The organism is Agarivorans sp. Toyoura001 (genome assembly GCF_005405585.1).
Taxonomy (GTDB): domain Bacteria; phylum Pseudomonadota; class Gammaproteobacteria; order Enterobacterales; family Celerinatantimonadaceae; genus Agarivorans.
Genome location: NZ_BJEQ01000005.1, coordinates 1 through 57671, shown reverse-complemented (window position 1 = coordinate 57671; position 57671 = coordinate 1). Strand labels below are relative to the sequence as shown.

Here is a 57671-nt window from a genome sequence, read left to right as displayed (position 1 = left end):
GCTGATTACACAGTTGTCGCAAGTTGTCGATCAAGTGGCATTGGCACTGCGTTTGGTATTAGTGGTGGTGTTGCTAGCTAGTAGTTTAGTGCTGTATGCGCAGGTGCAAAGTTCATTAGAAGAGCGCAGGCAACAGACTGTGATATTGCGTACCTTGGGGGCCAGCGCTAAGTTACTGCGCAATGCTGTTATTTATGAATTTGTTATTCTAGGGTTCTTAGCGGGTTTTATTGCCGCGAGCGCAGCACAGACTATCTTACTACTATTGCAAGTGATGGTATTTGATATTGGTGCGTCGATTAACTGGGGATTATGGTTATTAGGCCCAGTGATTGGCACCTTGTTAGTCTCGGTGATGGGAGCAGGGGCCACCTTACGTTTACTAAAACAGAATTCGGCACAATTAGTGAGAAATTTGAACTAATTAACGACTGACAAATATGTAGTGGAAAGACATTTCATTCTCTGGTTGTTTGATTATATACTTATAAAAAAATGTAATAAGAAACCCACTAACGGGCAGTTAGTTGGAGTTTCGCGCCAGAGAATTTAACTACATGAAATTGCAGCAGTTACGTTACATCGTAGAAGTCGTTAACAATAACCTTAATGTGTCGGCGACTGCGGAAAGCTTGTATACCTCCCAGCCGGGCATCAGTAAGCAGATACGCTTATTAGAAGATGAGCTTGGTGTTCAAATTTTTAAACGTAGCGGCAAACACCTCAGCCAAGTGACTCCTGCGGGTAAGGAAATTATCCGCATTAGTAACGAGATCATGGCTAAGGTGGAGAGCATTAAGGCAGTGGCTAACCAGCATACTCACCCTGATCAAGGCTCCTTGAATATATCAACCACTCATACTCAAGCACGTTATGCATTGCCTGAAGTGATTCAAGGCTTTATTCATCGTTACCCTAATGTGTCCTTGAATATGCATCAAGGAACGCCGAATCAAATTAACGAAGCGGTTGCCAAGGGAAGTGCCGACTTTGCTATTGCAACTGAAGCACTGCACATTTTCTCTGATTTAGTGATGTTGCCCTGTTATCACTGGAATCGCAGTATTCTGGTGCCTAAAGAGCACGAGTTAGCTAAAAAACACCTTAACGGAGAAGTTGTTACCGTTAACGATTTGGCTAAACACTCGATTGTTACTTACATCTTCGGCTTTACAGGTCGCTCTGATCTCGATGATGCCTTTGGCCGAGCAGGTAAAGTACCTAAAATTGTATTTACTGCTACCGATGCAGATGTAATAAAAACTTATGTGCGTATGGGGATTGGTGTGGGCGTACTAGCCAGTATGGCCATTGATAAGCAACATGACCAAGATTTAGTGGCGATTGACGCGAGCCATTTATTTAGAGCCAGCACAACAAAGATTTGTTTTAGAAAAGGCACGTTCTTGCGTACTTATATGTACGACTTTATTGAACGATTTGCTCCACACTTAACTAGAGATATTGTAGATAAAGCTGTGCAAGCTAAGTCGCTGGATGAAGTAGAGGCGTTGTTTACCAATATTGATTTACCTGTGATGTAAATCTACCGCTTAAAATAAAAAAGCAGCCTAATGGCTGCTTTTTTATTGGCTTGTCTATACTACGGGAGCAGTCAATAAAATGTAGTTTAGGCATCGTTGCCGAGGCCTTAATTTTCGTGATGACAAATCGCTAATTAGAGCCCGCCCCGTAGACTTCTTTAACGTTTGTCTTTAAGCTTCTTGGATAGTGGTTAATGTTTTGTTACAGGGCTGTACGAACATTAGAAATAGAGCTACTTCACTCAACGCAGGGAAAGCGTATTTACGCAACATCATCATGACAATTAACTCTTTACGCAGCTTAAGTCAGCAGGTGCTGACCGTTTTCGTTCTACTATTTTGCGGGTTAGTTGCAACTAAAACATATGCTGAGTCTTTAACGGCCTTACATGTAAATGGCTTAGAAGATGGCAGCCGTTTAGGGCAGTACTTTCATGTGTGGCATGATGAAAGTGGTAGCGCTGATTTAGCCGATGCCATTGCCGCTTTTCGTTTACATAAATTCTCCCCGCTAAAAAGCAAAGGTTCTACGGGTTTACAGGCCGGCGCGTTTTGGAGCGTTTTCTACCTACATAATGATAGTGATAAACCTATTACTCTCAATCTAGAGTATGTAGACCATCAGCTGATTTATTTAAGTGCTTATCAGCGTAATACAAGCGCACCAAGCTTTCTTGAGATAGCAGATCTCGCCCTTAGCAATCCCTTTTCAGAGCGCTTAGTCAGTCACCAACGTTTTGTTGTGCCGGTAGAGCTAGGAGCAGGAGAGACTTATCAATTCTATTTTCGATTTGGCTCAGACGAGAAGGGCTTTGTATTCCCAGACCTAAGGCTCTGGCAGCCAGACAAAATGCACTATGTGCAAAGCATTGAACTGGGAAGTATCGCCTTTTTAGTCGGTGGATTAGCACTGATGGCAATTATTTCTTTAGTTACTGGTGTAGCCACAAACGACAAAACTTATTATGCCTATTTCGTTTATGCTGGGACTAAGTTAGCCACCTGGCCAACCATTCTTGGCTTTAGTCATATGTTCTTTGTACGAGAAGATTTTCACTGGAGTTACATGTCTCTCACGGGAGCTATGTCTATTATGACAGGGGTTATCTTTGCTCGAATTTTTCTCCAGACTAAAGTTAATACGCCGCGTTTAGACTACGTTCTCAAGTTTATGATTCTAAATGCAGGTTTATTGGCATTAGCCGCGTTAACCAGAGAAACCGTGTTCTCGGTAGTGCTTATTACTATCGCCTTACTGCTTTACCCTGTGTTAGCCATTGCCAGTCTTATTCGTTGGTATCAAGGGTCTAAAGAGTCCGCTGTATACACCTTAGGCTGGACAGTGTTGATTATTGGTCTATTTAGCCAAGCCTTGCGTGACCTAGGCTTAGTTGAACATACTTTTGTTACTTATTATTGGCCCGTAGTGGCGTCTTACAGTGAAATGATGGTGATCATGGTTGCCATGGGGATCCACTTGTTCAGATTACGACGCTTAAAAGAACAAGCGGAGTTACGTTACCGCAGCCAATTAGAGCGCGCTAAGCAAGAGTTAGAAATATTGGTGTCTGAGCGCACTCACGCTTTAGAAGTGGCTAAATCAGAAGCCGAGAAAGAAGCGCGTACCGATCCGCTTACTGGAATCAATAACCGACGCAGCTTTATGGCTAAATCAGAAGCTATGTTCGACAGTTGCCGAAATCGCTCGCACCCCATGTCTATGCTGATGTTCGATATCGATCATTTTAAAAAGATTAATGATAATCATGGGCATGCTGTTGGTGATCAAGCGCTCAAGCTGTTTGCGACCACTATTGAAAGTGAAATTCGAGACGGTGACGTGTTGGGTCGCTTGGGTGGGGAAGAGTTTGGACTTGCCTTGTACTCTGATAAAGATACGGCTATTCACACCGCCGAACGTTTACGTAGCGCGGTAGAAAGGATTTACCTAAACACTGGCGTCGTACAGGTACGATTTACTACCAGTATTGGTGTTGCCTTGATGGAAGCCGAAGAAAGCATAGAGCAATTGATGAGTCATGCTGACCAAGCTCTGTATAAAGCAAAAGAAAGTGGCCGAAACAAAGCTGTAGTATCGGCCGCCTAAAGCGGTTTATTCAGGAAATCCAGAATACTGTTTAATGCCCCTTATGTTTTTGTACCAGGTCGCTTTTTCTTTTACAAAAATATGGTCTTGAGGCGCTAAGCTTGGGCTGCTATCTAATGATCCAGCCGGAACAATTACCCAGCGTTTACTCGACGACAGATAGGGAACAGGGCTGCCGCAGTGTTTACAAAAAGCATTGGAAATATTCCTACCAGGAACATCATATTGGTTTATTTGCTGCTTTCCACTTAACCACGTAAAGCGGCTCGGTGTTAAAAACAAGTTGGATACGTGGGCACCACCGGAGATCTTTTTGCATTGGTCACAATGGCAAAGATGAAACTGCTCGAAGTTATCCTCTGCTTCAAATCTTACCGCTTCACACAAACAAGTGCCTCTTAATACCTTCATTTGGTTTATCTCCGTAAGTATTTCGTGATGAATTGTACTAAATGCCGTTCAATCTCTTATGCCTTGATGGTATATCAAAAATATTAATAAATGATAAAAATATCTTACAGAGGTCTTTTTACATTAAATTCGTCCATATCTTGATACACGCATTTAACATTTAAATTGCGTTAAAGCAGAAATTTACTCGTCTTTATGGTAATTCTATTAGTAATAGCGATTGCAATTAAGTAACTCGCCTTTCGTTACATATTAATAACAAATACAAAATTCCATTTATGGTAACAATTAGCTAGTGCATTTTGGTTATATGCACGCAGTGGCAATGGAACTGCCAAGATAGATTTAGGGACAAATCGTGAAACCATTAACAACCTCCGCAATGAGCTTGCTATTAAGCCTCTGTGCGTTAGTTGGCTGTAGCCAACATTTAACGAACCTAGACAGCAACTACCAAGACGCAGTTGTTCAAGCTGCATTTCCAAGTAACCAAGATGTGAGTCACAACTTGTTCGCTCTCAACCAACAAAATGAGTCGCTGCAATGGAACGAACAAGGCGACAAAGTGTTGGTAGTGACTTGGAAAAACCAACAAGCGATTGACCAGTTCATCTTACCTAACACCCACAGTTCAGAAAACCCAGACTATCCAATTTGGGTAAGCTTGGCGCCGCAGTTACGTCAGTTTTGCCAATACTACGTTAAACAACATCCTGGTTTAGAGCAGGAACAATTAGCCTTGCGCTTAAAGCAATATCTAGGCCTTGACCCCAATTGGCATTACGACGCTATAGTGAGCCTGTATGTTAAGCCTGACGATCTATTTCGCCCTTGTGTTGACCCAGAAACTAACGATAGCAGTTGCCAATTAGAGGCAAGCAACATTACTGGCTCGGTAAAGGGGATAGATAACTACGCCAATTATTACCAGCAGTTATATTTCAAAAGTTTTCGAGCTACGGCAGGCGTTCCTTGGACTGGCTTAGGTTACACCTTTGATTGGGGGAACCCTGCGTCTAGACAAGGCGCAAGTGAATACATTTTGGTTCCCGGTGCAGAGTATCAAGTACATGCCGTCACCTCTACGAAGCAATATTGCCATGAGTGATTCAGCGCAGTTACAAGCATTGGGGGATTTTCTTAAGGCAACGCCGGCCTTTGCTGGGTGTGATAAAGAAGATCTAGCACGGTTATTAGCAAATATAAGTATCGAGAAACTAGCTGCTGGCGAGCGTCTTTGTCATACCGGTGATACTGCAGATAAGCTTTATTATTTACTAGAGGGGGAGCTAGAAACTACTAATAAAGACCAAGTTAAAGGGCCCATTAGTGGTTTTTTCGGTGAGGAGTCAGCACTCGGTATGCGCAGCTACATTTACGATATTGAAGTTGTAGATTGCGCCGAGGTAGTTGTGCTCCCACTAGAAACAATAAAAACTCTGGTTAGGTATTCAAGCTTCAAGCAAAGTTTGCTGGATAGTTTTCACGCACGTTTAGCTGGGCAAACCCATGTAGAAGTAGATTTATCTAAACAGCCAGAAGTAGAGATTGGATACCGATTACTGATTGGTTGGCTGTTTGCTTTAATTACCCCAGTTATGATTTACATGGGCCTGCAATATAGCGACGAAGGCCTGCATCAAGATGCCATCTATTTTGCTTCCATTCTGGGCATATGTTCGATCATGTGGATTTTTCGTTTACTCCCCGATTATGTGCCGGGTTTATTTGCGGTGTTAAGCGCAGTGTTGTTGGGGATTACCAGTAGCGAATCGGCATTTTCAGGATTCTCTAGCAATAGCTTTTTTATGGCTTTAAGTATTTTGGGATTAAGTGCGGTGATACGTTCTTCAGGCTTAAGTTATCGCATGTTATTGCATTTACTGTTAATTGGGCCAGCCTCAAAGATTTGGTATAACCTTAGCTTTTTTAGTGTCGGAGCGTTACTTACCCCAGTTGTACCAACGGTTAATGGCCGAGTGACTATTGTTGCGCCTTTCTTAAAAGACTTGCTCAGTGGCGCTTCAAAAGAAGCTCGCGAACAAGAAGGGCCGCGTTTAAAAGCCAGCTTGCTGTTTGGCGCGAGCTTACTGTCGCCTATTTTCGTGAGCAGCAAATCGGTTAACTTTATTGTGCTAGGTATGCTGCCTCAGCAAGTTCAGCAATACTTTCAATGGTTAGACTGGTTAATTGCCGCTGTGGTTTGTGGTTTAGTTTTGTTGTTACTTTATGTCATCGCGCTGTGTTGGATTTATCGCAATAATCAAAACTTAACAATCCCTAAATCGATAAGTGATCAGCAGCTAAAAACTCTAGGCCCGTTAAATCCCGCTGAATGGTCATCTATTCTTGGCCTAATTGTGCTTATTGCCAGTTTATTGTTTGCCAATACTCACCGTATAGAGGTGGCATGGGTTGCGTTGGCGATCTTGTTTTACTTGATGATGTTTGGCTTTCTAAATCCTAATCAATTTAGGCAAAAGATTGATTGGAGCTTTCTAGTTTTTCTCGGTTCTTTAATCGGTATGGTCGATATTATTCACCAAGTTGAACTAGACGTATGGCTGACCGGAAAAATTTATTGGTTAGCAGCTTATATGCAAGAAAGCTTGGCCTTATTTGTGGTCATGTTAGCGCTAATCGTGAGCTTAGTGAGGCTGGTATTACCGATTAACGCCACCGTGGTCATCTTAGCGACCTTGCTTATCCCTGCATCGATTGAAGTTGGCGTAAATCCCTGGGTGATAGGGTTCTTAGTGCTGTTTCTTTCAGAAAGCTTTTTTTGGCCGTTTCAAGCGTCTTATTACATGCAGTTCCTCAGTTTAACCACTGGGGTGGTTAGCAACGACGAAGCCAAACTCATGAAGATGAATATTGCGATCTACTTATTTAAGTTAATTGCGGTGTACGCCAGTATTCCTTATTGGCAAAGCATGGGCCTTATTTAATGAAAAAAATCTTATTAAGTATAGTGATGTTAAGCTTTTTGGTGGCCACCATTACCATCACATTAGTTGAGGGGGCATCTCGCCCTCGGATTTTAATTTTACATAGCTACGATACCGACTACTCGTGGACTCGCACGGTTAATCAAGGCATTAAACGGGTGAAAACCGCGCATCTAAATGTGGATATTCGTTACCACTACATGAACACTAAAAATCAATCTAGTGAAGCGGCTAAACGCCGAGCTGCAGTGGTAGCCCATAGAGTTGTAGATTCTTATCTTCCCGATGTATTGATTGTTATTGACGATGACGCCCAGCGTTTAGTGGCGGTCGATTATTTAGACCGCCCTGAGTTACAGATTGTATTTGCCGGTGTAAATGCCGAACTAGAAACTTACGGTTACCAAAATGCCAATAATGTAACGGGGATTTTGGAACGAAAATCAGTGTTGGCGATTAAAGAAGTATTGCGCTTGTTGGTGGAAGCTCAGCCTACACCCGGAAAGTTAGATGGAAAGGTCATCTATTTATCTGATAAGTCTTCTTCTGCGAAACATGACGCGGATTACCTTGCCAAACAACAATGGGATCCCATTCTTTACCAAGGCCATTTAGCGGTGAGTAGCTTTGAGGAATGGAAGCAAACCGTGCTGTCTTTGGCTGGGCGTTACCAGTTTTTACTGGTTGGTGGCTACCGTAAATTGGTAGGCGGCGAGGGTGGAGAGTTTGTATCTGCCAAAGATGTCGCACAATGGACCGAACAACATTCGCCTTTACCAATAATTGGCATTAATGCCTTTAATTCAGAAGACGGCATGATGCTGTCTATTGGCGCTTCTCCTTTTGAGCAAGGAGAAGTCGCGTTTACTCGCGCGATGCAGTTGGTGGATAAACCCTCTAATTTGGCGCAAATGCCAGTAACAGTGTCTAAGCAATACATTGTCGCGCTGCGCCGCGAGGCATTGCTTAAACGTGAAATCCAAGTGCCTAAAGTATTAGAGGCATTTGCTCGTGCTACCGATAATTATTTTGAATAAAAATAGCAAAGGAAGACTATTTTGACGATGAGATGGACCTTACGCAGACGCATGTTAGTACTGGGCTGCATAGCGGTGTTAATCAGTGCTGTTGTGACCAGTTACGAAAACTTACAGCATTGGCTGAGCAACAGCAATACCAACACTCTGGTATTAGCTGTTGTTGGGCCAATGACTGGGCCTGAAGCAGACAAAGGCCTGGCTATGGTGAGAGGCGCTGAACTATTTGTTAAACAATACAATCAACAACGTTTAGACAGCCAAATAGCACTGTCTGTTCAGCAGTACGATGATGCTAATAACATCGCCAAAGCAGAGCAAATAGCCAATCAATTTGTTAATAGCTCAAATGTTATAGCGGTTCTTGGTCACCGCGATTCTGATACCTCAGTTGAAGCAGCCAAAATCTATCAACGTATCGGTATGCCAATGATTGGCGCTTCCGCCACTGCACCTGAAATTACTCAGAACAATGATTGGGCGTTTCGTGTTATACCAGATAACAAGTTACAGGGGCGTTTCGTAGCCGATTACATTGCCAGTCTGGCCAAAGATAAAGTTGTAATGATCTTTAGCAACGATAAATTTGGCGTATCCCTGGCCGATGCATTTATAGCTCGCACCGATCTGTTTGGTATAGAAACTAAACCCTTTATGGTTGAACCAAGCAGTAACATTGAGAAACAGGCCCACAAAATAAGTCGAGAAATTAGTCAATTTGGCCATACCGGCGCGGTGTTTTTAGCGGTAGGCGATGTTCAAGGTGAAGTATTAGTTAGCCAACTAAAACATCAGCATCCTAACTGGACGTTTATTGGTAGCTCATCAATCGGTAAACAGAGTTTTCCAGAGCGGTTTAAACAGCGTAGCCAAGAGCAAGAAGTGTCTGGTTACTTCACTAATGGCATGTTAGCGGTTAGCCCCATGTTGTTTGATGTGGCCAGTGAGTCTACTCAGTTGTTTTATCGTAATTTTAATCAAGATTTTGGTTATGAACCCAGCGGTGTGTCTGCAGCGTATTTTGACGCGACTACTATCGCCTCGGAGGCCTTAAGCGCTGCCATTGTTGATGTTGGCGGAACAGAGCTATTTAGCCAAAAAAGCATATCAAGCCAACGAGCAGCGGTAAAAAATAAACTGGCAAGTTTTAACTCTCAAAGCGCGTCGGTGAGGGGGCTTACTCATTCCTTGTATTTTGACCATCAAGGAAATGTTCAGCGCCCCATGCAAGTAGGACTATTTAGTGGTGGGGCGTTTGTATCAGCGCCACTGCAGTTGCAAATTTCTCCCGAAAGTCAGCTCAGCACTCGCCGAACTGATGTGGTGTATACCGGGGTAGAGATGCAGAGCATTAATCAGTTCTCTACGCTAGACATGACTTTTCAGGCCAAATTTAAGATCTGGTTTAGAAATACTCCTGGTGTTAACGCTGAAGATATCGTATTTCTAAATTCTGTCGGTGAACTGGTGCTGTCTACACCTATAGAATCTTCGTACACTAGTTTAAGTACTTACCAACTCTATCAAGTTGAAGGAACGTTTATTGCTGATGCAAAACCCGGCAGAGCAGCTTTTGGTGAGTATCAATTGGGAGTGAGTTTTCGCCACAAAACGCTGCCTAGAAGCGAACTCATTTATGTGTCAGATATTGTTGGCTTAGGCCAAACAAGCCTTCACAAAAACGTGAAAAACCAGCATAAGGTTCAATTCGATAATAGCCAATGGCGTCAAAAAGCATCACTGTCATTTCAAGATACTCTGCGTAAGCGAAGCTTGGGAGATCCAAAGTATCTTCACTCAGACAGACAAGCAGTGGAGTTTTCTCGATTTAACTCGGTAACGCCAGTTTTTGAAAACGCCCTTAGCCTGCGCGGGCGTATTCCTGCCCAATGGCAACAAATCATCTTTTATACCAGTGTACTAGCATGGTTGTTATACGCTCTAGTACTTGATTTTAAGATACTTGGTCAGTTGTCGAGAGCTTACGGCTTAGGCAATAAGCTGCTTTACGCCTTATTTATCGCCTCGGCAGAACCGCTATTTTTAGATTGGTTGGCACAGGCTTATCCAAATACTAATCAATCATTTGCTAGCAACTGTTTTGATGTGCTGTGGTGGCTATTGTTCGCCTCAACTTTAGCGTTGTTGGTGGATGTATTGTTGTGGGATCCCATCGAGCGACGCAGTGGCCGCCAAGTGCCAAAAATTATGCGCCACTTTACGCGAGGCATTACCTATATAGGTGCTGTATTTGCGATTTTGTCCTTTGTATATCAACGAGAGCTCACCAGCTTGTTGGCGACCTCTGGTTTGGTGGCAATGATTCTCGGTTTGGCATTGCAGTCAAACCTGGTGAATATATTTTCAGGGATTGCGATTAGTTTAGAGAAGCCGTTTAAGTTAGGAGATTGGATTAGTCTTGGTAGCTCTGGCGGGCCAATAGTGGGCGAAGTAATTGACATGAATTGGCGAACCACCAAAGTGAAAACAGCCGACAATACTTTGTATTCTATTCCAAATAATACCTTGGCAAATGCAAATTTAAACAATGTGAGTAGTAGTGGTCAGATTGTTACTGGCGGTTTTTCTATGTCGGTGAGTAAAGAGATTGAACCTCTTAACGTCATCCCTAAGATCGAAGCCGCTTTAATCGCCATTGATGCGGTAAAGCGCGTCTATACTGATGTATCTAATATTGGCTTTGACACGGTTGATTACCAAATGAAATTGGTACATTGGGTAGACGACACCGCCCAAACGACCGACTTAGTGTGGCAAGCAATTTGGCGTTTAGACAGTGAGCTAAAGAAAGAGTTAAGTGGCAACTCACCGCTTATCGATAATCAAACAGTTGAACAAGGCTAAGCTGATTGTACTTAAACAGGCGAGCTTGCTAAGGTAACTGGCCTGTTTAATTAGGAATTTCGTCGTGCAATTACATATTACCAATGGCGACTCTGTTGGCGACATGCTTGCTGAGTCAATACTTCTCGATGGCCAAGTGCTTTGCTGGCGAGATGTGCTTCACGATGGCCCTATCATCGCTGCTGAAGGTGAAACTCACCTTCAGGCTCGAGCTGATTTCATTTATCAAACTATGTTGTTAGACAGTCCATTTCCTCAAACAGAGATGACTAAAAATCAGATCTTGGAAAGCTTCCAACAGCGCCAGCAAGTATTAGATAAACTCGATAGCTTTAGCGAGATAGTGCTGTGGTTTGAGCATGATCTCTACGATCAGTTGCAGTTGGCTGAATGCCTGTATCACCTGGCTAAGTTACCGTCACTTATAGATAAAACGCAGTTGATCTGTATTGGGAAACACCCAGATACAAGCTACTTCCATGGTTTGGGTAATCTCAATATTGCCCAGTTGGAAGCGCTATATCCTCAGCGCAGCGCATTAACCAACGCGCAATTAAATTTAGGTAAACGGGTTTGGCTAACAATCGCCGAGCAATCCCCTCATGGTATTACAAATCTATTGAATGAAGATCTAAAATGTTTGCCGTTTATGGAAGAAGCATTGCTGCGTTTTGGCCAAGAGTATCCTTCTAGCTCAACCGGGTTAACTTTGACTCAACACTATATTTTACAGTCTTTGGCCTCGCCATTCGCTGAGTTACCAATATTACTAGCTAGCTTTGAAAGTAGTGAAAGCAGTGAAAGCGAAAAACTAAAAGCTAGGCAGGTAGAAACCACCACGCCGAGTGCTGCTGAGCGATACCAACAAGTTATGGCTAACCCTGATATTGGCTTAGGACGTTTGTTTGTTAATGTTCAAACCTTAGAAAAGGCTACGTTCTTAGGGGATACTTGGTTGTGCAAAGACATTTTGTATCTCGCTAACTTGCAACCTGCATACCTTACTATCGTTAACGCTAATTCGTCTCGATGGGATAATCATTCAAGTTATAAAATTACCGATGCAGGTAAACAAGCTTTAGCGGGTAAGCGAACTGTGCCTGCGGAGCAAATAGGCGAGATTTGGCGGGGAGGGGTTGCGATAAACCCGGCTAATAATTGGCGCTGGAATGACCATAAAAATTGTTTTGAGAAGATTCAAATACTCTGAATGAAAAAGCCTGATTAACATCAGGCGTTTTCATGGGTCTAGTAAGCTTGTTGTTTGCAATCGCTAGCGAGAGTTTCGCCATCGATAGATTTAGCGTTTTGGTCAAAACAGCGCGGTAATGGCCAGGTAGGTTTACTAACAATTAAGCCTTGGTTCTCGTCACACGCTTCACCATTTTCGTTTATACACCAAGAGCTAGGTTCTGGTGTAGGCACTTTATTTTGGGAATGACGATACTTAGACACCGCTTGATAAACCACGCGTCGAGCCTTGTTTAAACTGCTTAAAGGTTCCCAGCCTTCTACTGCACGCCAAGGGTTCATCGAAATGTTTTCACAAAACTGTTGCTGCTGATCCGAGTATAAATACTGCGGCGGAATATTGATGGTGGCTACAGTGATAAACGGTGAGGCCTTTTCAGACCAAATCGCGGTGGCATCATCTACTGGCATGTAATGGCCGGGTACTTTCTCTTGAAGCATAAATTCAAAACAAGCTCCGCCGTTAGCCAGTTGAGTTTCTAACTGTTTGCTTAAATAATCGGGATTTGATTTATCTACTTTGTTAGGGAAACTCATGCCAGAGCAGGGTTTAGTCGAGAATTTAATAGTGCTCTTACCAAGTCGGTAGGGCAGCATCGAGAAATATTGTGCATTCAGAGGGGTATCAATCACTGATGAAACCGTCTGAATGGCGCGATAGAACTGCTTAGGGTGTAAGCGTGGCGGAAAGAAACTAATAAACCACTTGGTTCTTTCAAACTTAGCCAAATACAACATGTCATCAGCATAATCAAAGATGTTTCGATTAAAGAACGCAGGGGTATTGGTCATGATGAAATCTTGGTTGTGAGTTTCGCCTAGCTCTGGAGCAATGGCTTTGCCGGGTACACCCATCACCTTAACTGCCATGCCTCGCGCATCGCCTTTACTATCGGCTTGCACTAACATGTCTCCGTTAGAAAATCGGATCCATGCTAGGTACTGCTTATCAGCGTCGGCAAACATACCGGCTTTAAAGCGCTCCGGTATATCTGGGTTGATTGAGAAAGTGGCACGAGCACACCCAGTTGCTTTTGCATGAGCATCACGACGGTAGGGCAAGCCGTTATATTGCTCTGCACGTTTAGAGATTTCTCTCGCCGAGTTAATCGCCGACATTATTGCTTCTTGCTCGGGCTTGGTAATGCCCATTTCCTGGTACAAATCAGTCGCCGTTGCGCTGTTTAATCCAATAGCCAGCAAGCTCGCTGTAATTGTGCACTGAATGATAGGAGTCTTTTTCATCTTAATGCACCTTCACGGGGTTGTTTTTAGCAGCACTGAAACTGTCTAAACAGGCTTGCTGCTCTGACGCAAAAGTAGGCGCCTGTGTATAAGCTGACCAATCTAAAGGATCGCCGCCTAAGCGTTGAGTAAAGTCTGGATTTCCCATCACTTTTAAGTATTCAAGAATGGCTGCTCGTTCTTCTACGCTGAGTAAGCGACCGATGCGACCGGGCATATCTACGTCGGTAAATAGGTGACCGCGATTACTGTTGCCCTTAATGTTGGTGTCGTGTTTAAAACTGCCAGGGCGTTTGTCTGTGACAAAACCTAAACGCTGAGGGTTATATTCTCTATCCCCTACATAAAACTGTTTAGGGCGCTCTCTAAGTGGCGAGAGTAGGTCATACAAAGTCGGCACAGAACCGTTATGTAAGAATGGCGGAGTTGCCCATACGCCATGTAATGGGCGCGGTTTGTAGGCGCGCATATTAGCAATACGGAAAGGTACGTTTAAGCCGTCGTAATCAGCCACTAGTTCTTTGCTTATACCATTATTTTGATACAGTTTAGGCACGAGACGATTGAGCAAAATCTGCAAACCATCGCCCGCATTAACGGGCTCTGAACCAGGAATGATTTTACTGCCATCGTAACGGTGATCCATGTAATTGTCGGCCGCAGTAGGATCGGTGCCTATAACAGTGGTTTTCACCCAAGGCATTGCCCAAATTACTTTACGCCAGTCTTCTCGTACAGCCTGTTGACCAACGAAAGTAACATCGCCATCCATATCCCATTGCCAGTTAACGTCTATTTGATTATCTGGGTTCTGTCCCGCCTTACTGGCGACCTTCCACTGGTAAGGTTCAACTTTATGCGGGCCATGGCAGAACTGACATTGATCTAAGAAAAGCTCTTTGCCGTGAGTCGCTTTATCGAGGTCAATATTGCCGAGAATTTCTTCTGGCCAGCGAGGGGGTTCTAATGAACGCAGCGTACCTTCAATACAATGCATACCTGCTAAATCGATGACCGATTCACCAAATTCTTCTGTTGTGAGCAGCTTACCTTCATCATTCACTAGCTTAATTGGCGCTAACACACCGAGGCTCTCGCCTACGTTGCGCGCCATCGCTTGATTAGTAAAGCCGGTGTATTGCACCCAATCAAAGCGCCAAATGTCCCAAAGGAAGGGGTAACTTACCGGGGCGTTTGCTACACGGTAGTTACTCGGCTCATCTAAGTCGTAACCAAACACAACGTTTGCAATACGTCCAACTGCATCAGTTCGGCCTCGGCCTTCTTCAGTTGGGTAATATTTAGAGGCGCCAGCACCAGTAACAAATTGCTTAATGTTGCCTAAGAAGCCCCAAATCTGTTTGCGTAGTTGTTTTCGTAGTTCTGGGTCTTGGCCAACAACTCTGTCGGCAAAGCGATTCCATTTAACCGGATTAATATAAGTGGCTACTACCGAGGCTGCTAAGGTTGTAATGAATTCGCCGCGTTTGGCATTTGAGATACTTTGAACTGCCTGTCCGCCATCAACTCGCAAGGCATTACCTTTATAATGAAGCTCGCCGGTATGGCACATCGCACAGCTAAGGTCTAAGCGCTCTTTACCCGATTTAGGGTCAATATGTCGACCTAAACCAACCGGCAAATTACCTGGGTTTAGCGTAGTGGCCTGTTGTCCTGGTGATACAATAAAGCCCCAGCCACGCATGTTGTCTGGGCTTGTCAGTAAATCTTTAGATAAAGGCAACTCTAAGTTAACGAACCAGTCGTATTCTAAACCTAATAGTTCGGTGCCTTGGGGGGTGTAGTAGTAACGTTCGCGCTGTTCGTCGCTCCAGCCCTTATTGAGGTAATGAACCTGATTTACCGTTTCTAAGGTTAAGTTAGGTTTGAGAAAGGCTTTTAATGAGAAATAGCCAGCGAGCACAATAGCAATGCTCAGAAAAGAATAACGTAACCATCGCGGGCCAAGTGCTAACCAAACTTGCCATAGGGCTTTTAGTAAACCCGATACCCAATGTATTACCGCCATGATCCCTTTAATGATGAGCTTAAAAGGAAAGGCCACAATTTTTAACACGAGCAAAAATAGCCCAGAGAGGAGCTGTAGTAGCATAGTTTCAAATCCATTTGTAATAATGCAAGCGGCCTGCAAAGATGCAGGCCGATATGTTGTATAAATGTTATAGTCTTTTAGTGTCAATTGCACTTAACTATTACTAAAACAAAGAGATAGCTCGAGTAACTAGATATTTACAGCAAAAATTCCATTAACATTCGATAATGTTTACTGCTAAGCCGCCGCGCGCGGTTTCTTTATATTTACTCTTCATATCACATCCTGTTTCCCACATAGTTTTGATGGCTTTATCAAGTGAGACCTTGTGTTCGCCACTACCGCGTAGAGCAAGACGAGCAGCATTGATAGCTTTTAGCGCCCCCATGGCATTACGTTCAATACAGGGAACCTGTACTAAACCGCCGATTGGATCGCAGGTTAGACCTAAGTTATGTTCTATGCCAATTTCAGCTGCGTTTTCTATTTGTTCAGGGTTACCGCCAAACATGGCAACTAAGCCTGCGGCAGCCATTGAACAAGCAACTCCCACTTCACCTTGGCAGCCTACTTCGGCTCCAGAGATCGATGCATTGGTTTTATAAAGAGATCCAATGGCGGTAGCAGTTAAGAAAAACTGATTAATCGCGTCTTGGTCGAGTTCTTGTACAAAGTTGTGATAGTAGTGCAACACTGCGGGAATGATCCCTGCTGCGCCATTAGTGGGGGCGGTAACTACTCGGCCACCAGCGGCGTTTTCTTCACTCACCGCTAGGGCATACAAGTTTACCCAGTCCATTACGTTTAAAGGGTCTGAACTTAGATTCTGTTGAGAGGCCAGTTGGCGTTTCAAGCTTGGAGCCCGACGGGCTAGTTTTAAACCGCCAGGTAAAATACCTTCTTCACTTATGCCTCGTGCTACACACGCTTGCATAGTGTTCCAAATTTGCAGGGTATATTGGCTAATGGTACGAGTAGAGCAGTGAACTTGCTCGTTAGCTGACACTACTGCTGCAATGCTTTTGCCGCTTTCTTTGCAGCGAACTAGCAGTGACTCGGCGCTATCAAAGGGGTAGGGATAATTGTGCTGCTCAGTGCTAGTCGATTCGCCTTCTTCAATAATGTAGCCGCCACCAATAGAATAGTAAGTTGCAGTTACGGCTTTTCCGTTATCTAAATGCGCATGAAAACTTAGTGCGTTACTGTGTGCTGGCAAGTGTTTACGGCGGTGAAAAACAATGGCGCCGCTGTTACCAAAATTAACCAGTTTCTTACCAAGCAAATTAAGCTCTTCAGATTGTTCAACTTGCTGAAGCAAGGCATCTACTTTATCAACGTCTATGGCTTCTGGGGATTCACCCATTAAGCCCAAAATTACTGCTTTGCCTGTACCGTGACCTTTGCCAGTTGCACCTAAGGATCCAAACAGTTCTACTTTAAGATAATCTACGCGGGCAAGCTCTTGTTGAGTTTCTAAACGCTCAGCAAACAGCTTTGCGGCTTTCATTGGGCCAACGGTGTGTGAACTAGAAGGACCAATCCCAATGGAAAAAAGGTCAAATAAACTTACCATTTCTAATCCTACTGCTAAGGCATGAATGTGATTAAGATGTTAATTCTGAGATTATAAGTATATTCAGTTATCTGCAACATTGAATGGCAAAATCACGCAATATTTTAGCGGTAGCTCCCCAAATTACATGTTTATCTACTTTTATAAAATAAACCTGCTCTTTATGGCCATTTCGCGTAAAACGGTAGCTGTGGTAGTTAGTTAACTGCAGAAATGGGCGTAGCGGTAGTACCATTACTTGGGCTACTTCATCTTGGTTCAGCTTAAACAATAACTGTTCGGATGTGGTGGCTATAAACGGGCGTACTGCAAAATTGCTCACGGTGGTTTGCCGTGGCAATTGACCATGCAAGGTGAATACGTGTGCTGGAATACCTATTTCTTCTTCGGTTTCCCTTAATGCTGTGTGAGCGAGGTTTATGTCTTCGGGATCTTGTTTGCCGCCAGGTAAACTTATTTGAGAGGGGTGGTGGCGTAAATGTGCGCTGCGCTCAGTAAGCACAATCCTATCTTCTTTTCCTTGTTGGGAGATAATTGGTAACAACACGGCGGCAGCATGTTTTGCGCTTCGTTGACTATCGGTATTGGCAAGTTGAAGTAGAAACCGCTGTAAATAATGTTGCATAACAGGCATTGGTGATAACTTCTCCTATTGGCTTAGAACAGTGTTACTCCAATACCGGCAAGATACGACTGAGTTTGTCAAAAATCTCTTGGTATTCACTGTCTACATTTGAGTCTACCACCACTCCGCCACCGGCCCAGCAGTATATCTTTTGATTTTCGCAAACGAGGGTGCGAATAGTGATGTTGGTATCCATATCGCCGTTGGCTGATATATAACCAATTGCCCCACAATAGGCATTTCGTCTATTGGCTTCCAGCTCTTCAATGATTTGCATTGCTCGTATTTTTGGCGCGCCAGTGATGGAGCCACCCGGGAAGCAAGCTGCTAACAGCTGCTCTGCCGAATATTGCTCCGCTAACTCTGCGCGAATAGTACTAACCAAGTGATGAACCGCAGGAAAAGACTCTATGTCGAATAGCTTGGGAACAGATACGCTACCGGGTTTTGCTACGCGACCTATGTCGTTGCGCAACAAATCCACAATCATTAGGTTTTCTGCTTGGTCTTTCTCTGCGGCCTTTAACTCATCGGCAAGTTGCTTATCTAGAATGAGATCGCTACTTCGAGGCCGTGTTCCTTTAATTGGCTTGGTTTCTATTTGACCTTGCTTAAGGCTAATAAAACGCTCCGGGGAAACACTTAATACACAACTTTGTGGAAGTCGCATAAAAGCTGAGAAAGGGGCTTGATTAGCCGCAATGAGACGTTGATAAGCATCTAATTCGCTACCTTGATAACTAGCTTCAAAACGTTGAGTTAAATTGATTTGATAACAATCGCCACTGAGTAAATAGTGCTGCACTTGCGCAAACTTAGTTTGGTATTCAGCTTGGCTTGTATTACAGCGCCATGAACTGCTTAAGTTAAAAGGTGGTGTTTCTTGGCAGGTTTGAATGTTTAACCACAAAGCACGTTCTTCCAACCGTGTTTCTGCTTGTATTTGATCGCCAAGATCATGCCATTGAATGAGTGTAGTCTGTTGTTTTTCATGGTCAAAGATAAGAGCCCAGTCATAAAAACCAACGGCCATATCTGGGGTATTAAGATCTTGAGCGATTTGTTCAGGAAGCGTTTCCAAACTGCGGCCTAAATCGTAAGACCACAAGCCCATCGCGCCACCAACAAAAGGAAAGTCTGTGTCGTTTGTTTGAGCATTGGGAAACAGTTGTTCTCGCAGCTCTTCTAATAATTCAAAGGGGGCTTTTGTACTTTGATAGTGTTGCTCGCCGAGGCTTACCTGTGAAACGCCTGCTTGATAAGCAATAGTGGCGATAGGATCGGCCACTAGAATATCGAAATGGTTATTCTCATGAGAATCGGCAGCCGATTGTAAAAAGCAGCACCAGTGTTGTTGGGTGAGTTGCTCAAACACGATTTTTGGCTGAATAGGAAAAGTTTTACTAACAATCATATAGGCAGTTTAAGTTGACCGTTCACTAAAGGGTTTGTTGATGTAGAGAAAATGTAAAAACTTAGCTTAAGGTTATAGCAGGCTTAATGGCGCAAGGGTATCATAGGCAATGAAGGATAACGACTATAACCCTAACAGCCTTATAAACAGATTAAATAAAAGCTGTTGAAAATAAAGGCAATAATAAGGAAACGTGGAGACTTTATGACCATCATCCGTAAACAGGACTTCATTGACAGTGTTGCTGAATCACTGCAGTTCATTTCGTACTACCATCCCATCGATTTTGTTACAGCCATGGCCGAAGCTTATGAAAAAGAGCAAAGCGTTGCTGCTAAAGACGCCATTGCTCAAATTCTTATTAACTCTCGTATGTGTGCTCAAGGCTTACGACCGATCTGCCAAGATACCGGTATTATTACCGCGTTTGTAAAGGTAGGTATGAATGTACAGTGGAAAAGCGATTTAACGGTTCAAGAAATGGTGGATGAAGGCGTTCGTCGAGCGTATACCAACCCAGACAATCCTTTACGAGCGTCGATTGTTGCCGACCCTAATGGCGCGCGTAAAAACACCAAAGATAATACTCCCGCAGTGGTTCACATTGATTTGGTAGCTGGCGATAAAGTCGAGATTATGGTGGCTGCGAAGGGCGGTGGTAGCGAAAACAAATCGAAGATGGTGATGTTAAATCCTTCAGATTCGGTGGCTGAATGGGTGCTTAAAACACTACCTACTATGGGCGCAGGCTGGTGTCCGCCTGGCATGGTTGGTATCGGTATTGGCGGTACGGCTGAGAAAGCCGCTGTGATGGCGAAAGAATCGCTAATGGCTCCGGTAGACATTCAAGATTTAATCGCAAAAGGCGCAGAGAATGCAGACGAAGAACTGCGTTTAGAATTAATGGACGGCATTAATAAACTGGGCATTGGTGCTCAAGGTTTAGGCGGCCTAACCACAGTATTAGACGTTAAAGTTAAATCTTGTCCAACACATGCTGCATCTAAGCCTGTGGTGATGATCCCAAATTGTGCGGCAACTCGCCATGCACATTTCCACTTAGATGGCAGTGGCCCAGCAGTGCTTACACCTCCTAGGTTAGAAGACTGGCCAGAAATTACTTGGGATGTTGGCGACAACGTACGTCGGGTAGACGTAAACAAAGTTACTAAAGAAGATATCGCTAGTTGGAAGATGGGTGAAACGGTATTGCTAAACGGCAAAATCTTAACTGGCCGCGATGCCGCCCATAAACGCATTAAAGAATATTTGGAGCAGGGTAAACCATTCCCTAACGGCGTTGATTTCAACGGTCGCTTTATTTACTACGTTGGTCCAGTCGACGCGGTGGGCGACGAAGCGGTAGGTCCAGCCGGCCCTACAACTTCCACTCGTATGGATAAGTTTACCGACATGATGCTAGAAGAAGCGGGCTTGTTAGGCATGATTGGTAAAGCCGAACGTGGCCCTGCTACTGTAGACGCGATTGCTAAACATCAATCGGTGTATTTAATGGCGGTAGGTGGCGCAGCTTACTTAGTGTCTAAGGCCATTAAAAAAGCGAAAGTAGTCGCCTTTGAAGACCTAGGTATGGAAGCTATTTACGAGTTTGAAGTTGAAGATATGCCAGTGACTGTGGCAGTTGATTCAGATGGAAACTCTGCTCACCAACAAGGTCCGGCCATTTGGAAAGCTAAGATAGAAGAGTTAGATGCAAAACTAAGCCAATAAACCCGCTTAGTTTTGCAAGGTAAAGCAGCTTAGGCTGCTTTTTTTTGTGCCATTTTTTTGTTTAATAGGTAATCGGCAGAGAAAGGTCCCGCTCCCCAGATTACGTTGATAAGAATCATTAAACCCCAAAGTTGGTGGTCGTAAAAACCGCCTGGCCACAATACTGGGTAAGAGACCACCGCAATGATGTTAAAGAAGAATAATTTTAGGGCGAAAATACGAGTAAATAAGCCCAGCACCAAAAATATGGGCAGTATTAGTTCTGCCGCAGTGCCCAAATAAGCCGCTAGCTCCCAAGGCAAAATAGGCACTTGGTATTCTTCTTCAAACAAATAGAGGGTGGAATCCCAGCTGCTAAATTTTAAGTAGCCTGAGCGAAAGAATACGATAGCAACCCATATTCGAGTAAAAGTGAGTAACAAGGGAATAAGTACCGCTTGCATTAATGCTACGGCTTTTAAATAAAGGTTATAAATTGGCATCATGGGACTCTCCTATCGGCGATGCAAAACTAAAATGGGATATACGCTGATGTTGAATTGCGTCGCCAAGCAAAGGTTCTAACTCTGCTAGGCAATCAGCCGGTAGCTGTCCAAGAGGCAGGCCTTGTTGGCTATGTTTGAGAAACGCAAAAGCAGTTGCTGAAACCTGTTCTATTTGCACTTCAAAATTGGCTTGTTTCGTGAGTAAAATATGATCGTGTTGTTCTAGCTCTACCTGTTCAACTTGGTCATGTTGCACCATTTGGTAGATGGTAAAGAGGGGGATTTCGCTAGCGAGTAAAGATTGATGAGGCGCTAGGTGTAATACTGTGTTGCCCAATTGCTCAGCCGTAATGCTTTGCAAATCGGCTATTGAGAATGTTGATGTGGGTATTGCTTGCCCAGCGGTTTGTTCGATATGCCAATCTAACAAGGCAATATCAGGTAAGTAGGGCAATGCGTTTAGTGCTTCTTGAGCTTGCAAAAACGTGTTAAAACCTTCTCCAAACAAGTTTAGATCACCTTGGTTATGACCGTATTGCAAAACAAAGGCTTTAGCGCAGTGTTTAAAGTAATCCTCACCTACCAGTTTTTCAACGGTTGGGTAGGTGGCGCTTAAAGCCTCGCTCAAACTTAATACATAGTTGTTTTGATAAATTTGAATAGATTCTTCGGCACTTAAGGCATTGGCCGCCAGATCGTTACCTATCAGATTGTTTTCGCGGTTTAATGACTCGGCGAAGCGTAATTGTAATTGTTTAAGCACAGCTCACCTCGCTAAGGCTTTGGTCGATACCTTTAGCGGAATTTACTTCATTTATTAGTACGCTAAGCTCGGGAAAATCGCTGTCCCATTCAATGAGAGTAGGGATTGTGTTAGTAAAGTGCAGCTGAAAATAACGATAAAGTTGCCATACCTCTTGATGTACTTTTTGATTATGACTATCAATGAGTACGGTTCTATCGCCAATAACTTTTGGCGTAAATCCGGCTAAATGAATTTCTTTTACCGCGTTAATATTTAACTGCTCAAAGTAAGCCTTAGTGTCCCACGCTAGGTTGTGCCCGCTAACATAAACGTTGTTGATGTCTAACAACAAACCGCAACCAGTAGCTTGTACTAATTGGTTCAAAAACTCAGGTTCATGAATATGACTTTCATGGTAAGCCAAATATGCTGACGGATTCTCAATTAATAGCTGCCTACCCAAAAAGTCTTGAGCTTGATTAACTCGGCTAATAAACAACGCTAAGCATTCTTCTGTGTAGGGGAGTGGTAACAGGTCGTTATAATAACGCCCATTAACACTGCTCCAGCTTAAATGTTCAGAAACGATAAAGGGATTAACATCATCGATTAATGCTTTTAGCTTTTCTAAATGGTGTTGGTTCAATGGATCGGTAGAGCCTAACGATAGACCCACGCCATGCACACTAATCGGGCTATGCTCAGCAATACGTTTGAGCAGATGATAATCGTAAGAGTGCGGGTTGAAGTAGTTTTCAGCATGGACTTCTAACCAATCAATATCTTGATTTTTGCTTAAAAGCTGCTCTGCATACGCCGAGCGTAAACCTAGGCCATATTGTTTTTTCATCATAGGGTATCGTTTAAAACAGAAAGAGGAGGGAGGTGCTGCCAAACTAACCTAAGTTAGTTTGGCAGGGGAACAAATTAGCTAGACTCTTTGCTGCTTCCAGCTAATTTGTCACATAAACCTTTTGGTAACACTACAAATGCATCTGATTGGTTGTCAGAAGTTGCAGTACCGGCACATGAACTGGTTTTAGTGGCACAGTCATTTTTACCTGCTTTGGCTACTCCGTAGCATTTCTCTTTACCGGCCGCAACGGCAGGTGTAGCGGTAAGGGTACCCAATGCGATTAAACCAGTTACTGCTGTTGCGATTGCGATATTTGAAGTTTTCATAAGATTTCCTTTATCAGTAGTTGTTGCGCTTGTTACAACTTGTTTACTTAGTTGTAGCTAATGAAACCGTATTACTAAAGGAAAAATTTCACACCATTTATAAAAAACTGACAATTAATATTTATTTAGTTGCTGTATTTATTCGTAAAAAATCGCTTAAGCCCAGTAACAGTATGGGCTTTCACTATATTAATAAGAAGCCAATATTTTTTATAATTTGTCACCCAGCTTTTTGTTGGGTGTGCAGTTTCTACCGAAAATTACTCAATTTTCAAGCCGCGCAACGTTACATATTTGTAATTAGTGATGAGACCATAAGAACGCTCACCCGGGGTAAAGAGGTGGTTCTAAATAAAGATGAATCTTTATAGGTATAACCGGTCTTAACTTAGTGAAAAAAGGCTGAACTACTCATTGATGCTAAGCCGCTGAAAGGAAATGATTAACCACCCGAAAATGTAACAATAATCGTGCTTTTTAGTTTCATTTAGTTAATCATGTCAACATACAAGCTTTATAGGTTTAATTCATGAAAAAAGTTCTTTTATTTAGTGCGGTAGCAGTGTTGATCAATGGTTGTGTTCCTGTTCCTGATGATAGCCAAGCGCAGCGCGGTGGGCAGCAATATCGAGATACCATTATAGTTAACTCTGAGCCTGGATTTTCCCTAAGCAAAAAACAAACTGTTTGCAGCCACCCTTTATTAGAAGAAGCCTTACGTAACCCTCAGCGATCAGATGTTCAAGCCTATGACAAAATACACGTGGCGCTAGAACAAAAATTTACCAGCCTAGGTATAAACTACCAAACCACTGCCAATCAAGACTGTGATTATTGGATGGCTTTTGCGTTGCCGACTAGTCAAAAACTAAGTGATGAACAGTTAATGACCTTGTTTGGTGTATCGCCAGGTTTAGCTGATGACGGTAATGACCAGTTTCAGCGTGCGACGTTAATGATGAGTTTGTATACCGCTCAATCTAATTACCAAATGTGGCAAGTGAGTTTGCAGGCGTTTGCTGAAGTTGAAGAGGATGAGATGGGGCGTCGACAAATTGCGCTAAAGCCTGAAGGCGTGGACTACGCAATCAATCGCGTATTTACCTATTTAGAGATAAAAGACAGCGAGTAAACCGCAGACAAAAAAAAGCCCAGCTACAGGGGGCGCTGGGCGTTCAATTTAAGTATTTAATTGCAGTGGCATAGATTAAGACCCGGCGTTTTAAATATAGTTTCAAATTATTTGATTTTTTTCTTAAAAAAATACAAGTCCAGTTCTCGTTTTTAGTTTCACTCTTAAATTATCCACTGTGAATGATTGACATCTGCAGACCTTAAACGTAGATTTTAAACAGGTGTTTTATTTTTAAGGTGTCATAGTGAGACAAGGAACTAAAAGTAAGATCCTCGATGCGGCTGAACGCTTGTTCGCTGAGCGGGGTTTTGCCGATACCTCATTGAGGTTAATTACTTCCCATGCTGAAGTGAATCTAGCTTCGGTAAATTATCATTTCGGTTCGAAAAAAGAACTTATTCAAGCAGTGTTGATGCGTTATCTCGAGCAGTTTATGCCTTTAGTAGATAAAGCAATGCAAGAACATATAGAAAGCGCTACGCCCCCTAATCTCGATCAAGTTTTTTCTTCATTCATCGATCCGTTACTAGAAATGAACCAAGTAAAGAAACACGGTACCGCCATGTTCCTACTATTATTAGGACGAGGCTATACAGACAGCCAAGGGCACTTGCGTAAGTTTATTACTCATCATTTCGGCGAAGTATTAAGCCGTTTTCAAGATGCAGTTAGGCTAGCTTACCCAGAGCTATCTGATAGCGACATATTTTGGCGTTTGCACTTTACCCTAGGCACGGTGGTATTCACCATGGCGTCGAGTACAGCATTAAAAGAGATTGCTAGCGCAGATTTTAACGAAGAATTGAACACAGAAGGTTTGATTCGAAAAGTAATCCCCTATCTGGCTGCCGGTGTCGGTGCGCCAACCTAAACAATAAAAACTATAAAAGTACGTGAAATAAGGAAGAGCCATGACTATTTTGTTGATGTTAGTAACTGCCCTGGTAGTGCTTTTGTGCATACCAGATACGCGCAAAAAACTGGTGACTAGACCGGCATTTAAAGTATTTAAGAAAATCTTACCGCCACTTTCTCAAACCGAGAAAGAAGCGATGGAGGCCGGCTCGGTATGGTGGGACGGCGAATTGTTTGGCGGTAAGCCTGACTGGAACAAACTACACAGTTACCCAAAGGCAACGCTTAGCAAAGATGAACAGGCCTTTATGGATGTTCAGGTTGCTACTTTACTAGACATGCTGGATGATTTTGATATCGTGCAAAATCAACGCGACTTACCTAAGCAAGTATGGGATTACCTTAAAACTGAAGGGTTCTTCGCGTTAATTATTCCTAAAAGCTACGGCGGTAGAGAATTCTCTGCTATTGCAAACTCAACCATCGTAAGCACCATTGCTACACGTAGCCTTTCAGCTGCAGTAACCGTTATGGTGCCTAACTCTTTAGGCCCCGGTGAGTTATTGCTTCACTATGGCACTCAAGAACAAAAAGATCACTGGCTACCAGGTTTAGCCGATGGTACGCATGTACCGTGTTTTGCTCTTACAGGTCCGGAAGCGGGATCTGACGCTGGTGCCATTCCAGATAAAGGCATTATTTGTAAAGGTGAACATAACGGCGAAGAAGTTGTAGGTATTCGCTTAAACTGGAACAAGCGCTACATTACTCTAGCGCCCGTTGCTAGTGTGCTTGGTTTAGCCTTTAAGCTATATGATCCAGAAGGATTAATTGGCGATAAAGAAGAACTTGGCATTACTTGTGCTCTAATTCCAACGGATCACCCTGGTGTTCGCACGGGTGATCGTCACTTTCCGTTAGGCCTAGCATTTATGAATGGTCCTACTTTTGGGGAAGAAGTATTTATTCCCCTAGATTGGATTATTGGTGGTGCAGATTACGCAGGTAAAGGCTGGCGTATGCTGGTTGAGTGTTTGTCTGCTGGTCGCGGGATTTCACTTCCTGCACTTGGCACCGCGGTTGGGCACATGAGCTCACGTACCACCAGTGCTTATGCTTATGTGCGTAAACAATTTGGTTTATCCATTGGTCGCTTTGAAGGGGTAGAAGAAGCTCTCGCTCGTATCGGCGGAATGACCTACCAACTTGAGGCCGCTCGCCGCTTAACTGCTGGCGCGCTTGATTTAGATCAAAGCCCAGCAATTGTTACGGCAATTGCTAAATACCACATGACCGAAATGGCGCGTACTGTCTTAGACGACGCTATGGACATTCATTCTGGCAGAGCCATTCAACTTGGCGCAATGAACTATCTTGGCCATGCGTACAACGGCGTGCCGGTGGCGATTACCGTTGAAGGGGCGAATATTCTTACACGCAACTTGATGATCTTTGGACAAGGTGCCACTCGCTGTCACCCCTATGTGCTTAAAGAGCTACAGGCAGCCGCTAACCCAGATGAAGAAGCAGGTTTAGCTGAATTTGATAGTTTGTTATTGAAGCATATCGCTTTTGGCGCGGGTAACTTCGCGGGTAGCCTATTCCAAGGCTTAACCGGTGCTGCATTTAACTCAAGCCCTGTTTCTGGTGATACCGCTGTTTATTACCGCCAGTTAACTCGCATGAGCCGGGGATTAGCTTTGTGTGCTGACATGTCTATGCTGATTTTAGGTGGAGATCTTAAACGTAAAGAGCGCATTTCTGCGCGCTTAGGCGATGTGTTAAGTAATTTGTATTTAGCATCAGCTACGTTGAAGCACTATGAAGATCAAGGGCGACCAGCAGAAGACCTGCCATTTGTAAAATGGGCGGTAGAGCGTAACTTGCACGAAATTGGTATTGCCTTTGAAGGCTTCTTCCAAAACTTCTCAAACCGCGTAGTCGCTCGAGTGCTTAAAACAGTCGTGTTCCCATTTGGTAACCGTTTTAAACTTGCTGATGACCAAGTGGGTCACCAAATATGCGAAACGATGATGACGCCTGGAGCGGCTCGTGAGCGTCTAAGTCATTTGTGTGTTACCAATGGTGGAGAAGGGGACGCGGTAGCGATTATCGAACAAGCCTTTTTGTCCATGTACAAAGTTCGCCCACTAGAACGTAAGATTGCTAAGGCGCAAAAAGCTGGTCAATTACCGCGTAAAGTGGCCTTAGATGAAATCGTAGAAAAAGCATTAGCACAAGATGTGCTGACTCAAGAAGAAGCTACAAACCTACTCGAAGCAGATAAGCTACGTTATGCTGCTATTCAAGTGGATCACTTTGAACCTGGCGTATTAGAAGCTAAAAACGCACCGATTGAGTCGTCGGCTAATGTTGCCTAAGGCTAACCCTTAGATTCCGAAAAAGGATGCTCAATGAGCATCCTTTTTTTATTGGGTACATTGCTGGCTAGGTCAATCAATTGAAGCTGTGTGGTCTATTTCATTGAGACAGCATTAAGCAGCACTACAAAAATTTATCTTTGCAGTTAACAGAGCTTTTAAAAAAGATGAGCGTAGTAGAGCATATAACAGGTGTTATTTGAGCTACAAAAAAGCCAGCGCAAGCTGGCTTCTAGAATAGCGTTTAAGCTTATAACGACTTATCCGTTCGAGAATCTTTTAAGCTTTGTTTCACTTTACGTAGGTTTTCGCGAAACTTTTCACCGCGGCGTAAAGTAAAGCCTGTTGCAAGTACATCAATTAAGGCCATTTGTGCAATACGAGATGCCATAGGCATATATACATCTGTATCTTCTGGCACATCCATCGACAGCACTAAGTTACATTCTTTGGCTAATGGAGAGTCTTTACTGGTAATACCAATAACGGTTGAATCATTTTGCTGGGCAAGCACTGCAATATCAATCATCGCTTTAGTACGACCAGTGTGAGAAATCAAAATGATTACATCTTCTTCAGTAGCCACAATGCAACTCATCCGCATCATTACTACATCATCAAAGTAACTAACGGGTACGTTAAAGCGGAAGAACTTATTTAACGCGTCTTGTGCAACCGAAGCGGAAGCACCTAAGCCAAAGAATGAAATCTTCTTAGCTTGAGTAAGCAAATCTACAGCTCGATTAACCGCATTTGGGTCTAAACTGTTTTTTGCTGCTTCAAGGCTAGCCATTGACGATTCAAAGATTTTAGAGGTGTAAGCCTCTGGACCATCTTCTTCATCAACATGACGGTTCACGTAGGGAGTACCGTTTGCCAAGCTTTGAGCTAGGTGCAGTTTAAAGTCTGGGAAGCCTTTAGTATCTAAACGACGACAAAAGCGATTAACGGTAGGTTCGCTTACATCTGCCAACTTGGCCAGTGCTGCAATACTTGAATGGATCGCCGTTTGAGGGGAAGCGATAATAACTTCAGCAACCTTCCGTTCTGATTTACTGAAGTTCTCTAAATTTTTAGTTATTTTTTCAAGAGTATTCATAATATCCGTTATTTTTAGCGCATTTGTTATGTCGGCGTTGTCAAATGTAATAATTTTTCAACAGAATATATGTCATACAATTACATAGACAATTAGCTAAAACAAGCCGAATTATGAGCAATCATAGACCAGAGGGGGATTTTATAGTTTGAGCTATGTCTAAAATCTTTTAAAAGGCTTACACAATTGGTAATTTACTAACGAAATTCTAGTACAAAAGCGGTAAAATTCCACAACACAAATATACTAGAGCCATCTTAATGACTGTTTGTTAGGATGAGTAATGTTATTTTTCTTTTTTTTGAACTTGGTATGAAGGAAAACAAAATGGCCAGTTTTGGTTTAATTGCCGATGTAGGTGGTACAAATATTCGTTTAGCGCTAGTTGAATTAAAAACGGGCGAAATTGGACGACTACAAAAATATTTGTGTGCAGACTACCCAAGCATTGCAGATGTGATTTCTCTCTACCTAAAAGAGCAGCAAGAATCGGTTACTCAAGCCTGTGTGGCAATTGCTTGTCCAACGGATAAAGACTGGATTGCCATGACCAACCATAGTTGGGCGTTCTCCAAGAGAGAAGTTCAAGAGCAACTTGGGTTTGAAAACTTTCATGTAATCAATGATTACACCGGTATCGCCATGTCTATTCCTACATTGACTGACGAGCAAAAAATTCAAATAGGCGGCGAGACAGCTAAAAGTGGTAACCCAATTGCCGTTTATGGCCCTGGTACTGGCTTAGGTGTCGCTCACCTTATTCATCACGACAGCGAGTACGTATGTATTCCTGGCGAAGGCGGACACGTAGAATTTGCCGCAAATGATGACAAAGAAGCCCACGTATTGAGTTTCTTACAAAAACGCTATGGCCACGTATCTGCAGAGCGTTTGTTATCTGGCCCTGGCTTGGTAAACATTTACGAAGGCTTAATGGACATGCGCGGTAAAACAGCCGAAAGCTTTCAACCGTCAGATATTACCTCACGCGGTATAGACGGAAGCTGTCCAGTGTGTGTTGAAGCAATGGAAGTATTCTGTCGTGCCTTGGGCTCGTTTGGCGGTAATTTAGCGCTTAACATGTCAACCTTCGGCGGCGTTTACATTGCCGGTGGCATCATCACTCGTTTTATGGATTTCTTTAATAACAGCGAATTCCGCAAGCGTTTTGAAGATAAGGGCCGTTTTGTAGATTTTGTGGCAAAAGTGCCTGTTTACATCATTACGGAAGAACAGCCCGGCTTGCAGGGGGCAGCTGCTTACTTACGTCAAAGCAACGGCTACCGTATTTAGGCTTAAAAGCTGTTTAACGAAAAAGAAGCTTCGGCTTCTTTTTTTGTTTGAGTCAGCAAAAATTGTTTAAGAACTCGGCAGTTGCCAGTATTTGGCCAAAAAGTTATTGACCCAAACATAAGTGATCCGTAATCTAGCGCCTCATTATTGCTAAGCGCAGTAATTCAAATAAGGTGACGTGTCCGAGTGGCTGAAGGAGCACGCCTGGAAAGTGTGTAAGGGGCAACCCTTCGAGAGTTCGAATCTCTCCGTCACCGCCATCTTCTCTTTTAAACTCTACCATTCAAAAATAATTTACTTGGCTTGTTGCTGCAGCTCGTCTAACCATTGCTGGTGGTATAGATGGATATGCTTAGGGGCAAAGTACTTGCTTAGCCATGTCATACCGTTCCGTTGGGTGGTTTCAGTGTAAATTTCGCAGCCATTATCGTTCTCTTGCAGCAGCCAAGCATGGTACATGTCCATGCTTCCTGACTTACCTTTCCAAGCGAGTTTTTTATGTGTTTGGTATTCTACAACGGTGCATTCAAAGGACAGTTTTTTGGTTTGCCATTTAAATATAGAGCCTTTGTGAAGCTCTATGCCGTCGCCATTCAAAATTTGTAAAGACGTTGTTGTGTGCTTCCAGTTAGGCCAACAAGGTGCTCGCACTAAACAGGCCCAAATGTTTTCAGCAGTAACAGCCGTCTGAATTTGGTTTTTTACATGAATGTGTGAGTTTCGAGGGTGATAATAATCTGGCCATGTTATTTTGCTCGGACTATCCATTTACCTTCCTTCAGAATTATTTATTGGGCATGGCTTAATGCCTTTATTGATTATAGTCGCCCAGTGATTTTATTCATGTCTTGGCTGTCTGGTGGCAGGTCGTTACTTTAAATAGTGGTGCAAAAAATAACTAACGAAGCTCCTTTTTTTAGCTAGATACTAACCAAATGCCCACTCCAATCATTAATGTGCCAGATATTCGATTAAGTAATCGCACGTTGCCGCTTTTGTTTAAGAATAACCGTAAGGTTTTTCCACCGGTTGCATAAAGAGTCATACAAACAAACTCAGAAATTAGAATTATCCCCACTAATACACTAAGTTGCAGGGGAAGGGCTTTGTCCGCTTGGATAAAAGGCGGTAACAGTGAAATCATAAAGGCCCAACCTTTAGGATTCGCTATTGCTGTTACCAGCCCCTGTGTGGCTAATTGCCAAGGGCTAACTTGTGCTTGCTGTTCAATTTTTTCGGGTATGGCCATCTTTCCGCGAGAGCGCCACATTTGGATCCCTAAGTAACCAAGGTAGCTGCCGCCAACCCATTTTAGCAAGGTAAACACATCTGGGTAACGCAGCATAATTGCAGCAACACCAAGTACAGCTAGCACCGCAACTATGCCTACTCCTATCATTTCACCTAGCATCATCCAAAAGGTGCGGCGCAGCCCAATGGTCATGCCTAGGGTCATCGCAAGCGTCATACACATTCCGGGGGTAATAGAGACAAAGAAAAATGTGGGAATGAAAATGAGAAGAATGGAGAAGTCCATAAAGATAAATAACCGTCTTAGAAAAAATGCGATTTTACACCCTAAATAGGCTTACCGCATGATTTAAATCAGTGAGGTTTATTTCGTTAGAACATCTTTAAGTAAAAGATAATTCGAGAAACATTTACCTGTAGCCACACCCTTTTACCTATCTCATTAGTGAGTAGTTTTATCGAGTAAGTATCAAGGTTGCGGGACAATTTTTTGAAGCGTTGGCAATTTCCATAACGAAGCTTTAGAATTAGCCGTTTCGCGGCATAGCTGCAAATATTAACTAAAGGAATCTTTAATGATTATCGCAAAAGACGATGTTGCCATTTTCGAATACACAGTAACCGCGAACGGTGAACAACTAGATACGTCTGAAGGTAAAGAACCTTTAGCAATTATTGTTGGTCACGGCCAATTGGTACCTGGCTTAGAGCAAGCATTAATTGGTAAACAAACTGGCGATAAGTTTGACGCTGATATTGCCGCTGCAGATGGCTATGGCGAGCGCAATGACAACCTTGTTCAGGCTGTTCCACAATCAATGTTTGGCGATGTTGAAGTAGAAGTGGGTATGCAGTTTCGTGCAACTACTGATGAAGGTGAGCAATCAGTTATCATCATTGGTATGGAAGAAGACGAAGTGATTGTTGATGGTAATCACCCTCTAGCGGGTATTGATTTAGCCTTTAGCATTGAAGTAACAGAAGTGCGTAAAGCCACTGAAGAAGAATTAGCTCACGGTCACGTTCATGCGGCTGGCGGCTGTGGTCACCAGCACTAATAGCGCCTACTTATAGTTGGTCTTCTAAGGGTAGTAGGCCAACTATCCAAGCTTGAAACTTTCTCCAGGCACTTGCCTTAGGTTCCTTGTTGTAGCGTAGCTCTTCTTGTTCTCTTCTTTTTTCTATCCATTCTAAGTCTTGCTGTTGATCTAAAGCTAACAAATAACTCTTGTAGGGCAGTTCTTCATGTACCGAATGATGAATCAACTCGGCTAAGTTAGGACAGGTGAGTAGTAAGCCCATTTCTGTATTTAAGTTTATAGAGCGTGGATCCCAATTGAACGAACCAATAAACAGTTTCTCTTCATCAATAATAAACATTTTGCTATGCAGGCTTGCTCGAGAAGCGCCTTTTCCAAAGAACGCGAGGCGTTCTTTTTGTTTAGCGTCGGGTTTTACTTCATAAAGAAACACGTTTCCTTCGACCAGACGTTTACGGTACTTTTTATAACCCGAATGAACCGCTGCAACATCGGTAGCGGCTAAAGAGTTGGTGATTACACTCACATCTATGCCTTTGTTGGCGAGGGCTAATAAACCTTCGGTACCTTCTTCTCCTGGCACAAAGTACGGAGAGCTGAGCATAATGCTTTGTTCTGCCTTGCTTAAGGCTACTCCCAAGTTGCTCGAAACGTCTGAAGGGTAGGCCGGGTCTTTATCCGGATGGTCAACCAGTAAGCGTCCATCACACCAATAAAGGTGATCTCTAAAATCTTGGTTAACCAGCAATTGTTGGTAACGCTGATGGGCAACGATGAAAGACTTCACGCTATTTTTAAATATCTGTTGTTCTAGGCGTCGATATTGCTTTTGCTGATCTATATCGTGTGGATTTAGTGCCTCAATCGGGTAAGCTCTGAAACCGTTCCAGTAAAAATCAAATGCTTGGCTTACTTCTTTTACCACTGGGCCCAGTGCAATGGCATCTAAATCTGCAAACTCTAATTCCGCTTTAGCACTAAAATATTCATCACCGATGTTTCTGCCACCAACCACCGTAATTACTCCGTCTATGGTGAGTGACTTATTGTGCATTCGGCTGTTTAAGCGATTAAAGTCGCCGACCATATTGGTGCCTCGAAAGGTACGGTCGTAAAATGGATTAAATATCCGGACTTCTATATTGTGATGCAGTGATAAAGCTTTAAGTACGTCATCGTAGTTAGAGGTATTAATGTCGTCGATAAGTAGCCTTACACGCACCCCGCGATCAGCTGCCTTCAGTAAATTTCCTAAGAAAATAGCACCGGTCATGTCTTCTTTAATCATGTAGTACTGAGCATCAATACTTTGCTCTGCTTGCTCGATTAGAGCGATACGAGCAGCAAAGGCGCTAATACCGTCTGCGAGTATCGCTATCCCAGTTTTACCAGGCTGATACTGCGTAATATGATCAATTTTTAACTGGTTAATAGAATCCTGTGGGAGCGTTAAGGTGTAACTCGCTTGCTTATGTTGCTCAATCAATTCGTTGCTAGGGCGCTGCGCGCAGGCCAATAAGACTTGAGAGGCAAATAGAATAACAACAATACGTTTAACCTGAATGAGCAAATCCATTTGACTAACTGTCTACCTAAGCAACTAAATATTATGAGAAATTTTAGACTAAATCCAATCACCTAGCTAGCTGTAACGTAGCTAAGACAGGCCAATTTGTTAACTCTGTGTTAATCCGTTTCCTACTCACTCGTATTACGTATATAATGCCGCGCTTACTTTTTTGAGACTTTGTATATGCACACAGCTGAAACCCTGTTTAAACCTGAAACTTGTGTAAACCGTCAGCGAGCCGCTGCGCCGTTTTTGCCGATGTCTCGTAAAGAGATGAAAGCCTTAGGTTGGGACAGTTGTGACATTATCTTAGTGACTGGCGATGCCTATGTGGATCACCCTAGTTTTGGTATGGCGGTTATTGGCCGAATGCTTGAAGCTAAGGGGTTTAGAGTGGGTATCATTGCTCAGCCCGAGTGGACCAGTAAAGACGCGTTTATGACGCTTGGTAAGCCTAATTTATTTTTTGGCGTAACAGCTGGCAACATGGACTCGATGATCAACCGCTATACGGCTGATCGCAAATTGCGCCATGATGATGCATATACACCAAATGATGAAGGTGGAAAGCGGCCAGATCGCGCAGTGATTGTGTATTCTCAGCGCTGTAAAGAAGCGTATAAAGATGTACCCGTTGTTTTGGGTGGTATTGAAGCTAGCTTGCGCCGGATTGCCCACTATGATTACTGGTCAGACAAAGTTCGCCGTTCAGTATTGTTTGATGCAAAAGCAGAATTACTTATCTATGGAAACGCTGAACGTCCGCTAGTGGAAGTGGCTTATCGTTTAAGCCAAGGTGAGGACATTGCTGATCTTTATGATGTGCGTGGTACGGCCATTATTCGTAAAGAAGCGCTACCTGGATGGAGCGGATTAGATTCAAGTCACCTCGATAAACCAGGAAAAATCGATCCTATTCCTAGCCCTTATGCCGAAATTGAGGAAACTTGCTCAAGCAAGGAGGACGCTCCGGTAGAATCAGATCCACAGCAAGCCAAACCAATTGTTGTGCAAATGGAGAAAAAGCGTCCTTGGGAAAATGTATATATTAATTTGCCTGCTTACGAACAGGTAAAAGTTAACCAAGTGCTTTACGCGCATGCTTCTCGTATTTTCCACCTTGAGACAAACCCTGGGTGTGCGCGAGCATTAGCTCAGCGCCACGGTGATCGTTATATATGGCTTAACCCTCCTGCGTTACCATTAAGTACCGAAGATATGGATGGCGTGTTTGGTTTACCTTATCAACGTATTCCGCATCCTAGTTACGGTAAAGCGAAAATCCCGGCTTATGACATGATTAAGTTCTCAATCAATATCATGCGTGGTTGTTACGGGGGCTGTACATTCTGTTCTATCACTGAGCACGAAGGGCGAATTATTCAAAGTCGTTCAGAAGATTCTATTATCAATGAGATCGAGCAGATCAGAGATCAAGTGCCTGGATTCACGGGTATTATTTCTGATTTAGGTGGTCCTACCGCGAATATGTATCGCTTAAATTGTAAAAGCCCGAAAGCCGAAGAAACCTGCCGCCGTTTATCCTGTGTTTACCCAACTATTTGTCATCATATGGATACTGACCATACGCCGACTATTGATTTGTATCGCAGAGCGCGAAAGGTGGAAGGCATCAAAAAGATCTTGATTGCTTCTGGTGTTCGCTACGATTTAGCCATTGAAGACCCGCGTTATATTAAAGAGCTAGCGCTACACCATGTCGGCGGGTATTTAAAGATTGCCCCAGAACATACCGAAGAGGGTCCATTGTCTAAGATGATGAAGCCGGGCATGGGGACTTACCACAAGTTTAAAGAACTATTCGACAAATACTCTAAAGAAGCGGGTAAGAAACAGTATCTGATTCCTTATTTCATCTCTGCGCATCCAGGGACCAAAGATGAAGATATGGTGACCTTGGCGCTGTGGCTTAAAAAGAATAAATTCCGCTTAGACCAAGTGCAAAACTTCTATCCATCGCCATTGGCTAACGCAACAACTATGTATCACACCGAGCGTAATCCGTTACATAAGGTGAGCCATACTAGTGAAAAAGTGTCGGTAGCGAAGAAGGGGCGTCAGCGTCGCTTGCATAAAGCTTTGCTACGTTATCATGATGAGAAGAACTGGCCGTTAATTCGTGAAGGCTTAACGAATATGGGCTTAACGAAATTAATTGGTAATGGCTTGCATCATTTGGTGCCAGCCGACAACCGAAGAGGTGGTCGCGGTGCGGCGAACCGTGGTTATAAAGGTGCCAAAAACAGTAATTTTGCTGCGACACGGTTTACCAACAAACAGTTTAAGCAAAAACGATAACGTAAAAAAAGCGGCTTGTTAGCCGCTTTTTTATTGCTTGTTTATAACCAATGCCTTAGCAAATCTAACAACACGGTTAATACTAGTAAATAAACTGACCTACGTATTAGCAGGTACTCATTAGGGCTTAAATCGTTTACTGGTTTAAAGAAAATCCGCAAAGGATTAAACCAATCGTTATGTTGTCTAGCATGCCCCCACATCGCTTTGCTAACAAAGCTAAGCGCTAAAAGTATACATAGCGCTTCTGCAACCAAGACCAGATTATTCATGGTTAAAGCTTAGGCCATATGCTCTAAGTACATGACCGTAAGTTCTACTCGAGACTTGGCGTTTAACTTACGCAATAGGCTTTTAACATGAACCTTCACAGTGCCTTCTGTGATTTTTAAACTAGAGGCTACTTCGCGATTACTAGCACCTTTAGCGATTTCATTCAGCGTTTGTAACTCACGTTTGGTTACCGTGGCTAACTTCTCAGCAAACTCATCATTTTCGTGTAGGCAGTTTAGGTAAGGCAATAGCTCTTCGCTTAATACTTGTTTACCTGCAGCGGCTTGTTTGAGTTGTTCGTGTAATTGCTCAGGCTCCATATCTTTTAACAAGTAACCATCTGCGCCAGCGTTAATGAGCTTGATTACGTCTTGTTTAGAGTCAGAAACTGTAAGAATAATGATGGTTGAAGAGACCTGTTTTTCTCGTAACAGTTTTAAGGTATCTAAACCCGACAAACCCTTCATATTAAGATCTAGTAATACAACATCGGGTTCTAATTCGGTGCAGAGTTCTACTGCTTGTGCGCCACTGCCTGCTTCTGCAACTACGTTAAAATCTGGCTCTATGCTTAAAAACTGCACGATACCTTTTCGCATTAACGGGTGGTCGTCTACAACAATAATGTTGATTGGGTCGCTCATAGCTTAAAGAATCCTTAATTACTCTTTGTAGGGAAGGTTAGTTTTACCGATACGCCACCAGTTAAAGACTGCTCGAAACGTATTTCGCCATCTAAACGTTGCGCACGTTCTTGCATAATCTGTAAGCCGTAATGATCGTTAACCTGTTTTAATTTATTGCCTTGCAATCCATTGTCTGCAATCTCAACCGATATTTGCTCTGGTTCGCCAATACATGTTACCGAAATTTTATCACAGTCAGCATGTTTTAAAGCGTTTATGATCGCTTCTCTCACAATTTGAATAATGTGAATTTGCTTGTCGGCTTCCACCATATCGTTGGAAATGTCTGTATTTAACTCAATAGTTTGTTGGTGCTGAGTATTAAGCTCTTCTATTAATACTTGTAAAGAATCTACCAGCAAAGCGTTTTTAATGGTTAACCTAAAGGTAGATAGCAGCTCACGCAGTTGTATATAGGCTGAGCTTAAAACACTTTGTATCTCGTTACTTATCTCTAAGCTTTTAGCAACGTCTGTGGGTGACTGCTTTAGTTGCCGTTGTAACAAGCTGTTTTGAATTTTCAGGTAAGAGAGGCTTTGAGCTAAAGAGTCATGTAGCTCGCGTGCAATGGTGGCGCGTTCTTCCATGAGTAACAGTTTTTGCTTTTGCAATAAGCTTTGTTCAAAGCGCAGTACTTTGGTTACGGTGCGGCAATAGCTGGTCACAATCGCCGCTCTATCTTCAGGAATAGCAGGGAGCAGCAAAGAGCCGTATTGTTCTTGGTTAAGCTCTAGCGGAATGGGGGTTGCAAATTCACTTATTTCGGGCTCAATGTCTATCGCAATATCCAGCTTCTCGATATAAAGTTTTGCGCCTTTTATGCCGAGAGTATCGCACAGTAATTCTAAGGATTGGGTGAGGTGTTGTTGATTCAAATTGTTATTAAATAGAGTTTGTTCAAGATTGTATAAAAAATTGAGGTCGCGGTTGGCGCGACGTAATTCCTTGGTCTTATCTTTTACTTGGTTCTCTAGGTTTTGATATGAGCGCTCTAAGTCTTGCGACATAGATACAATAGCTTTGGCCAAAGTTTCCATTTCAATGCTGGCGTAAATGGTGGAAATTGATATTTTGAAATCGCCGTTTTGAACTTGTTTTGCGGCCTCAACCAAACGGTAAATTGGCCGAGAGATATTACGTTGCATATACCACAAAGTATAAACTGCAATCATGGTGATGATGGCAAAAGCGATAAGTTGAAGCAGGGTTAATTGGAATACTTTTGCTTCAGAACCATATTGAGTATGTGCAACAAAATCGTCGATTAGGTCGACAAAACCCACAATTTGTTTGTCAAAACTAGCGATATCTTTATTTTTAACAAATGGTTTTAACTGCTCCCAACGGTGTTTTACTTTCTGATAACGCTGATTAATAGTGTCGTCTTGCTGGGCTACTTTCATCAAGGCAGGGCTAGACAGGGATTTCTCAAATTGGTCGATTTTCCTAGGAAGTGCAGTGTCATAAACATTTAGCGCGTGCGCCATTCGGTAGCTTTGCATGCGTAAAGAACCAGCAACATTTATAGCTTCTGCATCATTTAAGCTATTCACCAAAGTAGTCAAGGAGCTAATAGCGACCAAGGCGAATAAAAACATCATTAAACTTAAAAGGCGAATAACAGCGGTGCCAATGGAGCGTTTGCCAAAAAAACGTTTCAAGCGGAAATCCTTGTATTTACGAAAGTTTTAATACAATCAAATTGCCATCAAATTGTAACTCTTTAAGAAAGCACTTAACAAATGTTGTTTTGTTGCATAACATTAAAAGCATCACCGAAGTCTAAAACGACCTACGTCACAATGATATGGCGTTTAGACCCTTAGCATTAGACTAAGCAGGGTAGAGTTCAGAAATGGCTTTGCCTCCCGCATTTGGAAAGGTTGATTTATGTTATCGGATTCATTTTCCCGAAAATTTTTCTATTTGCGTCTGTCACTGACCGACGTCTGTAATTTTAAGTGTAACTATTGCTTGCCCGATGGTTACCACTGCGACACTCCTCATACCAACCTTAGTTTGTCTGAAATAGAGCAGTTAGCCACGTGTTTCTCTCGGTTAGGTACTAACAAAATCCGCCTTACTGGTGGCGAACCCAGTCTGCGCAAAGATCTTGTAGACGTAATGAACATTTGCTCGAACACCACGGGCATAAAGCAGCTAGCCATGACCACCAACGGCTTTAAGTTAGCAACACATGCAAAACGTTGGAAAGAGGCAGGTTTAACTCACGTTAATGTGAGTGTAGATAGCCTAGACCCACGCCAGTTTGAGTTAATAACCGGCACCAAAACATTTGAAAAAGTGATGGCCGGAGTTGATGAAGCTTTGGCGCAAGACTTTACTGCAGTGAAGTTAAATGCGGTTCTGATCAAGCATATGGCTAAGCAAAATTTTCGTAAGTATCTTGATTGGATTAAAGACCGCCCAGTTGAAGTTCGTTTTATCGAGTTGATGCAAATGGGTGATCACCCTGAGTACTTCGATAAACATCATATTGCAGGCGATGGTTTTAAACAGCTCCTGTTAAATGAAGGCTGGGAGCAACAAATAAGTGCACACAATGCAGGCCCCGCTCAGGTTTTTCATCACTCTGATTATGCCGGCAAAATAGGTTTAATCATGCCTTATTCAAAAGACTTTTGTGCAAGCTGCAATCGTTTACGTGTTTCTTCACAAGGTAAATTACATTTGTGCCTATTTGGAGAAGAGGGCGTAGACTTGCGAGATTTGTTGCAAGACCCTATTCAGCAAGCTCAACTTAGCCAACGAATTGAAACCGCTCTTCAGACTAAAAAAGTCAGCCATTTCCTTCACGACGGTAATACCGGCGCTACTCCTCACCTCGCTTCTATAGGCGGATAAGTTTTAGTGCGTGATGCAAATCACGCACTATACTTGATCTAAATCAATCATCTGGACAAACACCTCTTTCGAGGTATGTTTTTGAATGTTAATAGAAATTACGCTTAACCCTAAGAAACCTAGGGTGGTTTTACCAGTTTGGCTAAAGCCTGATTTCGTAAGGAAAATTGATGTCTGTAGACCTGTCTAAACGTCGTATGTTTAGTCCCAGCGATACGATTCGCAGTAAGCAACATCACTCATTACCTTGGCTAAAACAATCAATCGAAGATGGTTGTAGCCAGTGTGGTGAATGCATCAAAGCGTGCCCCGAGCAGATTATTGTTAAAGGCAGTGGTGGTTTTCCGGTGGTTGATTTCACTAAAGGTGAATGCACATTTTGTTACCAATGTGCTGCAGCTTGCCCAGAATCTTTGTTTCACCCTCAGCAGCAATCTGCTTGGTCTAATTCAGTTAACGTTAACGATTCTAAGTGTTTGGCTCAAAACGGCGTTTATTGCCGTAGTTGCAGTGATACTTGTGAACAACGAGCGATAACAATTAAACCTTTATTGGCAGGTAAAGCAGAGGTCAACGTAGACTCGGAGCATTGTAATAGTTGCGGTGCTTGTATCTCAGTATGTCCAAGCCAAGCTATTGAAATAAAGGAAGTTGGATGAACGAAGAGTACCATATTAGTAGCGCAGTGGTGATGTGTAATCCTGACCGTATCACTGAAGTTATTGACCAAATCAGCGGACTTTCTGGTTTAGAAGTTCACGGTTTTAACCCAGAAGGGAAAATTGTGATCTCTATTGAAAGTGAAATGCGAAACAACATCGTAAATACCCTAGAAGATATAGGAAAGTTGGAAGCAGTGCTAAGCAGCAATTTAGTATTCCACCAATTTGAACCAGCTAATGCTAATGAGGAAGTATCATGAAATGGACTCGCCGACAGTTTGTTAAAGCGAATGCAGTAAGTGCCGCAGCCACCGTTGCCGGTATTAGTTTACCTGCAAGTGCCACCAACCTAATTACTTCTTCAGAAGATACAAAGGTTACCTGGGATAAAGCCCCTTGTCGTTTTTGTGGTACGGGTTGTAGCGTATTAGTAGGCTCTCAAAATGGTAAAGTAGTGGCAACCCAAGGTGACCCGGAGTCACCGGTAAATAAGGGTTTAAACTGTATTAAGGGCTACTTCCTTTCTAAGATCATGTACGGTAAAGACCGGTTAACCACGCCATTGCTGCGTATGACCGACGGAAAATTTGATAAAAATGGCGAGTTTGCTCCTATCACTTGGGATCAAGCCTTCGACATTATGGCCGAAAAGTGGAAAAAAGCCTTGGCCGACAAAGGCCCTACTTCAGTAGGTATGTTTGGTTCAGGCCAATGGACCGTTTGGGAAGGTTACGCGGCTGCTAAGTTACATAAAGCTGGCTTTTTAACCAATAACCTCGATCCAAATGCGCGCCACTGCATGGCTTCTGCGGTAGGTGGCTTTATGCGTACCTTTGGCATAGATGAGCCAATGGGCTGTTATGACGATTTAGAAGCCGCTGATTCGTTTGTGCTTTGGGGCTCAAACATGGCGGAGATGCACCCAATTTTGTGGTCGCGCTTAACCGACCGTCGTTTGTCTGCACCACACGTTAAAGTGCATGTGTTATCTACCTTTGAACACCGTAGCTTTGAATTAGCCGACAACGGCATGGTATTCACACCACAAACCGATTTAGCCATTCTTAACTACATTGCTCACTATATTATTGAAAATGATAAAGTGAACTGGGACTTTGTGAATAAGCATACCCACTTTAAACGTGGTGAAACCGATATTGGTTATGGCTTACGTCCAGAGCATCCTCTTCAAAAAGCTGCTGCACATCCAGACTCTGGCAAAATGACCGATATGAGCTTCGATGAATATCGCGAGTTCCTAAAAGATTATAACCTAGAAGCCGTGGCGAAATTGTCTGGCGTTCCTGCAGAAAAACTTGAAGCTTTAGCCAAAGATTACGCTGATCCTAATGTTAAAGTAACTTCGTTCTGGACCATGGGCTTTAACCAACATACTCGCGGAGTATGGGCGAATAACTCTTGTTACAATATTCATTTATTAACCGGTAAAATCTCAGAGCCAGGCAACAGCCCGTTCTCGTTAACTGGTCAACCGTCGGCGTGTGGTACTGCGCGTGAAGTGGGGACGTTCTCACATCGCTTACCAGCAGATATGGTGGTTGCTAATCCGAAACACCGTAAAATTTCTGAAGATATTTGGCAGCTACCTGAAGGCGCAATTCCGCCAAAACCGGGTTACCACGCAGTACTTCAAAACCGTATGTTGAAAGACGGTAAGCTAAATGCCTACTGGGTGATGTGTAACAACAACATGCAGGCCGCGCCTAACATTAATGAAGAAGGCTTACCGGGATACCGTAATCCAGAAAACTTTATTGTGGTGTCAGACCCATATCCAACCGTTACCGCGCAAGCCGCTGATCTTATTTTACCTACTGCAATGTGGGTAGAAAAAGAAGGCGCCTATGGTAACGCCGAGCGTCGTACCCAGTTTTGGCACCAACAGGTTTCACCACCGGGTGAAGCAAAGTCAGATTTATGGCAAATGGTTGAGTTTTCTAAGCGCTTCGCTGTTGAAGAAGTTTGGCCAGCTGAGTTGATTGCTAAGAAACCAGAATATAAAGGTAAAACTTTATACGACATTCTTTATGCAAACGGTGAGGTTGACAAATTTCCGGTTGAGCAGGTTGATGCGAAACTAAATGATGAAGCTAAAGATTTTGGATTTTATCTGCAAAAAGGCTTATTTGAAGAATACGCCAAGTTTGGCCGCGACCATGGCCACGATTTAGCCCCATTTGATACTTACCACGAAGTGCGAGGTTTACGTTGGCCGGTTGTTAATGGTGAAGAAACCCGCTGGCGTTTTCGTGAAGGGTCAGATCCTTATGTTAAAGCAGGTGAGGGCGTTAACTTCTATGGTAAACCAGATGGCAAGGCTTTCATTATTGCTACGCCTTTTGAGCCAGCGGCAGAGTCTCCAGACGAAGAATACGACATGTGGTTAAGCACCGGTCGAGTACTAGAGCACTGGCACTCAGGCTCTATGACGCGTCGTGTACCAGAATTGTATCGCGCATTCCCCGATGCCGTATTATTTATTCACCCAGAAGATGCCAAACAGCGCGGCTTCAAACGTGGTGATGAAGTGCTGATTCAGTCTCGGCGTGGTGAAGTTAAATCGCGAATTGAAACTCGTGGCCGTAACCGTCCACCAAAAGGCTTAGTATTTATGCCTTGGTTCGACGCCAAGCAGCTAACCAACAAGCTCACCCTTGATGCAACGGATCCTTTATCAAAAGAGACCGACTTTAAGAAGTGTGCGGTTAAGTTAGTTAAGGTTTAAGTTAATGAAAAAGCACTGAAAGCCCCTCGCTTTCAGTGCTTCGCTAACAATATTTGCCAAGGTGGCGGAGAGAGTATTATGAAAATGCGAGTTTTATTATCAGGCTTTATAACCAGCCTTTTACTATGCGGAGCGGTTGTCGCTAACGATTACATTAGTAATGGTGGTGTAGATTCATTGCGCGGCGATACTGAGCTAAACACTCAAACTCAGGCTGCAGGTTTAAAATCTGTAGTAGAGCAAGATAAACCCTATGATAGCGATTATGTGTTTCAACCACCGTTGATACCACACCAAATTCGCCATTATGAGATGAGTTTAAATGCGAATAAATGTTTGTCATGTCATAGCTGGAAAAACGCTCGCGAAAGTGGCGCAACTAAAATCAGCGTGACACACTATGAAGCGCGAGATGGCCAAGTACTGGCGGATGTGTCTCCACGTCGTTACTTCTGTTTACAATGCCACGTGCCTCAAAACGAAGCGGCTCCGTTGATTGAAAATGATTATGAACGTGTTGAATCGTTACGCTAAACACTAGGTTTAACCAGAGGCTAAATTATGAAGTTACTAAAAGCATTTTGGCGGAAACTAAGCACTCCCAGCAAGGCCGCTGTGGGTGTAGTGTTAGCGCTAGGCTTTACTGGTGGTATCTTATTCTGGGGTGCGTTTAACACCGGAATGGAAGCCACCAATACCGAGGCATTTTGTTCCGGATGTCATGCGCCAATTGTGGCTGAAATCCAGGAGACGATTCACTATTCAAACCGTTCCGGGGTGCGAGCAATTTGTTCAGATTGTCACGTACCGCATAATTGGACTGACAAAATAGTACGTAAAGTTCAAGCCAGTAAAGAGCTTATTGCTTTTGCGATGGGTACCATTAGTACTCAAGAAAAATTTGAAGCGCGTCGTAAGCACTTAGCTGAGCGAGAATGGCATCGTATGAGCCAAAATGACTCTCAAGAGTGTAGAAACTGTCATGAATTTGATTTCATGGATTTCTCAGAGCAGCGTCCACGCAGTGTCGCTCAACACTCAGATGCATTGGCAAGTGGCGAAAAAACTTGTGTTGATTGTCACAAGGGTATCGCTCACCGCTTACCGGATATGAGCGGCGTTGAAGGCTGGTAATAATTAAGGAAGACACATGAGTACTTTAGAATCAGTTTTTTGGCATGTGTTAGGTTATGCTGCCATGCCTACCATTTTTGTTATGGGCTTTGTTGGAGTTGCGGTTGTTTCGCTAGCGATTCTATCCAAATGGGATAAAGACCAATAACTTAGTCTGTATTAAGACTTTTCATCACAACACTTAGTAGGCATTATTAGGCCTACTAAGTCGTTTCTATACGAAGATAATGCATAGTAAATCACCAGAAGCTATCCAAGGCGTAATATTGGCCGGCGGCCAGTCTCGCAGAATGGGTACTGATAAGGCGCTACTTGATTGGCAAGGTAAAACATTGCTAGCGGCTAAAGTTGCTCAGTTAAGTACAGTATTACAAAGTAGTGTATTTGTGAGTGGCAGTTATAGCGGATTTGAATGCATTGCAGATGAATCGAAATCGCTCGGGCCGTTAGCGGGCATAAAAAGCACCGTAAAAACGTTGGAGTGTGAGGCATGTGTGTTCATTCCTGTGGATATGCCTTTGTTAAGTGATGGCGTTATTGAACATTTGCTCTCTTTGTATGAGACAAATAAACAAAGCTACTATTGCCGCTCAAGCGTATTCCCGTTAGTTCTTGAAGTAAATCAAGCTACGATTCAATGCATTGATGAGGTACTTGCTAGGCCTGAGGCAAAGCAACGCTCGATTAAAGCCCTTTTAACACTTATTAATGCCCAAGCCGTTCAATTTTCTGAGGCGTTTACTAACACTTTGGTTAACACTAACACGCCTGAGCAATGGCAAATGATTAAACATATTAGCGGAGAACAACCATGAGCCATTTGGCTAATGATACTCAAACCTTTTTAAATATTGCAGTGCTAACGGTATCCGATACTCGCAATGAAGAAACCGATACCTCGGGCCGTTATTTAGCTGAAGCATTAACAGATGCTGGACATAAGCTAGCGGATAAAAAAATAGTCATCGATGATATTTACCAAATACGTGCAGTGTTAAGTAACTGGATTGCTGATCCAAACATTGACTGCGTTATTTCTACTGGCGGCACTGGTTTTACTGCTCGTGACAATACACCTGAAGCCGTTCATGTACTATTTGATAAAGACATTGAAGGTTTTGGTGAGTTGTTTCGCCATATCTCTTATACAGAAATTGGAACCTCAACGGTGCAGAGTCGCGCATTAGGTGGTTTCGCAAATAAAACCGTTATTTTCTGCGTACCTGGCTCTACCAATGCTTGTAAAACTGCTTGGCAAAAAATACTGCTAGAGCAACTAAATAGTACTCATAAGCCGTGTAACTTTGTTCCTCACATAGGTCAAAAGTAATGAGCAAATTTACCCATATTAATGCTTCTGGTGAAGCCATTATGGTAGATGTTTCCGATAAAACTGAAACTAGCCGAATTGCTAAAGCTCAGGCACGAGTTAATATTAATCAGCAAACAGTCGCTAGCTTGGTTAATGGTGAGCAACACAAAGGTGACGTATTTGCTTGTGCACGTATTGCCGGGATACAAGCTGCTAAAAAAACCTCAGAGCTGATACCTTTATGCCACCCTTTAATGCTAAGCAAAGTGACTATAGAGTTGGATCTGGATGAAAGCGCAGGTGTGATTACGGTGATAAGTACCGCCAAGGTGAAAGGGCAAACAGGTGTTGAGATGGAAGCGTTAACAGCGGCCAGCGTTGCAGCCTTAACGATTTACGACATGTGTAAAGCGATTCAAAAAGACATTGTTATTACCGATCTCAAGCTACTAGAAAAACACGGTGGTAAGTCTGGCTCTTTTAGTGCTGAGGCATAAGGTGAATATATGCAGGTAAACGTGTTATTTTTTGCTCGATTAAAAGAGCAATTAGGCTGCTCTAGCCTTAGTCTTGAGCTAGCAGAGGGCAGTAATACGACTCAATTGAAAGCCGAGCTAGTAAGCAAAGGGGAGCAGTGGACGATTTTAGAGGAATCCTCGGTATTGATGGCAGTTAATCAACAGCACATTAGCGATGTTAAAAGCTTAGCCAATGGTGATGAAGTGGCATTTTTCCCACCGGTTACGGGCGGTTAAATGATACGGGTTCAAACTGACGACTTTAATGTGGGTGATGAGTACCAAGCACTACGTAATCGCGCTAGTGCTGGGGCAATTGTATTTTTTGTTGGCTTAGTTCGAGACATGAATTTAGGCGAACAAGTTAAAGGTTTACATTTAGAGCATTATCCGGGAATGACGGAGTCTCAGTTAGAAGCCATTGTTGAGCAAGCCAAGCAACGTTGGCCTATTCAAGATGCTAGTGTGGTTCATCGCGTTGGTGATTTAGATGTGAGTGACCAAATTGTGTTTGTTGGGGTTAACAGTGCTCACCGAGAAGCATCATTTGAAGCTTGCCATTTCATTATGGATTACCTTAAAACTCAAGCCACCTTTTGGAAAAAAGAGCGCACGAATAATAACGACACTTGGTTAGATGCTCGAGAATCTGATTTAGAAGCAAAAAGTAAATGGTAAAACTGCTAGTTTCTTTTTTTCTATTATTGAGCTGCACTGTGAAAGCTGAACCGGTAACGATAGCGGTTGCTGCTAATTTTAAAACCACTGTAGAAGCGTTAGCGAAAGATTATCAGCTCACTAATACTCAGTTTACGTATCGTATTTCTAGTGCATCAACAGGTATTTTATACAATCAAATTAAACACGGTGCTCCTTTTGATTTATTCTTTTCTGCCGACGATCTTCGACCACAACAGTTGGTTAATGAGCAGCACGCAATAAAACAGAAACCCTATGCTGTGGGACAGTTGGTTTTTTGGGCGCCACAGTTCACAGACCAAAATGGTGAGTTCGTTAAAGGTGAAGCCCTTTGGAACAAATGGTCGGAACCGTTTGCTTACGCCAACCCTGAATTAGCACCTTACGGTGCCGCAGCTCAGCAATTGGTTAGTGAGATAAACGCTTCACAAAAAATTATACTGGCGAACAATGTATCTCAAGTGTATCAATTTATTGTTACTGGTAATGTTAAAGCCGGTTTTGTTGCTCGTTCAATTAAGACCGATTTAGACGGATCTTTCTGGATAGTGCCTAAAAATAGGCATCCAGCGGTAACCCAAAATATAGCCTTACTAACAAACACATCGCAAGCTGTTGATTTTTACCATTACTTGTCTAGTTCAGCCGCACACTCTATCATCAAAGAAAATGGATATTTGTTACCTTAATCAATGACCGATGCTGAAATACAAGCCATTGTTTTATCGATAAAGCTCGCTTCTCTGAGCTGCTTTATCTTGTTGCTAGTTGGCACTCCGCTAGCATGGTGGTTGGCTCGAAGCGAACGCAAAATTAAACATGTAATAGAAGCCATTGTGGCGTTACCTATTGTTCTACCACCTACCGTATTGGGTTTTTATTTGCTGATTAGCTTTGCGCCGAACAGTATTATGGGCCAGTGGTGGCTAACGCTTACTGGTAGTCAGTTAGCTTTTAGTTTCTCTGGGTTGGTATTTGCCTCTTGCTTATATTCTTTGCCTTTTGTCGTTCAACCCATTCAAAGTGCTTTTAAACAAATTGAACCAGGTGTGCTCGACGCGGCCAAGGTTTTACGAATGCCTAGGTGGAAACAACTATTAGCCGTTGAGCTACCTTTAGCCAAAAATGGCTTTATCGTTGCGATGGTCTTGGGTTTTGCACATACCTTGGGTGAGTTTGGTGTGGTACTTATGATTGGAGGCAATATTCCTGGTGAAACACAAGTAATAGCGATTGCTTTGTTTGACCATGTAGAAAGCCTTAATTTTGCCGCTGCCCATCGCTTAGCTTTAGTATTGTTAGGCTTTTCATTTGTCGCGTTGTTATTAACTTATACTTTCTCTGCTTCAAAGAAGCGAGTAGGGAGCATAGGTGTTAAGTTTTAATCTTGAGTACCTACGTGATAACTTTTCATTAACAATAGAGCCAACTCAGCTACCTTTATTATGTGGAGTGTTTGGTCCATCAGGGGTGGGGAAAACAACCTTGCTTAGAGTTTTGGCCGGTCTTGAGCCTCCTCGAAACGGAGACATTTTTTTCGCGTCACAAACTTGGTTTAATCGAAACACTAATCTTAGTTCACATCAACGTCCCTTAGCGTTTGTCACTCAGGGCAGTTATCTTTTCCCCCACCTCAGTGTTAAACAAAACATCCAGTTATCAAGTCGCATCAACGCTGCTGATTTAGATTATTTGCTTAAGTTATTTGATTTGGAGCCTTTATTAGATAAAAAGGCTGATCAACTTTCTGGTGGGCAAGCTCAAAGAGTGGCTCTAGTTAGAGCTCTGGCAACAAAACCTAAACTATTACTGCTAGACGAACCACTTTCGGCGATAGATAGAGGCAGCGCTACGAAACTACTAAAAGGCTTAAAAGCTTGGCTGATAAAACACAATATCGCTAGCTTGATGGTGTCTCATAATCCTGAGGATTTAATCTTTTTTAGTGATAAAGTCTTGCTTGTCGAACTCAATAAAACCTGTGAATTGGGAGACAGCTTACAACTTATCAACCGCTTCAATGACCAACATAAGCAAACCTTGGTGCTAAAAGTTGCTCTTGCTGAACGAAAGGCCGATCTTGGCTGGCGTTGGTTCAAATTTGGCGAACAACATCTATTAGCAGAAAGCGCTAATGATTTATCAGAAGATACTCACTTGGTGGGGTTTAAGCCGAGCAATATTGTTATCGCTAAGTCTTTTGTAGAAAACTGTAGTGCGCAAAACCAATGGTTAGCAAAGGTATTGGCAATAACAGTTACTGAACTGAGTTGCTTAATTGAAGTTGAATTGGAAGGCTTAACCTTCTCAGTACCCATATCGCCAAGCGCTCAACAAGCCTTATCTTTACAAGTGAATCAATCCGTTTACTTGTTACATAAGGCTGTTAAGTTACATAACCAATTCTAGTTGCGACGAGGCTATAGAATAGGCTCTGCAAACATTTCTATATTGACTATCTCGCCTGCGTTTACTTTACCTCTATCTTGCTCTAGCACCACAAAACAGTTGGCTTGGGTTAAGCTGGTAAAGATGGCACTGCCTTGGGCGCCAGTTGACGTTACTTGCAGCTCGCCTTTATCATTGATGCTGGCAAAGCCTCTCTGGTAATCAGTGCGCCCTGGTGACTTTCTAAAGTCTTGTAATGAAATAGCCTGTAGGCTTAAAGGCCCTCGGTACTGCCAATCAGTCGCTTTGGCAATAACTAACATTGCCAGCTTGTAAAACGTTACATAAGCCGACACCGGGTTGCCGGGTAAGCCAATAAAGTAAGAATCTGACAAGTTACCAAAAGCAAATGGTTTACCGGGCTTTATCGCTAGCTTCCAAAAGCCAATGTCGCCGATCTCATCCAGCACTAACTTGGTGTAATCTGCTTCACCAACCGACACTCCGCCACTACAGATAACGATGTCTGCTTGCTGGTCCGCACTAATAAACGCTTCGGCGACTAATTGTTTATCATCTGCAATTACCCCAAAATCGATGATATCAACGGGTAACTTTTCGAGAAGGGCACGAATAGCGAATCGATTGCTATCGTATATTTGACCATGCTGAAGCGGGTTACCTGGTTGAACTAGCTCGTCACCACTCGATAGCAAAGCTACTTTCAGTTTGCTTTGTACTTTAACTTTATCAATGCCGAGTGTGGCTAACAGCCCAATATGGCTGCTGTTTAGGCGAGTTTGGGCGGTGATAACCACTTGGCCATGTTTTACATCTTCACCCATCAGTCGAACATTTTTGCCTTTGTTAATGGCTTGTTCGAATATGATTGAATTGCCTTCTACCCGTGTATTTTCTTGCATTTCAACTGCATCACAACCCGGTGGGAGAGGAGCGCCAGTCATAATCCGCACGCAATGATCAGCTTCTAAAGCGAGATTTCGGGTATCACCTGCAAACACTTTATGACTTAAAGGAAGCGTTTTATTGCTCGGTAGTTGATCTGCTGCGATGGCGTAACCATCCATAGCACTATTGTCGAATGGAGGGATGTTTAAAGGCGATTTGATATCAACAGCTAACACTCTTCCTAAAGCATTTTCTAGTGTTACATCCTCGACTTTCGTTTTTAGTGAAACAGCGTCTACAAGCTTTCTTTTAGCTTGCTCTATCGGCATAAGCCCCGGTTGACTGCAGCAATCCATCGAGTTTCCTAATTGGTTTTGGCTCGCCAAATAATCGAGCGAAGCACTGTGTAAATTTTCTCAAATTATCGCATTTCTAAGGTGTTTATTCAGTGATTAACGTAAATAATTATCACAGAGCCATTAACCATAGATTGGAGCATTCACCGATGAGTTTTGTCAGCACAATCTCAGTTTCTAGGACTTGATTTGGAAAACTATCGTTCTTGCTGGCTTTTATACTGGCAAGAGGCCGAATGGCTTAGCGAATAAGAGACTTATTTTAGCTAAAGGCGCTTTTAACTTTGGCTTATCATGTGTAACATGTTGTTCACAACTGGTCACCTGTCACAGTTTAGACGTTTATCAAGGGAGTTGATATGTCATCGGAAACGGCAACCAATATGGTCGTGCGTGCAATTTCTAGTATAGAGTTATATCAGTTCTGTGAGCTGCTTATGGAAGCAGCAAGCTGGTTTGAATCTCGTGGCGAACCTCTTTGGAAGTTCCATCAAATTACCCCCCATTCTTTGCTAGCTAATCACCGCTTAGACGAAATGTATATGGGCTACATAGCCGGCAAACCGGTTGCAGCGATGATTCTAAACAATCGCAGTGGCGCTATAGATGTAGCACCCGAGGTGAGACGAGAAAGTTTGTTCATGCATAAACTTACCGTGAATAGGGACTATGCTGGGAAAGGTTTAGCAAAATTGATGGTGGACTGGGCGCGCTGCTACGCGCTTAAGCAAGGTTTTACCTTACTCAGTTTAATTTGTAATTGTCGCGATGAGCGTCTGCGGTGGACCTTAAGCCAGTTTGGCTTTGAAGAAGTCGAGCTGCTGAATGCCCAATACCAGTTACAACGTTATTTTTGTTTAGATTTAGATCACTGTAATGTACCGCTAGAGAGTGTTCCTGTTGACGCGCTAGGGTTTGATTTTGCCATTATGAGTGAAGCAAAACCATTGATGGGTTGATATGGAGCTTAAACGTGTAACAGCACTGGCCAAGGGTAAAGTGCAAGGTGTCGGATATCGATACCATGTAATGCTTAAGGCGAATGAATTAAAAGTATGTGGTTATGCAAAAAATTTGTCTAATGGTGATGTTGAAGTGGTCGCGGAAGGCAGTGAGTTAGCCTTATTACAGTTATTGGAGCATTTGCTAATCGCGTCGCCTTATTCAAAGGTTGAACGTGTTATTAGCCAAGAGATAACAGTAATAGACAAGCCCAGTTATAACGATTTTTCTAGCTATTAAAAAAGGCGCCAATTGGCGCCTTTAAATTTACATAACTCGCATACCTGGCTGGGCGCCATCATCGGGGCTTAACACCCAAATATCTTTTCCACCAGGTCCAGCGGCTAACACCATACCTTGAGATTCACCAAAACGCATTTTTCTTGGCGCTAGGTTTGCCACCATAACGGTTAACTTGCCTTCCAACTCTTCTGGCGCATAAGCAGACTTAATACCTGCAAATACTTGGCGAGTTTCAGTGCCAATATCTAGCTCTAAACGCAGTAGCTTTTCAGCTTTTTCTACGTGCTCGGCTTTAACGATACGAGCTATTCGCAAATCGATTTTTGCAAACTCATCGAAGCTGATTGTGTCGGCAATAGGTTCAATCGCTGATTCACTCGTCGCTTCTTCAGCTTTTTTCTGTTCCTGGTCCTTGGCTGGTACAGCAGCAACCAAATTGTCTTTAGAGGCATCAACCATGGCTTCTACTTTAGCCATATCGATGCGTTGCATTAAGGCTTTAAAGCTTTGAATTTCGTGGCCTACAAGGGTATTACCGATATCAGCCCATTTAAGTTCTACATTTAAGAACTGTTCAACCTTTGCGGTTAATTCTGGTAGTACTGGTTTTAAGTAAGTGATCAGTACCCGGAACAAATGAATCCCCATTGAACATACCTGGTGAGCACGCTCTAGAGTGTCTTCATTTTTTGCAAGCTGCCAAGGTGCTTCTTCTGCAATATATTGGTTGGCTTTGTCGGCTAATGCCATAATCTCGCGCATAGCTTTACCAAATTCACGTCCTTCATATAAGGCTGCGATGTTTTGTTCTGCTGCTACAAACTCATCAAGTAAATCTTGGTTGCTTACATGAGTAGATAAGGTGGCGTTAAAGCGCTTGCTAATAAAGCCGGCAGTGCGGCTGGCAATGTTAATAACCTTGCCTACCAAATCAGAGTTAACTCGTTGTGCGAAGTCTTCTAGATTTAAATCTAAGTCATCAATACGATTATTGAGCTTAGCGGCGTAATAATAACGCAGGTATTCTGGGTTTAAATGATCTAAATAGGTTCGCGCTTTAATAAAGGTACCGCGAGATTTAGACATTTTTGCGCCATTAACCGTGACATAACCGTGGGCATAAACGCTAGTAGGTTTTCGGTAACCTGCACCCTCTAACATGGCGGGCCAAAATAAGCTGTGGAAGTAAATAATATCTTTGCCGATGAAGTGGTAAACCTCGGCGTCTGAATCTTTGTTCCAATAGCTATCAAAATCCAAATCGTCACGTTTATCACATAGATTTTTAAAGCTGCCCATGTAACCGATAGGTGCATCTAACCAAACGTAAAAGTATTTGTCTTCAGTACCCGGAATTTTGAACCCAAAGTAGGGCGCATCACGGCTAATATCCCACTGCTGTAGACCTTGTTCAAACCACTCATTAAGTTTGTTAGACATCTCTTCTTGGAGTGAGCCAGAGACGGTCCAATCTTTTAGCATGTTTTGAAATTCTGGTAAGTCAAAGAAGTAATGCTCTGAATCTTTAAGAACAGGTTCTGCGCCAGAAATAACTGATTTAGGCGATACTAAGTCTGTTGGGCTATAAGTAGCACCACAATTATCACAGTTGTCGCCGTTTTGATCTTCGCTACCACATTTAGGGCAAGAGCCTTTTACAAAACGGTCAGGCAAAAACATGTTTTTCTCAGGATCGAATAACTGAGAAATAGTACGTGTTTTAATATGGCCAGCTTGGTTTAACTTGTTGTAAATATCTTCCGATAGCGTTTGGTTTTCTGGGCTATGGGTTGAGTGGTAGTTATCAAATTCTATATGGAATTCTTTAAAGTCAGCGGTGTGCTCAAGCTGAACTTGATTGATCATCTCTTCCGGCGTGATCCCCATTTGCTGAGCTTTTAGCATGATAGGCGTACCGTGTGCATCGTCGGCACAAACATAGGTACAAGTATTGCCGCGAAGTTTTTGGAAACGAACCCAAATATCGGTTTGAATATATTCCAGTAAGTGGCCTAAGTGAATAGGACCATTGGCATAAGGTAAGGCACTGGTTACCAGGATTTTGCGTTGTTCGTTTGTCATGTGATCTACTGTAAGCTCAGTCAATTAACAGGTGATTCAAGGGTGCCAATATTACCCTAAGCGGCAGTTGATGCCTAGTAGCGTAGCGCTTATGGAACAACTATTACGAATTTGCGATTAATTATCTTGCTTCAAGCTATTCCCGTAATGACTAATACTTTGTTAGCACCTATAATTGCGGCAAAAGTACCAGGTTAATTCTATGAAAAATCAAGATCATAATATTGTCGTTATTGGCATTTCTGGGGCATCGGCCTCTGGCAAAAGCCTTTTCTCTCAAACTATCGTAAACGACATTCGTAATGAGTTGGGTGATGATTGTATTGCTGTGATTAACGAAGACAGCTATTACAACGATCAGAGCCACATTACGCCTGAAGAGCGTAAGCTAACCAACTATGATCATCCCAAATCTATGGACCACGCATTACTGGTTAATCACTTAAAACAGCTCAAACAAGGGCAGGCGATTCAGCAGCCACAATACAGTTATAAAGTGAATAACCGAATGGACGAAACCAAAACGGTTGAACCTACAAAAATCGTGGTTTTAGAAGGGATTCTATTGTTTACAGATCCTGCTATTAGAGAGCAGCTAGACATTAGTATTTTTGTAGATACACCTTTAGATATTTGTTTAGCTCGACGTATTCAGCGCGATGTTAAAGAGCGCGGTCGAACTCTAGATTCAGTGTTGTCTCAATACAACACCACTGTTCGTCCAATGTTTTTGCAGTTTGTCGAGCCGTCTAAGCAGTACGCCGATGTGATTGTGCCAAGAGGTGGAAAAAATCGGATTGCTATTGATATTATTAACGCAAAAATTCGCCATTTATTGGCGTCTTAGCTAACACCAACTCACTAGAATTAAACCAATTAAAATGAAAGCTGGCTAAAAGCGAAGCAAAGCTAGCAGATCTCGATTATCATTTATAGATAAATTGCATATTATTCAACAGCTTTGTTAATAGGGAAAATTATGAAAAAGTTGCTATATGGTGTGGTCATTGTAGTTGCAGCACTGGTTGTAGCCGTAGTTATTGCAGTTTCATTGGTAAATACCGACGATATAAAACAACTATTGGTTGATAAAACGAAACAGGCGACTGGCCGAGAGTTAGTGATCGAGGGTGATTTGGGCTGGCGCTTTTTCCCCAGTATTGGTTTTGAACTGGGTAAAGTGCGTTTATTGGACCACCCAGACTTTGGTGAAGGTGATACATTCAGTATCGAAGGTGCAGAGATGTCTGTTGCCTTAATGCCGTTATTCAGTAAAAGCGTTGAGGTAGGTGACATTTCTCTGCAGGGATTACGTTTACGTCATCAAACTAATGCCGACGGCAGTACCAATTTAGATGATTTAACCCAGTCTGACACTAGCGCTGACAAATCTGATCCAGAGCCAAGTAATGAGTCTGATTCGGGGGCTTCTGCGCCTAGCGATTGGAACATAAGCTTGTCTGGTATAAACGTGGTTGATGCCAACGTTGAGCTTATAGATTTAAAACAAAACAAAACGCTGAAACTTGGACCGGTTAACTTTTCTTTAGAAGGTCTAGAGTTAGGTGCAGACAACAAATTCGCACTTTCTTTAATGTTTACTGATGGAGAGATGAGTGTTGAGCAACAAGCAGAAGGCTTACTGTTTATTGCCAATGACTTTAGTGAAGTTGCGCTAAAGGGGGTAAATAACGGCTTATCTTTGCAAGGTGCCGCTATACCCAATGGTGCGATGAATATACAAACCGGCTTTGATTTAGCTTATGTAGTTAACGCAAAAACAGCTGCATTAAGCAATTTGGTGGTGGATATAGATGGTAAAACAAAAATTAATGGTAGCAGTAGCGTTGTATTAAACGAGATACCCTTAGTTAAGTTTGATTTCACTATCCCGCTTTTAGATACCGCCCACTTTATTGGCTCAAGCAGCATTGATACAGCCAAAGAAGAGAGCGAATCACCTACACCAAGTAACAGTGAGCCTGAGCAAGAGCCAGATCTCAGCGCGCTTAAAACGGTTAATCTAGATGGTGTATTAAGAATCACTAAGTTACAGCACGAAAAATTACACATTGAGAATATCAAACAGCATGTGAGCATTAATAAAGGTATTTTGCGCCTTAAAGAGTTAAGTGCTGATTTGTACGGTGGTAAATTGTTGAGTAACGCGGTTGTAAATGCTCAAAAATCGATAGCAAGTTATTCAATGACAGCTACGCTAAGTGGCGTACAAGCAAGACCCTTATTAACCGATGCCGCAGGTTTTGAATACATCGCTGGCGGACTAAATGTCGATTTGGATCTTAAAGGTGTCGGTTTAACTCCTGCAGCGGTTAAACAAAAAATATCTGGTCCAGTCAATGCTACATTCACCGATGGCGCTGTTTATGGTGTGAATATTCCGCAAATGATCCGCAGTGCTAAAGCTTCAATAAAGGGCGGAGATAAACAACAAGCTAAGGAAGAGCAGAAAACAGATTTTAGTGAACTGTTAATAAATGCCCAATTAGGTAAATCAGTAGCTACGGTTAAGAAAATGCAAATGTCTTCGCCGCTGTTGAGAATAGATGGCAAAGGTAATACTCACTTAATCAAAGAAAGTCTAGATTTTAGCTTCGTTACTAAAGTTGTCGCGAGCTTAGAAGGGCAAGGTTCTAAAAATGATTTGGCTGGTCTAGATATACCGATTAATGTTAAAGGTTCTTGGTCAGAGCCTAAAATTAACCTTGATATGAAAAAGTTGTTTGAAGGGCAGGCAAAAGAAGCCGTGAACAAAGAACTTAAAAAAGCACTGGGCGATAATGAAGACAGCAAGCAATTGCTCGACAGTCTAGGTGGCTTTTTCAACTAAGCAACAAAGGGCACTTAACGTGCCCTTTTTTATAGGATTGATTGTGGAAAAAATTGCGGGTGTAAAATCTATATTGGTTGTTTGCATGGGAAACATCTGTCGTTCAACAACTGCAGAAGCGGTATTACGGGAAAAACTAAAGCAAAGTAAGTTAAAGATTAAAGTTGACTCAGCAGGTACTACTGGATATCACAAGGGGGATAAACCAGACCCCAGAGCGATTAGAATAGCCGAAGAGAAAGGCTATAAGTTCAAAGGTATTCGTTCACGTAAGGTTGCTGATAAAGATTTTGTTAAGTGTGATTTAATATTGGCGTCAGATAAAAAAAACCTAGCCTACTTAGAAAAGCATTGCCCTGCAGAGCATGCTCATAAACTGGCGCTTTTTCTCCCTGTTGGTGGTGTAGAAAGAGAAGAAATACCCGATCCTTACTATGGCAGTGTACAAGGATTCAAACAGGTTCTTGAAATGATAGAGCAGGCCAGTGACACTATAATTGAGCGATTAAAAGTTTAGCAATACAAAAAAATGAATATAAAAAAGGCCAGCATTAAGCTGGCCTTTTTAGTGTCTTATGTCCCGTCCGGAAATAGGTTGACATAAAGAGGACTTCTTTATGACAACACCCATTAACTCAAGCCGTAAGCGCACACAACGCGATTACACCTTAGCCTTTAAATTAGGTGTTGTAGCGCGCATCGAAAAAGGCGAAATGACGTACAAACAAGCACAAGCCCGATTTGGCATTCAGGGGCGTTCAACCGTACTGGTTTGGCTCAGAAAAC

At 42.8% G+C, this 57671-nt stretch carries 54 protein-coding genes, 1 tRNA gene, 1 pseudogene and 1 riboswitch (1 of these 57 running past the window's edge); of the genes and pseudogenes, 37 read left to right on the top strand and 19 right to left on the bottom strand.

What is annotated here, in order from left to right; all coding sequences use genetic code 11:
• The 3 genes from FFR00_RS08335 to FFR00_RS08325 form a co-directional block, all read left to right on the top strand.
• On the top strand, window positions 1–424 hold the 3' end of the coding sequence (locus FFR00_RS08335; RefSeq protein WP_137672937.1) for an ABC transporter permease. 2075 nt of this gene lie to the left of the window's left edge; 424 of the gene's 2499 nt are visible here — the last part of the coding sequence; its start codon lies beyond the left edge, outside the window; it ends in the stop codon at window positions 422–424.
• A 133-nt stretch (window positions 425–557) separates the two neighbouring features.
• Window positions 558–1544 (top strand): HTH-type transcriptional regulator CysB, encoded by a 987-nt coding sequence (cysB, locus tag FFR00_RS08330; protein ID WP_137672936.1) that lies wholly within the window; start codon window positions 558–560, stop codon window positions 1542–1544.
• 277 nt (window positions 1545–1821) lie between these two features.
• A complete protein-coding gene (locus FFR00_RS08325; RefSeq protein WP_137672935.1) occupies window positions 1822–3651 on the top strand; it encodes a diguanylate cyclase in 1830 nt (609 codons plus the stop codon).
• A 6-nt stretch (window positions 3652–3657) separates the two neighbouring features.
• On the opposite strand, the gene FFR00_RS08320 is transcribed toward FFR00_RS08325, so the two are convergent.
• A complete protein-coding gene (locus FFR00_RS08320) occupies window positions 3658–4062 on the bottom strand; it encodes a GFA family protein (RefSeq protein ID WP_137672934.1) in 405 nt (134 codons plus the stop codon).
• A 358-nt stretch (window positions 4063–4420) separates the two neighbouring features.
• On the opposite strand from FFR00_RS08320, the gene FFR00_RS08315 reads away from it, so the two are divergent.
• From FFR00_RS08315 to FFR00_RS08295, 5 genes are all read left to right on the top strand, one after another.
• Window positions 4421–5170: a hypothetical protein gene (locus FFR00_RS08315; RefSeq protein ID WP_137672933.1), complete on the top strand. Its 750-nt coding sequence runs from the start codon at window positions 4421–4423 to the stop codon at window positions 5168–5170.
• Window positions 5133–7010: an SLC13 family permease gene (locus FFR00_RS08310; RefSeq protein WP_137672932.1), complete on the top strand. Its 1878-nt coding sequence runs from the start codon at window positions 5133–5135 to the stop codon at window positions 7008–7010. Before FFR00_RS08315 ends, FFR00_RS08310 begins: the two co-directional genes overlap by 38 nt.
• Complete coding sequence (locus FFR00_RS08305; protein ID WP_137672931.1) at window positions 7010–8047, top strand: hypothetical protein; 1038 nt, start codon at window positions 7010–7012, stop codon at window positions 8045–8047. Before FFR00_RS08310 ends, FFR00_RS08305 begins: the two co-directional genes overlap by 1 nt.
• Window positions 8048–8074: 27 nt before the next feature.
• On the top strand, window positions 8075–10912 hold the full coding sequence (locus tag FFR00_RS08300) for an ABC transporter substrate-binding protein (RefSeq protein WP_235836195.1): 2838 nt from the start codon (window positions 8075–8077) through the stop codon (window positions 10910–10912).
• A gap of 64 nt (window positions 10913–10976) precedes the next feature.
• A complete protein-coding gene (locus FFR00_RS08295; protein WP_137672929.1) occupies window positions 10977–12122 on the top strand; it encodes a DUF1835 domain-containing protein in 1146 nt (381 codons plus the stop codon).
• Between the two features lie 38 nt (window positions 12123–12160).
• Here FFR00_RS08295 and FFR00_RS08290 read toward each other — a convergent pair whose 3' ends face one another.
• From FFR00_RS08290 to pabB, 5 genes are all read right to left on the bottom strand, one after another.
• Window positions 12161–13408 carry a catalase family protein gene (locus tag FFR00_RS08290; RefSeq protein ID WP_137672928.1) on the bottom strand — a complete coding sequence of 416 codons (1248 nt, stop codon included), beginning with the start codon at window positions 13406–13408 and terminating at the stop codon, window positions 12161–12163.
• 1 nt (window position 13409) lies between these two features.
• Window positions 13410–15521, bottom strand: a complete 2112-nt coding sequence (locus FFR00_RS08285) for a di-heme-cytochrome C peroxidase (protein WP_235836184.1) — start codon at window positions 15519–15521, stop codon at window positions 13410–13412.
• Window positions 15522–15675: 154 nt separating this feature from the next.
• Entirely contained in the window at window positions 15676–17034 is a 1359-nt protein-coding gene (locus FFR00_RS08280) for an L-serine ammonia-lyase (RefSeq protein ID WP_137672927.1), read from the bottom strand.
• 67 nt (window positions 17035–17101) lie between these two features.
• On the bottom strand, window positions 17102–17668 hold the full coding sequence (locus FFR00_RS08275) for a CoA pyrophosphatase (RefSeq protein WP_137672926.1): 567 nt from the start codon (window positions 17666–17668) through the stop codon (window positions 17102–17104).
• 34 nt (window positions 17669–17702) lie between these two features.
• Window positions 17703–19073, bottom strand: a complete 1371-nt coding sequence (gene pabB, locus FFR00_RS08270; RefSeq protein WP_137672925.1) for an aminodeoxychorismate synthase component I — start codon at window positions 19071–19073, stop codon at window positions 17703–17705.
• A 204-nt stretch (window positions 19074–19277) separates the two neighbouring features.
• Between pabB and FFR00_RS08265 the strand changes: the two genes are divergently transcribed.
• Entirely contained in the window at window positions 19278–20804 is a 1527-nt protein-coding gene (locus tag FFR00_RS08265) for a fumarate hydratase (RefSeq protein WP_137672924.1), read from the top strand.
• Window positions 20805–20833: 29 nt separating this feature from the next.
• Here the strand turns inward: FFR00_RS08265 and FFR00_RS08260 are convergent, their stop codons facing one another.
• From FFR00_RS08260 to FFR00_RS08245, 4 genes are all read right to left on the bottom strand, one after another.
• Window positions 20834–21289, bottom strand: coding sequence for a DoxX family protein (locus tag FFR00_RS08260; RefSeq protein ID WP_235836183.1), 456 nt, complete (start codon window positions 21287–21289; stop codon window positions 20834–20836).
• On the bottom strand, window positions 21273–22052 hold the full coding sequence (locus FFR00_RS08255; protein ID WP_137672923.1) for a DNA-binding domain-containing protein: 780 nt from the start codon (window positions 22050–22052) through the stop codon (window positions 21273–21275). The genes FFR00_RS08260 and FFR00_RS08255 overlap by 17 nt, the downstream gene beginning before the upstream one ends.
• Complete coding sequence (locus tag FFR00_RS08250; protein WP_137672922.1) at window positions 22045–22887, bottom strand: DUF692 family multinuclear iron-containing protein; 843 nt, start codon at window positions 22885–22887, stop codon at window positions 22045–22047. The genes FFR00_RS08255 and FFR00_RS08250 overlap by 8 nt, the downstream gene beginning before the upstream one ends.
• Window positions 22888–22961: 74 nt before the next feature.
• On the bottom strand, window positions 22962–23216 hold the full coding sequence (locus FFR00_RS08245; protein WP_137672921.1) for a DUF2282 domain-containing protein: 255 nt from the start codon (window positions 23214–23216) through the stop codon (window positions 22962–22964).
• A 529-nt stretch (window positions 23217–23745) separates the two neighbouring features.
• On the opposite strand from FFR00_RS08245, the gene FFR00_RS08240 reads away from it, so the two are divergent.
• The 3 genes from FFR00_RS08240 to FFR00_RS08230 all read left to right on the top strand — a co-directional run bounded on the left by FFR00_RS08240 (window position 23746) and on the right by FFR00_RS08230 (window position 27587).
• The gene (locus tag FFR00_RS08240; protein ID WP_137672920.1) at window positions 23746–24348 is read left to right on the top strand and encodes a hypothetical protein; all 603 of its coding nucleotides are present in this window, start codon (window positions 23746–23748) and stop codon (window positions 24346–24348) included.
• 247 nt (window positions 24349–24595) lie between these two features.
• Window positions 24596–25222, top strand: a complete 627-nt coding sequence (locus tag FFR00_RS08235; RefSeq protein WP_137672919.1) for a TetR/AcrR family transcriptional regulator — start codon at window positions 24596–24598, stop codon at window positions 25220–25222.
• Between the two features lie 40 nt (window positions 25223–25262).
• Entirely contained in the window at window positions 25263–27587 is a 2325-nt protein-coding gene (locus tag FFR00_RS08230) for an acyl-CoA dehydrogenase (protein WP_137672918.1), read from the top strand.
• Window positions 27588–27837: 250 nt separating this feature from the next.
• Here the strand turns inward: FFR00_RS08230 and FFR00_RS08225 are convergent, their stop codons facing one another.
• Window positions 27838–28686 (bottom strand): MurR/RpiR family transcriptional regulator, encoded by an 849-nt coding sequence (locus FFR00_RS08225; RefSeq protein WP_016401844.1) that lies wholly within the window; start codon window positions 28684–28686, stop codon window positions 27838–27840.
• Window positions 28687–29013: 327 nt separating this feature from the next.
• Between FFR00_RS08225 and FFR00_RS08220 the strand changes: the two genes are divergently transcribed.
• Together FFR00_RS08220 and FFR00_RS08215 are read left to right on the top strand one after the other, a co-directional pair.
• Window positions 29014–29979, top strand: coding sequence for a glucokinase (locus FFR00_RS08220; protein ID WP_137672917.1), 966 nt, complete (start codon window positions 29014–29016; stop codon window positions 29977–29979).
• A 172-nt stretch (window positions 29980–30151) separates the two neighbouring features.
• Window positions 30152–30239: transfer RNA gene (locus tag FFR00_RS08215), tRNA-Ser, on the top strand.
• A 34-nt stretch (window positions 30240–30273) separates the two neighbouring features.
• Here FFR00_RS08215 and FFR00_RS08210 read toward each other — a convergent pair.
• Window positions 30274–30747, bottom strand: a complete 474-nt coding sequence (locus FFR00_RS08210; RefSeq protein ID WP_137672916.1) for an SRPBCC family protein — start codon at window positions 30745–30747, stop codon at window positions 30274–30276.
• 148 nt (window positions 30748–30895) lie between these two features.
• Entirely contained in the window at window positions 30896–31516 is a 621-nt protein-coding gene (locus FFR00_RS08205) for a LysE family translocator (protein WP_137672915.1), read from the bottom strand.
• Between the two features lie 289 nt (window positions 31517–31805).
• Between FFR00_RS08205 and FFR00_RS08200 the strand changes: the two genes are divergently transcribed.
• Entirely contained in the window at window positions 31806–32288 is a 483-nt protein-coding gene (locus FFR00_RS08200) for a peptidylprolyl isomerase (RefSeq protein ID WP_137672914.1), read from the top strand.
• Between the two features lie 10 nt (window positions 32289–32298).
• On the opposite strand, the gene FFR00_RS08195 is transcribed toward FFR00_RS08200, so the two are convergent.
• Entirely contained in the window at window positions 32299–33846 is a 1548-nt protein-coding gene (locus FFR00_RS08195) for a phospholipase D family protein (protein WP_137672913.1), read from the bottom strand.
• A 177-nt stretch (window positions 33847–34023) separates the two neighbouring features.
• Here FFR00_RS08195 and FFR00_RS08190 point away from each other — a divergent pair, with 177 nt between their 5' ends.
• Window positions 34024–36159, top strand: a complete 2136-nt coding sequence (locus tag FFR00_RS08190; RefSeq protein ID WP_137672912.1) for a YgiQ family radical SAM protein — start codon at window positions 34024–34026, stop codon at window positions 36157–36159.
• Between the two features lie 41 nt (window positions 36160–36200).
• Here FFR00_RS08190 and FFR00_RS08185 read toward each other — a convergent pair whose 3' ends face one another.
• The 3 genes from FFR00_RS08185 to FFR00_RS08175 are packed head-to-tail and all read right to left on the bottom strand — an operon-like array spanning window position 36201 to window position 38779.
• Window positions 36201–36431, bottom strand: coding sequence for a hypothetical protein (locus FFR00_RS08185; RefSeq protein WP_137672911.1), 231 nt, complete (start codon window positions 36429–36431; stop codon window positions 36201–36203).
• A gap of 9 nt (window positions 36432–36440) precedes the next feature.
• On the bottom strand, window positions 36441–37076 hold the full coding sequence (narL, locus tag FFR00_RS08180) for a two-component system response regulator NarL (RefSeq protein ID WP_137672910.1): 636 nt from the start codon (window positions 37074–37076) through the stop codon (window positions 36441–36443).
• 14 nt (window positions 37077–37090) lie between these two features.
• The gene (locus FFR00_RS08175; protein ID WP_137672909.1) at window positions 37091–38779 is read right to left on the bottom strand and encodes a type IV pili methyl-accepting chemotaxis transducer N-terminal domain-containing protein; all 1689 of its coding nucleotides are present in this window, start codon (window positions 38777–38779) and stop codon (window positions 37091–37093) included.
• Window positions 38780–38879: 100 nt separating this feature from the next.
• A riboswitch (molybdenum cofactor riboswitch) is annotated at window positions 38880–39020 on the top strand.
• Between FFR00_RS08175 and moaA the strand changes: the two genes are divergently transcribed.
• From moaA to FFR00_RS08100, 15 genes are all read left to right on the top strand, one after another.
• Window positions 39009–39983, top strand: a complete 975-nt coding sequence (moaA, locus tag FFR00_RS08170) for a GTP 3',8-cyclase MoaA (RefSeq protein WP_137672908.1) — start codon at window positions 39009–39011, stop codon at window positions 39981–39983. Its footprint overlaps the riboswitch before it by 12 nt.
• Window positions 39984–40153: 170 nt before the next feature.
• Window positions 40154–40642: a ferredoxin-type protein NapF gene (gene napF / locus FFR00_RS08165; protein WP_137672907.1), complete on the top strand. Its 489-nt coding sequence runs from the start codon at window positions 40154–40156 to the stop codon at window positions 40640–40642.
• The gene (locus tag FFR00_RS08160; protein WP_137672906.1) at window positions 40639–40905 is read left to right on the top strand and encodes a chaperone NapD; all 267 of its coding nucleotides are present in this window, start codon (window positions 40639–40641) and stop codon (window positions 40903–40905) included. The genes napF and FFR00_RS08160 overlap by 4 nt, the downstream gene beginning before the upstream one ends.
• The gene (gene napA / locus FFR00_RS08155) at window positions 40902–43391 is read left to right on the top strand and encodes a nitrate reductase catalytic subunit NapA (RefSeq protein WP_137672905.1); all 2490 of its coding nucleotides are present in this window, start codon (window positions 40902–40904) and stop codon (window positions 43389–43391) included. The genes FFR00_RS08160 and napA overlap by 4 nt, the downstream gene beginning before the upstream one ends.
• 84 nt (window positions 43392–43475) lie before the next feature.
• A complete protein-coding gene (locus FFR00_RS08150) occupies window positions 43476–43925 on the top strand; it encodes a nitrate reductase cytochrome c-type subunit (protein ID WP_137673112.1) in 450 nt (149 codons plus the stop codon).
• Window positions 43926–43952: 27 nt separating this feature from the next.
• Window positions 43953–44525: a NapC/NirT family cytochrome c gene (locus FFR00_RS08145; RefSeq protein WP_137672904.1), complete on the top strand. Its 573-nt coding sequence runs from the start codon at window positions 43953–43955 to the stop codon at window positions 44523–44525.
• A 16-nt stretch (window positions 44526–44541) separates the two neighbouring features.
• Window positions 44542–44673, top strand: coding sequence for a TIGR02808 family protein (locus FFR00_RS08140; protein ID WP_137672903.1), 132 nt, complete (start codon window positions 44542–44544; stop codon window positions 44671–44673).
• A 79-nt stretch (window positions 44674–44752) separates the two neighbouring features.
• Window positions 44753–45340 carry a molybdenum cofactor guanylyltransferase gene (locus FFR00_RS08135; RefSeq protein ID WP_137672902.1) on the top strand — a complete coding sequence of 196 codons (588 nt, stop codon included), beginning with the start codon at window positions 44753–44755 and terminating at the stop codon, window positions 45338–45340.
• Window positions 45337–45855: a molybdenum cofactor biosynthesis protein B gene (moaB, locus tag FFR00_RS08130; RefSeq protein ID WP_137672901.1), complete on the top strand. Its 519-nt coding sequence runs from the start codon at window positions 45337–45339 to the stop codon at window positions 45853–45855. Before FFR00_RS08135 ends, moaB begins: the two co-directional genes overlap by 4 nt.
• A complete protein-coding gene (moaC, locus tag FFR00_RS08125; protein WP_137672900.1) occupies window positions 45855–46334 on the top strand; it encodes a cyclic pyranopterin monophosphate synthase MoaC in 480 nt (159 codons plus the stop codon). Before moaB ends, moaC begins: the two co-directional genes overlap by 1 nt.
• 9 nt (window positions 46335–46343) lie before the next feature.
• Entirely contained in the window at window positions 46344–46592 is a 249-nt protein-coding gene (gene moaD / locus FFR00_RS08120; protein ID WP_137672899.1) for a molybdopterin converting factor subunit 1, read from the top strand.
• A complete protein-coding gene (gene moaE, locus FFR00_RS08115; protein WP_137672898.1) occupies window positions 46593–47033 on the top strand; it encodes a molybdopterin synthase catalytic subunit MoaE in 441 nt (146 codons plus the stop codon).
• Between the two features lie 38 nt (window positions 47034–47071).
• Window positions 47072–47743: a molybdate ABC transporter substrate-binding protein gene (gene modA / locus FFR00_RS08110; protein ID WP_161985124.1), complete on the top strand. Its 672-nt coding sequence runs from the start codon at window positions 47072–47074 to the stop codon at window positions 47741–47743.
• A 3-nt stretch (window positions 47744–47746) separates the two neighbouring features.
• On the top strand, window positions 47747–48439 hold the full coding sequence (modB, locus tag FFR00_RS08105) for a molybdate ABC transporter permease subunit (RefSeq protein WP_137672896.1): 693 nt from the start codon (window positions 47747–47749) through the stop codon (window positions 48437–48439).
• Complete coding sequence (locus FFR00_RS08100) at window positions 48426–49463, top strand: ATP-binding cassette domain-containing protein (protein ID WP_137672895.1); 1038 nt, start codon at window positions 48426–48428, stop codon at window positions 49461–49463. The genes modB and FFR00_RS08100 overlap by 14 nt, the downstream gene beginning before the upstream one ends.
• Before the next feature lie 11 nt (window positions 49464–49474).
• Here FFR00_RS08100 and moeA read toward each other — a convergent pair whose 3' ends face one another.
• Window positions 49475–50707 carry a molybdopterin molybdotransferase MoeA gene (gene moeA / locus FFR00_RS08095; protein ID WP_137672894.1) on the bottom strand — a complete coding sequence of 411 codons (1233 nt, stop codon included), beginning with the start codon at window positions 50705–50707 and terminating at the stop codon, window positions 49475–49477.
• Window positions 50708–51066: 359 nt separating this feature from the next.
• Between moeA and FFR00_RS08090 the strand changes: the two genes are divergently transcribed.
• Window positions 51067–51666 (top strand): GNAT family N-acetyltransferase, encoded by a 600-nt coding sequence (locus FFR00_RS08090; protein WP_137672893.1) that lies wholly within the window; start codon window positions 51067–51069, stop codon window positions 51664–51666.
• A gap of 1 nt (window position 51667) precedes the next feature.
• The gene (locus FFR00_RS08085) at window positions 51668–51949 is read left to right on the top strand and encodes an acylphosphatase (RefSeq protein WP_137672892.1); all 282 of its coding nucleotides are present in this window, start codon (window positions 51668–51670) and stop codon (window positions 51947–51949) included.
• 27 nt (window positions 51950–51976) lie between these two features.
• Here the strand turns inward: FFR00_RS08085 and metG are convergent, their stop codons facing one another.
• A complete protein-coding gene (metG, locus tag FFR00_RS08080) occupies window positions 51977–54034 on the bottom strand; it encodes a methionine--tRNA ligase (RefSeq protein WP_137672891.1) in 2058 nt (685 codons plus the stop codon).
• 202 nt (window positions 54035–54236) lie between these two features.
• Between metG and udk the strand changes: the two genes are divergently transcribed.
• The 4 genes and pseudogenes from udk to FFR00_RS08060 form a co-directional block, all read left to right on the top strand.
• Window positions 54237–54881 carry a uridine kinase gene (gene udk, locus FFR00_RS08075; protein WP_137672890.1) on the top strand — a complete coding sequence of 215 codons (645 nt, stop codon included), beginning with the start codon at window positions 54237–54239 and terminating at the stop codon, window positions 54879–54881.
• A gap of 132 nt (window positions 54882–55013) precedes the next feature.
• Window positions 55014–56885 carry an AsmA family protein gene (locus FFR00_RS08070; protein WP_137672889.1) on the top strand — a complete coding sequence of 624 codons (1872 nt, stop codon included), beginning with the start codon at window positions 55014–55016 and terminating at the stop codon, window positions 56883–56885.
• A 43-nt stretch (window positions 56886–56928) separates the two neighbouring features.
• The gene (locus tag FFR00_RS08065; protein WP_137672888.1) at window positions 56929–57402 is read left to right on the top strand and encodes a low molecular weight protein-tyrosine-phosphatase; all 474 of its coding nucleotides are present in this window, start codon (window positions 56929–56931) and stop codon (window positions 57400–57402) included.
• 100 nt (window positions 57403–57502) lie between these two features.
• Window positions 57503–57671, top strand: a pseudogene (locus FFR00_RS08060) (helix-turn-helix domain-containing protein); the annotation flags it as partial.

What these genes read in the sequence shown, in the direction of transcription:
- FFR00_RS08320 (WP_137672934.1), bottom strand. Translation starts at nt 4,062, where the DNA reads ATGAAGGTATTAAGAGGCACTTGTTTGTGTGAAGCGGTAAGATTTGAA.
- moeA (WP_137672894.1), bottom strand. Translation starts at nt 50,707, where the DNA reads ATGGATTGCTGCAGTCAACCGGGGCTTATGCCGATAGAGCAAGCTAAA.
- FFR00_RS08250 (WP_137672922.1), bottom strand. Translation starts at nt 22,887, where the DNA reads ATGATGAAAAAACAATATGGCCTAGGTTTACGCTCGGCGTATGCAGAG.
- moaE (WP_137672898.1), top strand. Translation starts at nt 46,593, where the DNA reads ATGATACGGGTTCAAACTGACGACTTTAATGTGGGTGATGAGTACCAA.
- moaD (WP_137672899.1), top strand. Translation starts at nt 46,344, where the DNA reads ATGCAGGTAAACGTGTTATTTTTTGCTCGATTAAAAGAGCAATTAGGC.
- pabB (WP_137672925.1), bottom strand. Translation starts at nt 19,073, where the DNA reads ATGATTGTTAGTAAAACTTTTCCTATTCAGCCAAAAATCGTGTTTGAG.
- FFR00_RS08310 (WP_137672932.1), top strand. Translation starts at nt 5,133, where the DNA reads ATGCCGTCACCTCTACGAAGCAATATTGCCATGAGTGATTCAGCGCAG.
- FFR00_RS08220 (WP_137672917.1), top strand. Translation starts at nt 29,014, where the DNA reads ATGGCCAGTTTTGGTTTAATTGCCGATGTAGGTGGTACAAATATTCGT.
- FFR00_RS08230 (WP_137672918.1), top strand. Translation starts at nt 25,263, where the DNA reads ATGACTATTTTGTTGATGTTAGTAACTGCCCTGGTAGTGCTTTTGTGC.
- FFR00_RS08090 (WP_137672893.1), top strand. Translation starts at nt 51,067, where the DNA reads ATGTCATCGGAAACGGCAACCAATATGGTCGTGCGTGCAATTTCTAGT.
- FFR00_RS08285 (WP_235836184.1), bottom strand. Translation starts at nt 15,521, where the DNA reads ATGCTACTACAGCTCCTCTCTGGGCTATTTTTGCTCGTGTTAAAAATT.
- FFR00_RS08260 (WP_235836183.1), bottom strand. Translation starts at nt 21,289, where the DNA reads ATGATGCCAATTTATAACCTTTATTTAAAAGCCGTAGCATTAATGCAA.
- FFR00_RS08300 (WP_235836195.1), top strand. Translation starts at nt 8,075, where the DNA reads ATGAGATGGACCTTACGCAGACGCATGTTAGTACTGGGCTGCATAGCG.
- moaB (WP_137672901.1), top strand. Translation starts at nt 45,337, where the DNA reads ATGAGCCATTTGGCTAATGATACTCAAACCTTTTTAAATATTGCAGTG.
- FFR00_RS08305 (WP_137672931.1), top strand. Translation starts at nt 7,010, where the DNA reads ATGAAAAAAATCTTATTAAGTATAGTGATGTTAAGCTTTTTGGTGGCC.
- FFR00_RS08150 (WP_137673112.1), top strand. Translation starts at nt 43,476, where the DNA reads ATGCGAGTTTTATTATCAGGCTTTATAACCAGCCTTTTACTATGCGGA.
- FFR00_RS08210 (WP_137672916.1), bottom strand. Translation starts at nt 30,747, where the DNA reads ATGGATAGTCCGAGCAAAATAACATGGCCAGATTATTATCACCCTCGA.
- narL (WP_137672910.1), bottom strand. Translation starts at nt 37,076, where the DNA reads ATGAGCGACCCAATCAACATTATTGTTGTAGACGACCACCCGTTAATG.
- FFR00_RS08265 (WP_137672924.1), top strand. Translation starts at nt 19,278, where the DNA reads ATGACCATCATCCGTAAACAGGACTTCATTGACAGTGTTGCTGAATCA.
- FFR00_RS08245 (WP_137672921.1), bottom strand. Translation starts at nt 23,216, where the DNA reads ATGAAAACTTCAAATATCGCAATCGCAACAGCAGTAACTGGTTTAATC.
- FFR00_RS08225 (WP_016401844.1), bottom strand. Translation starts at nt 28,686, where the DNA reads ATGAATACTCTTGAAAAAATAACTAAAAATTTAGAGAACTTCAGTAAA.
- FFR00_RS08200 (WP_137672914.1), top strand. Translation starts at nt 31,806, where the DNA reads ATGATTATCGCAAAAGACGATGTTGCCATTTTCGAATACACAGTAACC.
- modB (WP_137672896.1), top strand. Translation starts at nt 47,747, where the DNA reads ATGACCGATGCTGAAATACAAGCCATTGTTTTATCGATAAAGCTCGCT.
- FFR00_RS08070 (WP_137672889.1), top strand. Translation starts at nt 55,014, where the DNA reads ATGAAAAAGTTGCTATATGGTGTGGTCATTGTAGTTGCAGCACTGGTT.
- moaC (WP_137672900.1), top strand. Translation starts at nt 45,855, where the DNA reads ATGAGCAAATTTACCCATATTAATGCTTCTGGTGAAGCCATTATGGTA.
- metG (WP_137672891.1), bottom strand. Translation starts at nt 54,034, where the DNA reads ATGACAAACGAACAACGCAAAATCCTGGTAACCAGTGCCTTACCTTAT.
- FFR00_RS08145 (WP_137672904.1), top strand. Translation starts at nt 43,953, where the DNA reads ATGAAGTTACTAAAAGCATTTTGGCGGAAACTAAGCACTCCCAGCAAG.
- FFR00_RS08240 (WP_137672920.1), top strand. Translation starts at nt 23,746, where the DNA reads ATGAAAAAAGTTCTTTTATTTAGTGCGGTAGCAGTGTTGATCAATGGT.
- FFR00_RS08195 (WP_137672913.1), bottom strand. Translation starts at nt 33,846, where the DNA reads ATGGATTTGCTCATTCAGGTTAAACGTATTGTTGTTATTCTATTTGCC.
- napF (WP_137672907.1), top strand. Translation starts at nt 40,154, where the DNA reads ATGTCTGTAGACCTGTCTAAACGTCGTATGTTTAGTCCCAGCGATACG.
- FFR00_RS08085 (WP_137672892.1), top strand. Translation starts at nt 51,668, where the DNA reads ATGGAGCTTAAACGTGTAACAGCACTGGCCAAGGGTAAAGTGCAAGGT.
- FFR00_RS08190 (WP_137672912.1), top strand. Translation starts at nt 34,024, where the DNA reads ATGCACACAGCTGAAACCCTGTTTAAACCTGAAACTTGTGTAAACCGT.
- FFR00_RS08290 (WP_137672928.1), bottom strand. Translation starts at nt 13,408, where the DNA reads ATGAAAAAGACTCCTATCATTCAGTGCACAATTACAGCGAGCTTGCTG.
- moaA (WP_137672908.1), top strand. Translation starts at nt 39,009, where the DNA reads ATGTTATCGGATTCATTTTCCCGAAAATTTTTCTATTTGCGTCTGTCA.
- FFR00_RS08185 (WP_137672911.1), bottom strand. Translation starts at nt 36,431, where the DNA reads ATGAATAATCTGGTCTTGGTTGCAGAAGCGCTATGTATACTTTTAGCG.
- FFR00_RS08140 (WP_137672903.1), top strand. Translation starts at nt 44,542, where the DNA reads ATGAGTACTTTAGAATCAGTTTTTTGGCATGTGTTAGGTTATGCTGCC.
- FFR00_RS08325 (WP_137672935.1), top strand. Translation starts at nt 1,822, where the DNA reads ATGACAATTAACTCTTTACGCAGCTTAAGTCAGCAGGTGCTGACCGTT.
- FFR00_RS08205 (WP_137672915.1), bottom strand. Translation starts at nt 31,516, where the DNA reads ATGGACTTCTCCATTCTTCTCATTTTCATTCCCACATTTTTCTTTGTC.
- FFR00_RS08135 (WP_137672902.1), top strand. Translation starts at nt 44,753, where the DNA reads ATGCATAGTAAATCACCAGAAGCTATCCAAGGCGTAATATTGGCCGGC.
- FFR00_RS08280 (WP_137672927.1), bottom strand. Translation starts at nt 17,034, where the DNA reads ATGGTAAGTTTATTTGACCTTTTTTCCATTGGGATTGGTCCTTCTAGT.
- FFR00_RS08160 (WP_137672906.1), top strand. Translation starts at nt 40,639, where the DNA reads ATGAACGAAGAGTACCATATTAGTAGCGCAGTGGTGATGTGTAATCCT.
- udk (WP_137672890.1), top strand. Translation starts at nt 54,237, where the DNA reads ATGAAAAATCAAGATCATAATATTGTCGTTATTGGCATTTCTGGGGCA.
- FFR00_RS08275 (WP_137672926.1), bottom strand. Translation starts at nt 17,668, where the DNA reads ATGCCTGTTATGCAACATTATTTACAGCGGTTTCTACTTCAACTTGCC.
- cysB (WP_137672936.1), top strand. Translation starts at nt 558, where the DNA reads ATGAAATTGCAGCAGTTACGTTACATCGTAGAAGTCGTTAACAATAAC.
- napA (WP_137672905.1), top strand. Translation starts at nt 40,902, where the DNA reads ATGAAATGGACTCGCCGACAGTTTGTTAAAGCGAATGCAGTAAGTGCC.